The sequence below is a fragment of the Rhizomicrobium sp. genome (assembly GCA_037200985.1).
Classification (GTDB): Bacteria; Pseudomonadota; Alphaproteobacteria; order Micropepsales; family Micropepsaceae; genus Rhizomicrobium.
Genome location: JBBCGJ010000001.1, coordinates 2,146,849 through 2,201,570 on the forward strand (window position 1 = coordinate 2,146,849; position 54,722 = coordinate 2,201,570).

Here is a 54,722-nt window from a genome sequence, read left to right on the forward strand (position 1 = left end):
CGAGACCGGGGACGACGAACAGGATCGCCGGCCAGAAGGTCAGCGTGACGAGCAGCAGATAGGTGCCCGGCCATGCGCCGTGACTCTCCTGCCCGCCGGCCAGCTTCGCCGCGAAGTCCTGACCCAGCGACTGCTCGTAGAACGCGCCATGGCTCGCGAGCAGGATCGCGATGCCCCACGGCAGCACGATCAGCAGCGTGAGGGGGATGCCGAGGAGCGGTCTGGTGCCGGCGAGCCAGCGCCAGTCGCCGCGGCTCCAGGCGATGAGCGCGAGCACGGTCACGGCGCAGACGCCCGGCACGACCGGCCCTTTCACCAGGATTCCGGCGGCGAAGGCGGCCCAGCCGATCAGGACGAGGCGGGTGCCGACCGCGGGACGGCCCGGCTCGCGCGCGGCGAGATAGATGCGGATGAGGACGCCCATCGCGCCCATCAGGCAGGCGAGCTGCACCGCGTCGGTGGTCGCCATCGTCGATTCGGCGGTGAGGAGCAGCGACGTGCCCATCAGCGCCGCACCGAGCCAGGCGATCTCGGCCATCGCGAAGGCCCGCGCGCACCAGAAACATAAGAGCACGGCGAGCGTGCCGCCGAGCAGCGAGGCGAGGCGATAGGTCCAGATATGGCCGCGGTCGCCGAGGCCGGCGATGGCGGTCGTCGCGGACTGGAGCCAATAGATGCCGGCCGGCTTCTTGTAGCGCGGCACATGGCCGAGGCGGATGTCGACGAAGTTGCCGGTCTCGAGCATCTGCCGCGAGGATTGCGCGAAGCGGCTTTCGTCGCGATCGATCGGCGGCAGGGTGAGAATGCCCGGCAGCCACAGGGCGATGCACAGCACAGCCAGTGTCGCCCACCAGTGCCGCGCCGCCCAGGACAGGGCGCGGCCGGTCCGCGTCGCCGGCACTTGCGGCGCGAGCATCGCGGTCGGCGGGGCCACGGCCTCGTCGTTGCCGCTCATCTGGAACGTCCCTTGTATGGCGATGCCGCGGCCGGGCGCCTCCGGCGGGGGGATTGCGGCAAATGGGTCATCCTGGAACAAGCCTGTTTCTTGAGGGGCTAGGCCTGTATAAGGCGCCCGGCCGCGCGCCCGAAAGGGAGGCCGAAAGACGGCCGGCCGGCACTCTATTCTACGACGGGATCGAACGGAACCTCAGCATGGCGGTCGCTCTCTCCGTGGTCGTGCCGGTCAAGGACGAGGCCGAGAATGTCGGGCCGCTGGCGCGCGAGATTGCGGCCGCGGTGACGGGCGAGGATGCCGAGATCATCTTCGTCGACGACGGTTCGACCGACGGCACCGGGGCCGCGCTCAAGGCGCTCAAGGACGAGATCCCGTCGCTGCGGGTGATCCAGCACGGCCGCAACCTCGGCCAGAGCCGCGGCATCCGCACCGGCGTGCGCGCCGCGCGCTCCGACGTCATCGTCACGCTGGACGGCGACGGGCAGAACGATCCAGCCGACATCCCCAAGCTGCTCGCCGTGCTGCGCGGCCCCGACGCGGGCAATATCGGCGTGGTCTCCGGCGTGCGCGCGCGCCGCAAGGACACGTTCAGCCGGCGCTTCGCCTCGCGGCTGGGCAATGCGATCCGCTCGCGCCTGCTCGACGACGGCGCGATCGACACGGGCTGCGGCCTCAAAGTGTTCCGCCGCGAGGCCTTCCTCGCCCTTCCCTATTTCGACCACATCCACCGCTTCATCATCACGCTCATGATCCGCGAGGGCTATGACGTGCGCTTCGCCGAGGTGAACCATCGCCCGCGGACGCATGGCCGCTCGAAATACACCAATTTCGGCCGGCTCCTGGTGAGCGTGAACGACATTCTGGGCGTGCGCTGGCTGCAGCGGCGTTTCCGGGCCAACGCCGAGTCGCGGGAGATCTGATGAGCTACCTCACGCGTCTCTATATGCTCGCACTGCAGCACCCTTATGACACCGTGTGGACGGGCTTCGGCTTCCTGGGCCAGGCGGTGTTCGGCGTGCGCATGCTGATCCAGTGGCTGCGCAGCGAGCAGGAAGGCCACAGCGTGGTCCCGATCGCCTTCTGGTATTGCAGCCTCGCCGGCGGGCTGATCAGCTTTGCTTATGCGGTGCACATCCAGGCCTGGCCGCTGCTCATCGGCCAGGGCATGCCGCTGCCGATCTATGTGCGCAATCTCTACATGATCTATCGCGACCGCGCCCGGAAGGCCGCCGCGCCGACGGCTTAACCATCGCCTCCGTTAACCGCGCCCCTTTTTCGCCCCAATATGGTACAAACCTTACGCGGCCGTGTCGGTCCCGTAGCTTTAGCCGCATTCCCGGCGGTGCCGGAAATGCCCGTGGGGAGGATTCCATGTTACGCCTGTTTCCGCTGCTTGTGATTCCGCTCATCATCTACAATCTGATCGCCCTGGGCGGCGGCGCGGTCCTGCACCACAACACGCAGGACATCCTGAGCATCACCCACGCGGTCTCGATCCCGATGTTCTCCGGCGACGTCTGGAAATTCAGCTTCGGCGATTTCCTGGTCTTTCTCAGCCTGTGCCTGCTGTTCGTCGAAGTGGTAAAGGCGACGCGCACGACGGCGCGCGAGATCATCAATCACGGCCTGTCGCTGCTGGTCTTCATCATCGCGCTGATCGAGTTCATCGTGGTGAAGGGCTTCGCCTCGACGCCGTTCTTCTTCATCGTGGTGATGACGCTGTTCGACGTGACGGCGGGCTACACGATCTCCATCGTCGCCGCCGAGCACGATCTCGGCCTCGGCCGCGCCGGCACCGATTAAAGCCGTCGCCTGGCATTCGCGAACGGGCGGTCCGTGTTCGGGCCGCCCGTTTGCCTGCCGGCCGTTCACTCCGGCGGATGGTCGATGCGCGTGAGCTGGGCGCAGGCGGGCGCCAGTCCGGGGTCGTGGCGGACCGCCTCGAGGAAGCAGTTCGTGGCCCGCTCCGGCCGGTTGAGCTGGAGCTGCGCAAGGCCTTTCTGGAACCAGGCGTCCGCGAGCGCTGCATCGATCGTCAGCGCATCGCCGCAGGCGAGAATGGCCATGCGCGGGCGGCCGACCGCGTTCAGGCATTCGGCGAGCCCGCACAGGATCCGCGCGGATTTCGGCGCCAGGGCGTGGGCGCGCTGCAGATCGTCGAGCGCATCCTTGAGTTGGCCGCGGCGGAGATTCCATCGGCCCCGGCCTTCGAATGCGAGCGGGTGGGCCTCGCCGGCATCCAGCGCCTGCTGGGCGAGCTGCGCGGCACGGTCCAGATCGCCCGTGGCGATCGCCTGATCGATCCTTATGATAAAGAGCGGCGGCTGGGGCGCCGGGGCGCCGTCCTGCGAGGTTTGCAATGTTCTGCCTCGATAGGCGGACGCTCCCAAACGTCCGCGGCGCAGCGCTCCAGCCGCAAAAGTAAAACGCGGTCCCTCTCAAAAGTTTCTCCAACCGAACAGGAAGTTCATGTTTGCGGCGGCAAAGTCGGCCCCGCCGCCCGGGGCGCGTCGCGCTGCCCGAGGGCGGCTGGTCGGCGGGTGAAATTCCCAGGAAACGTCGGGGTTTGCATTTGCCCCGCAGGCGGGATATCTCGCGCCGCCGCCCATAGGCGGGCCTCGTGGACAGGTGGCCGAGTGGTTTAAGGCGCACGCCTGGAAAGTGTGTAACGGTTAATAGCCGTTCGAGGGTTCGAATCCCTCCCTGTCCGCCAAAAAACACGCTAATACATTGAATATGTTGAATTTTCTATTTCGGGCGTATCGGAATGCCCGGCGTCGAACTATCGGCCTGGTCAACGCGCGCATACGCGATTCCAAGTTCGCCGAAGTCGCCGAATGTGAGGCCTAGAATCCGGGCCGGGCTCGACGGGACTCGACAGCACATGGGCGCCGTTGGCAAACACGTCCACCGTCGACGGCACGGCCACGCCGCCCGCCAATGTCGGCAGGGGAAACGTCACGAGATCCGGCTTCATGCTGAAATCCGATCGCATCCCCGCGCCGGCGAAGCGGACCGAACGCATCCAGCTCAGATCGTCGGTAATGAAATCGCCGATGGTGTAGCGGCGGAGCGTGTCGACGTCGGAATATTCCGCGGTCGAATCGAGGCGGATAAGTATCGTGCCGCCGGAATAGCCGTTGCCGGAACCCGCGCGAACGAGAAAACCCGAATTGGCCACGCCCCACAACGAGAATCCGCGCATATCGAGCAGGCCGCCTCACCGTGCTCTAACCTTGAGCGGTTCGCCGAGCCTCGGCGCCGGGAACGATGCGTTCAAGACCGACCGCGTATGGCGGGCGATGACGATTTCCTCGTCCGTCGGGACAACCCATGCGGATACGCGGCTTTCCGAGATGCAGGCCCCGTTCTTCGCGTTGGCTTTTTCGTCGAGATCGATGCCGAGCCATGCCGCCCCGGCGCAGACGCGGCGGCGGATTTCGGCGGCATGTTCGCCAATTCCGGCGGTGAAGATCAGCGCGTCCAGGCCGCCCAGCGCGGCGACAAGAGACCCCATCTCGCGCAGAATGCGATAGACGAAAAGCTCCACGGCCTCCTGCGCACGTGGGTCGCTGCTCGCCAGAAGCACGCGCATGTCGTCGCTGATGCCGGAAACACCGAGCAGTCCCGATTTCTTGTAAAGCAGCTCGTTCACGGCATCTGCCGGCATCCCTTTCTCCTGAAGCAGGTGGAGGATGACGCCAGGATCGATGGCGCCGCAGCGGCTGCCCATCATCAGCCCGTCGAGCACGGTGAAGCCCATCGTCGTGGCGACGCTCCTGCGCCGGCGCATGGCGCAGAGACTGGCACCGTTGCCGAGATGGGCGACGAGGACGCGCCCTTCCGCCGTGTCGGGGCCGAGCACGCGCGGCAGCACCGAAGCGATATATTCGTAGGACAAGCCGTGAAAGCCATAGCGGCGCACGCCCTCGTCGGTGAGCGCATGCGGCAGCGCGAAGGTTGTGGCGATCCTGTCCTGCGTGTGATGGAACGCTGTGTCGAAACATGCGACTTGCGGCAGACCGGGGTTCAGCTTTGCAAGCGCGGCGATCGCCGCAAGCGGATGCGGCTGGTGCAGCGGCGCCAGCGGGATCAGCTTCCGCAGCGTCGCGAGCACATCGTCGTCGATCAGCACCGGCTCGGTGTAGCGCGCCCCGCCATGCACCACCCGATGACCCGCGGCAACCATGCGATGTTCGGCGCAACCGGTCTTGAGCCAATCGAGCAGCGCGGCCAGCGCGCCTTCGTGGGTGGTGTCCGCCGGCAGCGGCTTGTCCGCCAGCACCACGCCTTTGGCGTCACGGGCACGGAAGCGCGGCGCGTCGCCGATCTCTTCGACGAAGCCGTCGCAGATGCGGGCCTCCGCCATTGCGTCATAGACGGCGAATTTGATGCTCGACGAACCCGCATTGAGCACCAGAACCGCATCGCTCATGCCAGCGTTTCCTTATGTCCGAGACGACACCGTAGCGATGGCGAACTCCTTGCGACAGGCCTCAATCGAGCGATTTGCGGAAACGGAAGATGCTGGCGCTGAGCAGAACCGTCGCCAGAATGGCCAGTGCCGCAAGTTCGGGCCAAAGCACCGTGAAACCGACGCCCTTCAGGAAGCAGGCGCGGATCAGGACCAGGTAATAGCGCAGCGGATTGAGGTAGGAAAACCACTGCAGAATGCGGGGCATGCTCGCGATCGGAAAGCTGAACCCCGAAAGCGTGAAGAGCGGGTTGACGACGAAGAAATTCGTCGCGAAGGCCTGCTGCTGCGTGGTGCAGACCGTGGAGATCAGAAGCCCCAGCGCCAGCGTGCTCAGCAGAAACAGCGATGTTCCCGCAAGCATGACGAGCGGATTGCCGTTGAACGGCACCTGGAACCACAGCATCCCCACCGCGGTGAGGCGGTGGCAGCGCTCGGCCTCGTCCAGATAGGCGGTCGATATCACGATCGTCACGCCGCCCTGCCCCAGATCGTAGAGAATCCGCCAGAAATCGCGACGCGACACCGGATCGACGCCCGTGGTCGGTTCGTCGAGCAACAGGACCTTTGGCGTATGGATCAGCAAACAGGTAAGCCCGAGCTTCTGCTTCATGCCACCCGACAATTGGCCTGCCAGCCGCTTGCGGAAACGCGTCATGTCGGACGCTTCGAGCAGCCGCGTCGCGCGCTCCTCGCGCAAATCGCGCGAAATGCCGAACAGGTCGGCATTTCGAGCGCGGCCTCGGCGCTGCTCACATTCGCGGCGGCCAAATCGACATTGCGTTCGGCCACGCGCGCCAGCGCCTGATCGCGGGCCAGCGCGGCCGCCGATTGCTTCGCCGCGGTGCGTGCAAGATCCCGCGCCTGTTCCGACGTCGCCTTTTTGGCCCATAGCGCGAGTTCCCGGCCCGCGTCGATCTGTTTTTCCGAAAGATCGGCGGCGTCGTTCAGGATTGTCTGCTGGGCTGCGCCGACCGATTGCTGGGCCGCGGCAAGCTGGCGTTTCTGCACGTCCAGCGCCGCCTGCGCCATGACGATCTGCTGGCGATAATCCGCGTCATCCACGCGCGCCAATATCGTGCCGGCGCGGACGGTTTCCCCCTCGTCGAAGGGAAGAAGCGTGATCCGCGACTGGATCGTCTTAAAACTCAGCACGCTTTCGTGCGCTTCGATGTCGCCCGAGAGAACAAGGATATCGGACGGCTGCGAACGTCCGAACCATCCGGCGAGCCAGCCGACGCCGGCAAGCACGACGATCAGAATTCCGGCCGCCACGAACCTCAGATGCGAACGCAGGAAAGACAAAGGTCCTTTCAGCGCCGCTTCGAGTCGGTCCGTCGGGGAATGCCTGTCAACCGTGTCGCCCTTTGAGCGTGCCATTTCGCGGAGATCTGGCGGCAATGCCTTGATCGAAATCATGTCCCCGATGACATTTCCGACATCTTGGCCTCGCTCGCCGATCGAGCCGCGCGGCCGGCGTTTACAAATCCCACTGCCAGTCGCGCACTTCGGGCATGTCCTCGCCATGCTCGCCGATGTAGAGCTTGTGACGCTCCATGGCGGCCCAGTAACGCGCCTCCGCCTGCTCCACCCGATCGGCGAACCGCGGAATGCGCGCGATGGCGTCGAGGGCGAGGCGATATCGATCGAGATCGTTCAGGACCACCATGTCGAAGGGTGTGGTGGTGGTACCCTCCTCCCCATAGCCGCGGACATGGATGTTGTCGTGGTTGCGCCGGCGGTAGGTCAGTTTGTGAACGAGCGTGGGATAGCCGTGGAAGGCGAAGATCACCGGCTTGTCCGCCGTGAACAGTTCGTCGAAGTCCCGGTCCTCGAGCCCATGGGGATGCTCGGACTGCGGTTGCAGGACCATCAGGTCCACCACGTTGACGACGCGGATACGGATACCGGGAACCTGTGCGCGCAGCAGCGTGACGGCGGCCAACGTCTCCAGAGTCGGCACGTCGCCGGCGCAGGCCATGACGACGTCCGGACTGCCGCCGTCGTTGCTGGCCCACTGCCAGACGCCGGCGCCGGCGGCGCAATGGCGCACCGCCGAATCCATGTCGAGCCACTGCCATTCGGGCTGCTTGCCGGCGACGACCAGGTTGATGTAGTTGCGGCTTCGCAGGCAGTGATCGGCCACCGACAGCAGGCAGTTCGCGTCGGGCGGCAGATAGATGCGTACGGTATCGGCCTTCTTGTTCGCGACGTGATCGATGAAGCCGGGATCCTGGTGCGAAAAGCCGTTATGGTCTTGTTGCCAGACATGCGACGTAAGCAGATAGTTCAATGACGCGATCGGCTTGCGCCAGGGCACCGATCGGCTGACCTTCAGCCACTTCGCATGCTGGTTGAACATCGAATCGATAATGTGGATGAAGGCCTCGTAGCAGGAGAACAGGCCGTGGCGTCCCGTGAGCAGATAGCCCTCAAGCCATCCCTCGCAGAGATGCTCGCTGAGCACTTCCATGACGCGGCCGTTTGCGCTGAGGTCGACGTCGACGTCCTCGACTCGTGCCATCCATTCCTTGCCGGAGACTTCATAGACCGCCTCCAGCCTGTTGGACGCCGTCTCGTCGGGACCGAAGAGCCGGAAATTCTGCTTGACGAGGTTGAGCTTCATCACGTCGCGCAGGAATGTGCCCAGGATACGGGTGGCCTCGGCCCGGACGCCGCCGGGCCTCGAAAGCGCCACGGCGTAGTCGTGGAAATGAGGCATCGACAGGGGCTGCAGCAATTCGCCCCCATTGGCGTGCGGATTGGATCCCATCCGACAATGCCCCGTCGGCGCGAGCGCGGCGAATTCCTCGCGGAACTTGCCGTGCGCATCGAACAGTTCCTGCGGCTTATAGCTCCTCATCCAGTCTTCGAGCTGCTGGAGATGTCCGGGCTTGTCGAGATCCGCGAGCGGCACCTGGTGCGCGCGCCAGGTGCCCTCCACCGGCAGGCCATCGACGAATTTCGGACCGGTCCAGCCCTTGGGCGTGCGGAACACGATCATCGGCCAGCGCGGACGCTCGACGTTTTCGTTCGCGCCGCGCGATCGCGCGGCGCTTTGAACGTCCCGAATCCGGACGAGTATCCTGTCGAGCGTCCCGGCGAGGCTTTGATGCACGAGGGCTGGATCGTGACCCTCGACGAAATGCGGCTCGTAACCGTAGCCGCTCAACAGGTCGGTCAGCTCCTCGCGGCTGATGCGCGCCAGCACCGTGGGATTGGCGATCTTGAAGCCGTTGAGGTGCAGGATCGGCAGAACCGCGCCGTCGCGCGCCGGATTGAGGAATTTGTTGGAATGCCAGCTGGCGGCGAGCGCGCCGGTTTCCGCTTCGCCATCCCCGATGACGCAGGCGACGATCAGGTTCGGGTTGTCGAACGCCGCGCCATGGGCATGCAGCAGCGAATAGCCGAGTTCGCCGCCCTCATGGATCGAGCCGGGCGTCTCCGGCGAGACATGACTGGGAACGCCGTAGGGCCAGGAGAACTGGCGAAAAAGCCGCTGCAGTCCGTTGCGATCGCGCCCGATCGCGGGATAGCGCTCGGTATAGGACCCCTCCAGATAGGTCTGCGCCAACAGTCCAGGGCCGCCATGCCCCGGACCGATGACGTACATCATGTTCAGATCGTTCTCTTTGATCAGACGGTTGAGGTGGACATAGAGAAAGTTCAGCCCCGGCGTCGTGCCCCAATGCCCCAGCAAGCGCGGCTTGATGTGCTCGGGCGCGAGCGGAATCTCGAGCAGCGGATTGTCCTTGAGATAGATCTGCCCGATCGAAAGATAGTTCGCCGCGCGCCAATAGGCGTCCATTTTCCGCAGAAGTTCGGGCGACAGGGGTGCAGGCATCGATGCTCTCTCCGGCCTATCGGGTCTGGGCATTGCGTTCGATCCAGGCCAGGAATTCCTGCATGAACGTCTGCAGGAACGCGCGCGTCCCCGCATTCGCGATCTTGCCGTCCGCGTCGAACAGGCCCGCCGCGCCGCCGATATAGGCTTCCGGTTGCTGCAAGGCCAGAACATTCAGGAAGACAAGCGATTGGCGCAGATGATGATTGGCGCCGAAGCCGCCGATTGCGCCGGGCGAAACGCTCACGACCGCTCCGGGCTTGCCGTCCCACGCATTGGCACCGTAGGGGCGCGAAGCGACATCGAGAGCATTCTTCAGCACGCCCGGGACGGACCGATTGTATTCCGGCGTCACGAACAGGACGGCGTCGGCGGCCTTTATGCGAGCGCGGAATGCCGTCCATGCCGCCGGCGGCTGTGCGTCGTCGTCCTGATTGTAAAGCGAAAGCTGACCGATCTCGACAATCCCCAGTTTCAGCGATGCCGGCGCAAGTCCGGCAAGTGCATGGGCCATCTTGCGATTGAGTGAATCCTTGCGGAGGCTGCCGACAAGCACGGCGACATCGTAGACTTTGCCCATGACGGATCGCCTCCTGCGGCTGGTCGCTTTTTAGACAACGCCCCTATGGCTACTTTGACGCAAATCAGCCAATCGTGGGATATCCGGCTCATAAGCTGCTTTGGCGCATCTTCGACTTCAGCTTGATCGTCCGGCCGTCGACCACGAACGCGCCGTAGCCGCGATGATGGATCGTCTTCGGATTCTTCTGTGCCGGATCGATCCAGGCCTTCACCACTTCGAGAACGAAGAGATCGTATTTCCGGACCGTATCGACGATCTTGCATTCGAGATTGGCGAAACACTCCCCCACCAGCGGCGGCTTGACGCTCTGCGCGGGCAAGGGCGTAAGGCCGAAGCGCTCGAACTTGTCGATCTCATCGCCGTGCGAATTGCCGATCTTCACGACCTTGGACGCAAGCGCGACCGCGGGAACGGCGATCACGCATTCGCCGGTCTTGCGCGACGCCGCGAAACTATAGTCGCCTTCGGAGACCACGCAGGCGACCAGCGGCGGCTCGAAGTCCAGCATGGTGTGCCATGACATGGTCATGAGATTGGCCCGGCCCCTGTTGGAGGTCGTCAGCAGGACGACCGGCCCTGGCTCCAGCAGTTGATAGACCTTGGCGAGCGCAAGCGCCTTCATCCAACCGGCAAGGCGGCAAGGCGCGCCGCCTTGCGCTCCTTCTCCGTCAGGAACGGATAATCCGCATAGCCTTCCCTGCCGCCGCCGAAGAACGTCGCGCGATTGGGTTCGGCCGGGCTCGCGCCGATGCGCAGACGCTCGACCAAGTCGGGATTGGAGATGAACGCTCTGCCGAACGCGATGAGATCGGCATGGTTCAGCCGGCGCGCTTCGAGCGCGAGATCGATGTCATAGCCATTGTTCGCGACGTAGAGGCCCTTGAACGAACGACGCAGCGCCTGGAAGTCGAAGCCGCCAGGCATCTCGCGCGGCCCCTGCGTGGCGCCCTCGATGACGTGCAGATAGGCGAGTCCGAACGCGTTCAACTGCTCGACGGCATAGCCATAGGTCGATTGCGGATCGCTGTCGGGTCCAATGTCGTTGGCCGGCGATACCGGCGAGATCCGCACGCCGACGCGATCGCCGCCGCAGACGCGCGCCACGGCCTCCGTCACTTCGAGAAGCAGGCGAGCGCATTGCGCGCCGCCATGCGGTATTGCTCGATCACGTCCGGCATCTCGTCGGTATGAAGCGGACGCGGCGCGACGCAGGGCTGATAGCCGCTGTCGGTATAAGCCTGCAGGTTGGGACGGATCGCCGAGGGCGCAACCGGCAGCATGCCATCCGGCTGCAGCGACGGATGCGAGATGCGCCCGACATGCCAGAGCTGGACGAAGATGCGGCCGCCCTTGCCGTGCACCGCCTTGGTCACCATCTGCCAGGCCTCGACCTGCGCCGGCGTATAAATCCCGGGCGTCAAGGCATAGCCGCGGCCCTGCGGCGAGATGTTGGCGCCTTCCGCCACGATCAGCCCGGCCGTGGCGCGTTGCTGATAATATCCGGCGGCGATCGGACGCGGCACGCCGTCGGCCGTGGCGCGGCTGCGCGTGAGCGGCGCCATGACGACGCGGTTCGTAAGCCGATAGCGGCCGAGCTGGACGGGCCGGAACAGATCGCTGTCGGCGGGGTCGGCGGTTCTCTTTTCCATTTGAAGCCTCGATGTTCACTTTGAACGCATTCGTCTTCGCCGCAATGACGGGCACCGGCGATCAGAACAGGCCGGCGGCCTTGGTGCTGTAGCTGACCAGCATGTTCTTGGTCTGCTGGTAGTGATCCAGAATCATCTTGTGCGTCTCGCGCCCGAAGCCGGAATGCTTGTAGCCGCCGAACGCCGCATGCGCCGGATATTGATGGTAGCAGTTCGTCCACACCCGCCCGGCCTCGATCCCGCGGCCGACGCGATAGAGGTTGTTGGCATTGCGCGACCACACACCGGCGCCCAGGCCGTAGAGCTTGGCGCCTTCCTGCTTGCCGATGTCGATATAGCCCAGAATCTTCTCGAGCTGGCCCTGCGAGCATTGCGGGCCCATCTGGGTTCCGAGATCGAGCGGATTGCCGACTTTGATCCTGGCGACCCGGGCCACCGCCTTCTCCATGAATTTCTCGAAGATCGATTCCTGCACCAGGGCGCGCGACGGGCAGGTGCAAACCTCGCCCTTGTTGAAGGCGAACAGCGCGAAGCCCTCGAGCGTCTTGTCGAGAAAATCGTCGTCCTGATCCATCACGTCGGCGAAGAAGATGTTGGGCGACTTGCCGCCCAGCTCCATGGTCTGCGGGAGAGGCGATCATCGGGCCGATGTCCTCGGGCAGTCCGACGCGCCCCAGGGCGGTCATCCCCGCGACACGCGTGTTCACGTCGGGATTGTCCCGCGCCCGGCGAGGCTCAGCACGGTGCTGCGGCCAAGACCGCGGCTTCCGCCCGTGACGACCGCGATCTTGGTGCTTGAAGTTCCGGTATCTGCCGTCGGCATGGCGCGCTCCTGGCTGGCTGTTCCGGCTCATAGCATGGCAAGCGGACGGACGATTGAATGCCGGGGTTCTGCTGTTTATCGCCCATTCCTGCTCTCATCCCCATCGCCCCATGGGCGTTCGGTCTTCCCGCGCGGCGGGCCGCCGGGGCGTCCGCCGGCGGTTAACGGCCGGTTACCGCGGGTCGAAACCTGCGTTAACCCGGGGTGAATGTGTAGGTCCGTACACTCCCGGACGTAGGTCTGGGTGCGTCTTAGCATGCAACGCCAGCGCAAGATCGCGCTTCGGGAATCGCTTCTGTCGAGATACGCGGAGTCTCTCGGCGAGATGACGATGCGCAAGCGTCACGAACAGGCGATGAAAGCCGCGCGCGCGGAATCCGAGCTCGCCAGCCGCACCAAATCCGCCTTCCTCGCCACGATGAGCCATGAGCTGCGTACGCCGCTCAACTCGATCATCGGTTTCTCCGACGTGATCGTGTCGCAGAAGGACCCCAAGACCGCCGAATATGCCCAGCACATCGCCAAATCGGGCCGCCGGCTGCTTGAGGTCGTGTCCGACATCCTCGACATCTCCAAGATCGAGAGCGGCAGCTTCGTGCTCAATTGCCAGCCGACCGACCTGGGCGACATCCTGGACGCCGCGGCCGAGACGATGCGCGAGACGATCGCCGAGAAGCGCCAGACGCTCGACGTGCGCGTGCCGCGCGATCTGCCGATGCTGTCGGTGGATTCCAAGCGCATCAAGCAGGTGCTGGTGAACCTCCTCTCCAACGCCAGCAAATTCACCGCCGAGCGCGGCCGCATCGTCCTGGTGGCGCGCGCCAACCCCGACGGCGGCGCCAGCGTCGCCGTGGCCGATACCGGCGTCGGCATGTCCCCCGACCAGATCGCCGTCGCGCTCAAGCCCTTCGGCCAAGTGCAGGGCCATCTGTCGCGCACCCAGGAAGGCGCCGGCCTCGGCCTTCCCATCGCCCGCGGGCTGGCGCACCAGCACGGCGGCGACATCTTCATCGAAAGCAAGCCAGGCCAGGGCACCACCGTCCTCCTCACCCTGCCGCGGAGCGCCGCGCCATGAACCAGGTCTTCCGTCCGCCTGCACCGCCCGCCCCCGCCAAGGAGCGCCGGGGCGTGCCGGCGACCCCGCCGGTGCAGATCGCCCATGTCGTGTCCGTCGCCGGTTCGCACTGCATCGCCGTGCTGGAGCATCGCACCAAGAGCGCGGTCGCGGCCAAGGATCCGCGCGTGCAGATCGGCGCCCTCGTCAAGATCGTGACGCCGGCCTCCGCCGTGATGGGGCTCGTGTCGGCGATGACCGCGCCGATGCCCAGCGCCGACGGCCCCGAGGAGATGGGCCTCATCGAGATCAACCTCGCCGGCGAGGTGGCGATCGACGAGAATTCCAAGCGCCTGACGTTCAAGCGCGGCGTGACGCAGCTTCCCTCGATCGGCGATCCCGTCCTGTTCGCGGACCGCCATGACCTGACCCGCGTCTACGCCCCGCCGGCGGTCGCCAGCGTCAAGGTCGGCACCCTGTTCCAGGACCCGAGCGTGCCGGCCCGGCTCCTGACCGACGACCTGCTCGCCAAGCATTTCATCGTCGTGGGCTCGACCGGCTCGGGCAAGTCCTGCGCCCTGACCGCGATCCTGCAGCGGCTGCTCTACGAGCATTCCGGCGCCCATGTCGTCATCCTGGACGTGCACAACGAATACGCCACCGCCTTCGAGGGCATGGTGGAGCGGATCACGCTGAACAACTTCAACCTGCCCTTCTGGCTGCTCAATTTCACCGAATTGTCCGCGGCGCTGACCTCGAAGGACCAGCATCACGACGCCGAGATCGAGATCCTGAGCGAGGCGGTGATCTACGCCAAGCGGCGCTATTCGGAGGCCGCGGCGGGCCGCGCGCGCCGGCCGCAGGAAATCTCCACCGTCATCAGCGTCGACACGCCCGCGCCATTCCGCCTGTCCGACGTCACCGCCTATATCGACGACCGGCTGGGCAAGCTGGAACGCACGCATATGACGCTGCCCTATCGCCGGCTGAAGACCCAGATCGAGAGCCTGGTCGCCGACCAGCGCTACAATTTCATGTTCGGCAGCCTGACCATCCAGGACACGATGACCGACGTCCTGAGCCGCCTGTTCCGCATCCCGAACGAGGGCCGGCCGATCACCGTGGTGGACCTTTCCACCGCGCCGCCGGAGATCCTCGACGTCATCATCTCGGTGATCTCCAGGCTCGCCTTCGATCTCGCGGTCTGGAGCAACGGCGCGGTGCCGATGCTGCTGGTCTGCGAGGAGGCGCATCGCTATGCCCCCGCCGGCCAGGACGCGACCTTCGTGCCGACCCGCGCGGCCCTGTCGCGCATCGCCAAGGAGGGCCGGAAATACTCGCTCTCGCTGGCGCTCGTCACGCAGCGGCCGTCCGACCTCGATCCCAACATCCTGTCGCAATGCGGCACGGCGGTCGCCATGCGTCTTTCCAGCGAGCGCGACCAGCAGGTCATCCGCGCCAACACCTATGAAGGCATGATCGATCTGCTCGACTTCCTGCCGCTGCTCGGCGACCGCGAGGCCATCGTGCTCGGCCAGGGCGTCTCGATGCCGATGCGCATCAAGTTCGACGTGCTCGGCCGCGGCAATGTGCCGAAGAACATGAACGCCGGCTTCTCCAAATCCTGGAAGGGCCAGAAGATCGAGCGCGCCTCGCTCGACGCCATCGTCACACGCTGGCGCCAGGGCGGGCGGGAGCGCGAATAGTCAGGCCAGCCGCGGGAAGCATTCCGCGATGTCCCTGATCCACTGCTTGACGCTCTCGATCGTGTCCTCGGTCGTGGCGCCGAGGCGCACGATGACGAGATCGCGGTCCGGCACGACCACGACGAACTGTCCCTGAAAGCCGTTCGCCGAGAAGCTCCCAGGGCCGGCGATGTCGAGCCACCAATGCGCGCCATAGCGCCCGGTTTCGATCGACTGCTGCCAGGTCGGCGTGCGGGCATAGTCGACCCAGCCTTGCGGCAGCAGGCGGGCGCCGTCCCAGACGCCGTCGCGCAGATAGAGCAGGCCGAAGCGCGCGAAGTCGCGGGCCGACGCGAAGCAATAGGACGAGCCGATGAAAGTGCCCGCCGCGTCGAATTTCGGGACCGGCGAGGCCATGCCGAGCGGTCCGAACAGCCGCTCGCGCATATAGGCCTCGAAGTCGGCGCCGAACTTGCCCGTGGCGATCGAAACGGCGCGCGCCACCAGATTGGCTGTGCCGCTGGAATAGGACCAGAAGGTACCCGGCGGGTGCGCGAGCGGCTTCTGCGCGGCGTAATGCGCGACGTCGTCCCGGCCCTCGCCGAACAGCATCGCGACTGTGTCCGACGGCCCCTCCGGCGTATACACTTCGAGAAAGCTAAGGCCGTCCGACATGCGCAGCATCTGGTCGAGCGTGATGGCGCGGCGCGGATCGTCCGGCGCCTGCCATTCCGGCACCGGGGCTGGCGCGGCGATATCGGCCAGGCCGTCCTTCACAACGAGGCCGACAAGCGCCTGGGTGATGCTCTTGGCGACCGACCAGGACGGCAACGTATCGGCGGCGGTCACCTCGGCGCCGTAGCGCTCGACGACCAGGCGGCCGCCCCGGATCACGACCAGCGCATGCGTCTCGCGCAGATCGTCGGGCAGGACGGCTGTGAAGGCATAGTCGACGAGCCGGTCCAGGCGCGCCCGGTCGGCGGACGCAGGGACATCGCCGGTCGGCCAGTCCTGCGTCGGCCAGGGCGTGCCGGCGGGCTGGGGCGGAAGGGGTATGAGATCGCTCATGCCGGGACCCTAGGCACACGCGCGAGGGCCGTAAAGCCACGGGTTGATCGCGCGGCCGTCCCAAAGCACAGTCCGCCCGTCCCGTCCGAGGTCCACCATGAAGCTCTATTATTCTCCGGGTGCGTGTTCGCTCTCACCGCATATCGTGGCGGAAGAGGCGGGGCTGGCGCTCGACTATGAGAGGGTCGATATCAAGGCGCATAAGACCGCCTCGGGCGAGGATTTCTACGCCATCGCGCCCAAGGGTTATGTGCCGGCGCTGCTGCTGGACGACGGCACGCTGCTGAGCGAAGGGCCGGCGGTGGTGCAATATCTCGCCGATCTCAGGCCGGAATCCGGCCTCCTGCCGCCGGTCGGCGATATCGCGCGCTATCGGGTGATCGAATGGTTGACCTTCGTGAATTCGGAGATGCACAAGGCCTATACGCCGCTCTTCAGCCATGAGGCGTCGGCCGAGGTCAAGGCGGAGTCGCGGGCCAAGCTCGTCAAGAACTTCGCCTTCGCCGGCAAGGAACTGGGCGGCAAGAGCTTCCTGACCGGCGAGACCTTCACCGTCGCCGACGCCTATTTCTTCGTGATGACGAGCTGGTCGATCTTCCAGAAGATCGAGGTGCCGGAAAACGTCGCCTTTTTTCGCAGCCGCGTCACCGTCCGGCCCGCCGTGCACCGGGCACTGAAGACCGAAGGGCTGACGGCGTAGCCCCGGGTCGCTGGAACGCCGCGCCGGCCGAACGGTTTACCCGATATGGGAGGCGCGCATGCCGAAACTTCTCGAAAGCTCCTGCCGTTGCGGGGCGGTGACGTTCCGCCTGCAGAGCCACACGCCCCATCCCTATCAGCTCTGCTATTGCTCGATCTGCCGCAAGACGGCGGGCGGCGGCGGCCTTTGCCATCAACCTCATGGGCGATTTCGAGACGCTCGAGATCGACGGCAAGCGCGCGATCCGCGTCTACCACGCGAAAATCCGCGAGGACGACGGACATTGCCGCACCGGCACGGGCCAGCGGCATTTCTGTTCCAAATGCGCCACGGCGCTTTGGATGTACGACGACGCCTGGCCCGACCTGGTGCATCCCTTCGCCTCGGCGATCGACGCCGCACTGCCCAGGCCGCCGTCGAAGGTGCATCTGATGCTGGGCTACAAGCCGAGCTGGGTGGCGCCCGACATCGGGCCGGGCGACAAGCAATTCCGGGAATATCCCAAGCAGTCGATCGAGGACTGGCATCGCAAGCGCGGGCTGTGGATCGACTGACGGCGGCGCGCGCGTTCAGGCCGTCGGCACCGTTCCGCCGTCGATGACATATTCCGTGCCCGTGATGGCGCCCGCCAGCGGCGACGCAAGAAACGCGATGAGATCGGCGACCTCTTTCGGCCTCGCGGGCCGCCCGAGCGGGATTCCGCCGAGGCTCTGCATAATGATCTTCTTGCCGCCTTCATAGTCGGTGCCCGCCTGCTGCGCGAGACGTTCGGCCAGCGCCACGGCCGCCTCGGTCTCCACCCAGCCGGGAGAGACCCGCACCACGCGAATTCCCTTCGGCGTCACCTCTTTCGAAAGGCTCTTGCTGTAGGTCGAAAGCGCGGCCTTCGCGGCGGCATAGGCGGTCGTCGATTCCGGCAGGGGAAGCTGGTGCTGAATCGACGTGACATGGATGACGACACCGGACCCCTGCGCGATCATCGAAGGAAGAAGCGCGCGGTCGAGGCGAACCGCCGGCATCAGGTTCTGGTTGAGTTCCTTCGCCCATTCGGAGTCGTCGAGCGCGGCGAAGCCGCCGGCCGGGGCGCTGGAGCCGCCCAGCACGTTCACGAGGATGTCGACGCCGCCGAGACGGGCGAGCGCGAACGCCGCCGCCGCCGCGCAGCCGTCCGCGGTCGTCAGATCGGCGGCCACGTACTGGACGCCGTCGCGCGCCTGGGACGGGACCGCGCGGGCCGTCGCGACGATCCGCGTGCCTGCGCCGTGCAGCGCCTCCACGACCGCCGCGCCGACGCCCTTGGTGCCGCCGGTGACGAGCGCGCGGCGGCCGGCAAGCTCCAGATCGAAGCTCATGGGATGACCTCGAGACGGGCGATCTTGCCGCGCTCCAGCCGGAAGAAGTAGCGCAGGTCGGCCTTGCCGCCCGGAAAATTGCCTTCGAGATGGCAGGTCACGACGGTCGTCCCGTCGGCCTGCTCCTTGGCGAAGGGATCGCAGGTATAGGTGTATTTGGCCGAGGTCGCGGCCTTCCACTGCTTGATGGCCGCGACGCCGGAATAGGTGTGGCCCTCGTCCTTCACGACGGCGTCGTTCGTGAAGCATTGCCCGACGGCCTCGCTGTCGAAGCGGTCGGCCGCGAAATAAGCGGCGATGGGTTCGGGAAGGTTCAGATCGTCCATGTCCTTTGCTCTCCGTCGTTTCGACGGTAGAAGGATGGCGATTTCCCCGCATAAGATAATATCGTATAATTGAACTTCGTTATTTAGAGAATAATATATAATGCGCGGCTCCGAGTTCGCCGAATTGAGGGCTTTCGCCGCCATCGTGGAACGCTCGAGCTTCGCGCGCGCCGCCGAGCATCTCGGCTTCTCGGCCTCGGCCTTGAGCCAGACGATCCGCCAGCTCGAAACGCGGCTCGGCGTCGCGTTGCTGAACCGGACGACGCGCAGCGTCGCCCCCACGAAGCAGGGCGAGCGCCTCTACGAGCGCATCGCGCCGATCATCCGGGACATGGACGCCGCCGTCGGGGAGGCCATGTCCGCCGCCGGGCGGGTCGCGGGGACGTTGCGCATCAACGCGCCCGGCATGGCGGTGAAGAAGCTCATCGCGCCGCGGTTCGGGCGCTTTCATCGCATGCATCCGGATGTCGTGCTCGACGTCGCGGTCGACGACGGGCTCAGCGACATCGTGGCCGGCCATTTCGACGCCGGAATCCGCGTCGGCGAGCGGCTGGAGAAGGACATGATCGCCGTCCGCCTGACGCCCGACGTGCCGATCCTGATCGTCGCCTCTCCCGAATATCTGGAGCGCCATGGCGAGCCGAAGATCCCGGTCGACCTGCATCGCCACGCGGGCATCAACTGGCGCTTTCCCGGCAGCGACACGATCCACCGCTGGCGCTTCCGGAAGAAGGGCAAGGCGTCGGAAATCGCCGTCGAGGGCCCGCTGATCACGAACTCGCAGGAGCTCGCGCTGGCCGCCGCGCTGCAGGGTCTGGGCATCCTCTATGCCTATGACGACGACCAGGTCGACGACGCGATCGCCGCCGGCCGGCTGAAGCGCGTGCTCGCCGACTGGTCGCCGCATCTGCTCGGGCTCTTTCTCTACTACCCCGACCGGCGCAACCAGTCGCCCGCCTTGCGGGCGTTCATCGACTGCCTGCTGGACAAGGACCTCCGGCCGGGTCCCGCTTTCAAGGCGCGACGGGAAGCTTCGGCGGCGGCGCGTCGCGCTCCACGGTGACGCTCGTCGCGACCAGCGTGCCGGTGGCGTCGGGCGCCGCCGAGACGCTCACCGTCGCGCCGGGCAGGAGCTGCGCGGTGTTGCCGGCCTCGATCCCGATGATCGGCACGCCGCGCGCGAACTGGATCGCGGCGGCGCCGCTGCAGCCGTCCGGCGCCGCGCGGCCGGCGCATTCGCTTCCCGCCGCAACGGCCGCGCCGCGGAAGGCGACCGTCACGACGCCGCCGATGCCGCCGGGCGTCACCGACGTGACCGCGCCGTTGATCAGAAGCCGCATCGGGTTCGCGGGATCGATGGCGTATTCGCCCTCGCCCTGCCCGCGCATCTCGGGCGGATAGACGCGGATGCCCTGCGCGCGCAGCTTGCCGTCGGCGCCCTTGAGCGCCGCGGCGCCGACATAGCTTCCCGTCTGGAGATCGGCCAGCATCAGGGCGCGATTGTGGACGATGCGCGTCTCCACCGTCATGCCGAGCGTCACGGTCTTCTTGCCCGCCAGCGTCAGCGTGAGGAACGGCCCGTCGAACGCCGTCAGCGTGCCGCGATAGCGCTGCGCGGCGCCGCCGACAGAAGGCGCGGCCGCGGGCACCGCCGGAACGACGGGAACGGCCGGAACCGCCGGCGGATCCGCCTGCGCCGAGCCGAGAAAAAGAAGAGCGCCCGAAACGAGCGTGAAAAATCGGGCGCGCATCCGCATCCTTGTCAGTGTCTCGGCTTGATGAATTTCAGGATGAATTGGTCGGTATGATGGCGAATCGCGGGATCGAAGACGGGCTTGTCGCGCGGGTCCTTGGGGTTGCGCAGCACATTGCTCTCGCCCACGAACCCGAAGCCCGCCGCCTGGACCTCCTTCTTGACCGCTGCTTCGTCGATCCGGTGCAGCGTGTTGGTGTCGCGCAGGCCCGAGCCGTTCGCCGCCGCATGGTCGAGAATGATAAAGACGCCGCCCGGCTTGAGCGCATTGAAGACGGCCTTGTTGACCAGGGCGAGATCGGCCGGCGCGTACATCGGATCGTGGAAGTCGTGATAGTTCTGCGCCGTCCACACGACGTCGAGCGATTCCGGCGCGGCGAGGCTGTTGATCGGCCCGTGCAGCACGCTGACATTGGGATAGGCGGCGAACTGCTTCTTGATGTCGACGCCCGGGGAGCGCTTGGCGATGATCGGATCGAGCTCCGCCGGCACGAAGGCGTAGACCCAGCCCGTGTCGCCCACCACTTTCGCGAAGATGCGCGTGAAGTAGCCGCCACCGGGCGCCAGGTCCAATACGCGGCTGCCGGGCCTGATGCCGGCGAAGACGACCATCTCGCCGGGCTTGCGCTCGTCATCGACCTTTTTGTCGGCGTCGGGCCGGCCTGTATCGGCAATGGCGGCGGCGACAATGGCCGGCGTCCTCGCGAGCGCCGGCGCGGCGGCGAGCGTCGCCGCCACAAAAGCGGCGACCATCCATTGGCGCGACATGCGGTCCTCCCCGGTTGCGCGGCGCGACACTAGCCCGGCGGCGCGCGCGATGCACGGACCGCAAACGCGCTTCACGCGGCGGTGATGTTTCTCACGTTCCGGTCAGGACGCCGCGCAGGAGCGCGCGATAGAGCCGTTCGGTCCAACCTTTCGGCGTCCGCAGTCCCATACGCTGTAACGCCTCCGACTCGTCCGGTGCCGGCGACAGGCCGGCCGCGGCGAAGCCCGCCAATTGGAGCGGCGTCGCATCCTTGAGGCGCTCGAGCGCCGGCAACAGGCGCCGCTCGACCGGGGTGAAATCGCAGCCGAGCGGATAATCGGGCAAAAGGCCCCGCGCGCGCAGCGGCACCAGCGCCTGTTCGATGCGCCCCGGATGGTTGTCGCGATGGGCGGCGGGGATTTCATACGCGCGCGCGATCTTGCCCACGTCCTTGGCCTGCCGAAGCAGTTCGTCCTGGAAGCGGGAATCCGCGATGGAAAGCATCTGCGCCACGACGTCGGCGTCGCTGCGTCCGCGCAGGTCGGCGATGCCGTATTCGCTGACCACGATGTCGCGCAGATGGCGCGGGATCGTGGTGTGGCCATAGGACCAGCGGATGTTCGACTGCATCCGCCGCCCCTGTCCCCGCGTCGCGGGAACCGCGATGATCGAGCGGGCGCCTTCGAGCGCGAAGGCCTGGTCGACGAAATTGAACTGGCCGCCGACGCCGCTGACCACACGTCCGTCTTCCAGCGCATCGGAGATCACCGCGCCCAGGAGCGTCGCCATCATCGCGCTGTTGACGAAACGCGCCTTCACGCGCGCGGCGCGCTTGGCCGCCTCGTCGCCGTAGAGCGCGTTGGTAAAGGAGATGCGCGTCATCTGGATGCGCGCCAGATCGTCCGGCGCCATCTCGCGCAGGCGGCGATAGAAGCTGCCGGGTCCGACGAAGAACCCGCCATGCACCAGAACGCCGTCGACGGCGCGGCTGACGATGCCGGCATCGATCAGCGCGAGGAAGCCGTCGACCAGCATCTCGCTGATGCCGTAGAGCCCCTGCGCGAAGGGCGTGCGCTGTTCGATTCCGAGCGCCGGCGCGCCGCCGGTGAGCCGGTCCACCGCCGCGGCGAACGCCTCCGTCTCGCGATGGCGCAGGATCATCGCCTGGACGGCGGCATCGCCCTCCTCGCCGATGCCGATCTGCAGCGAGCCGCCGTCGGCCATCAGCCGCGCGATGTGGATGCCGCTGGCATATTCCGCCGTCGAGATCGGCTGTTTCGGCACGCCGAACAGCGGAAAATCGTTGCCTTCGAGGATGTGGTTGAACGTCTCGGCGGGAAGATCGCCGTCGCCCGGCATGAAGGGGAGTTCGGAATTGACCTGCCCCACCAGGAGGAATTTCGCGCGGCCCGCCTTGCGCGCGTCGAGCATGTCGAGCGTGAGGTCGGGATTGCAGCTCAGGCTGTAGCGTTCGCCCTTCCGCGCGACGAGCTGGGCGACGACGTTGACGCCGCGTGCCAGCAGATAGTCCGCGGCATGGGTATAGTTGGCCGAGATGTAATTGCGCTGCGCCGGGCCGTTGCTGAGCCAGCGTCCGGCCAGGAAGAAGAACTCGTCCACCCGGATATTGGGCGGCAGGTCGCCGCGATGCAGCGCCACGGCGTAGTCGAGCGGCGGATAGCCGCCCAGCAGACGCTCCGAGATCGGCGCCATGAAACGGCGCTCGAGCTCGCTCTTGGGCGCCGGCGCCTCCAGCGTCAGCGCCGTGAAGATGTGCAAGTCGATCGCCGCATCGCGCATCGCGCGCCGGAACAGTGCGTTGGCGACATGGTTTGCCTTGCCGAGGCCGAGCGGCAGGCCGAGCACGATCCTGCGGCCGACCATGGCGATAATCGCCTCGGCGAGGACTTCCGGATCGGTGAACGTCTCGGGCATGCATATCTAGGTGCGGGGCGAGCGAACGGTTATAAAAGGTTATGACGCCAAGGGAACAGGCCGAGGAGTTGCGCGGGGTCGGCGAGGCGCTGGCCGGGATGGGCCTTGTCGCCGACGGCGAACACTTCGCCCTGACGCGGCTTGCCGGCGGCGTCTCTTGCGACATCTGGCGCGTCGACGCGGAAGGCCGGCCGCCCGTGGTTGTAAAACGGGCGCTGGAGAAGCTCAACGTCGCGGCGGATTGGCGGGCGCCGCCGGAGCGCTCCGGAACCGAGGTCGCCTGGATCCGGCTGGTCTCCACCGTCGATCCGCGCTGGGTACCGAAGATCCTCGGCGAAGACCGCGCGCGACACATGTTCGCGATGCAATTCCTGCCGCCGCAGGCTTATCCCGTCTGGAAGAATGAATTGGCGGCGGGCCGCATCGACACCAGCTTCGCGGCCACGGCTGGAGCCGCGCTGGCGCGCATCCACGGCGCGACGGCGGGCCGGGCCGATATCGCGGATGCTTTCGCCCATGGCGCGCAATTCGAGGCGTTGCGGCTGGAGCCCTATCTGCTGTTTACGGGTGAGCGGCATCCGCCTCTGGCGACGGCGATCCGCGACGAGGCGGGGCGCCTCGCAGCGGCGCGCATCGCGCTGATGCAGGGCGACATCTCGCCCAAGAACATCCTGTGCGGTCCGGACGGCCCGGTGTTCCTGGACGCGGAGACCGCGTGCTTCGGCGACCCGGCCTTCGACCTCGCCTTCTGCCTGAACCATTTCCTGCTGAAAGCAGTATGGCACCCCGAGTGGTCCGCGCAATATGCACAGGCCTTCGCGGCGATGAAGACCGCTTATCTTGCGGGCGCGACCTGGGAGAAGGCGCACGACATCGACCGCCGAACGGCGCGGCTGCTGCCGATTCTGTTCCTCGCCCGCGTCGACGGGAAGTCGCCGGTGGAATACCTGACCGCGGACGCCGACAAGTCCTTCGTCCGCGCCTGCGCAATGCAGATGATCGTCGAGCCGCCGCTCGATCTGGACATGCTGGCGCAGGCGTATTTTCCGCTCGCGGCGCAGCGCTAGATTTCCTCCCCCGCGTTTGCGGGGGAGGTGGCACGCCGTAGCGGAGCGGAGGCGTGACGGAGGGAGCCCGCCGCCCCGCGCAGGCCCCCTCGCGCGCACGCTGTCGCTACGCGCCGCTGCGCTCGGCACCTCCCCCGCAAACGCGGGGGAGGAAAGCTATTTCACCGGCTCCAGGTAGCGCGTCTTGTCTTCCGCTTTCGCCGGCTGGATCGCGACATCGGCCGGCGTGCCGAGCGGGCGCGTCCAGGCGGCGAATTCCAGCGCGATGCCGTCGGGATCGTAGAAATAGATCGAGCGCACGAAGGTCGTAGGCGTGCGCTCCAGGCTCGCCTGCATCGGCGAATCGTCGTGGTTGATCACCCGGCTCGCCTTGATGCCCTTGGCGAGGAGCTTCTCGTAATATTCGTCGATCCGCTCCGCCGGCACATTGATCGCGACATGGTTCATCGATCCGTGTGCGGACGGTCCGGGGATGACGCCCCGCGCGGCCGAGGCGATTCCGGGCGCGGCGTCCGGCGCGTGCGGGAACCAGAAGAAGGCGAGGCTGTCGCCATTGCCGAGGTCGAAGAAGAAATGCTGGCCCATGCCGTTCGGCAGCTCGATGGTCTTGACGAGCGGCATACCGAGCACATTCGCATAGAAATCGACGGTGCGCGCCATGTCCTTGCACACCAGCGCCAGATGGTTGACGCCCTGAAGATCGAACTCCCTGTTGCCCATGACGCGCTCCCTCTTCCCAGGCCGAAGCCTATCAGAAACGGACGCGGACGACGAACGCAAGCCGCCGGCTCCAGGAACGTCGCCGCGAATGTTAGAGGTTGAGCCCGCAGCCCCGCTGCGTTAGTTCTGGCCCGCCCGGGGGAGTTGGTAGATGGCCGAAACGCGCCGCACGCGCATGGGACTGGTGCTGGCTGCATCGTCCGCCGGCACCGTGTTCGAGTGGTACGACTTCTTCATCTTCGGCTCGCTGCTGTCGATCGTCAGCCGGCATTTCTTCGCCGGCGCGGGCGAGACCAAGGGCTATATCTTCGCGCTCCTGACCTTCGCGGTCGGTTTCGCGGTGCGCCCGTTCGGCGGCCTGGTGTTCGGCTATTTCGGCGACCGGACGGGACGCAAGCGCACCTTCCTCTTCACCATCGTCATCATGGGCCTTGCGACTTTCGCCATCGGGCTTCTGCCCGACACCGCGGCGATCGGCGGGCTGGCGCCCTATCTGCTGATCGCGCTGCGCGTGCTGCAGGGCTTTGCGGTCGGCGGCGAATATGGCGGCGCGGCGGTCTATGTCGCCGAGCATGCGACACGCGAGCGGCGCGGCGCCGCGACCGGCTGGATTCAGGTCGCGGCGACGGTCGGCCTGTTCCTGGCGCTTTGCGTCATCCTCATCTTGCGCAGCACCATGGGCGAGGATGCCTTCGCCGCCTGGGGCTGGCGCGTGCCGTTCCTACTGTCGGCGATCCTGCTCGCGATCTCGATCTGGATTCGCCTCAAACTCGACGAATCGCCGGCCTTCCGTGCTTTGAAAGAGTCGGGCGCCACCTCGCGCGCGCCGCTCTCGGAAACCTTCTTGCGCTGGCGCAATCTGCGCATCGTGCTCGTCGTGCTGATCGGTTTGCTGATGGGCCAGGGCGCCGTCTGGTACACGGCGCAGTTCTACACCCAGTTCTTCCTGGAGCGCGTGCTGAAGGTCGAGCCGCGCCTGGTGAACCTTCTGATTCTCAGCGTGACGGTGGCGAGCGCGCTGCTGCACATCTTCTTCGCGCGACTGTCCGACCGGGTCGGGCGCAAGCCGGTCATGCTGGGCGGCCTTCTGCTCGCGGCGGTCTCCTTCGTGCCGGGCTTCCAGCTCCTGGCCGGCGCGGTCAATCCGGGCCTGACCGAGGCCATCGCCAAGGCGCCGGCGACGGTGTTCGCAGCGCCCGGCGACTGCTCCTTCCAGTTCGACCTCATCGGCAAGTCGAAATTCTCCAGCTCCTGCGACATCGCCAAAAGCACGCTCGCCAATCTCGGCGTGCCCTATCGCAACGAGGCGACCCCGCCGGGCGAGCTGGCGCGCATCCGTATCGGCACCGTGACGCTCTCCAGCATCGACGGAACGGTGCTGGCGAGAACCGCGCTCGCCACCGCGCAGAAGAATTTCGCCGCCGAGGTGAAAGCGACGCTGACCGCGGCGGGCTATCCGGCGGCCGCGGATCCGCGCCGGGTCGATTTTCCGCTGGCGTTCGGCCTGCTGCTGGTTTTCGTGATCGCGGCGGCCGCGCTCTATGGGCCGCAGGCGGCGACGCTGGTCGAGCTGTTCCCGACGCGCATCCGCTATTCGGCGCTGTCGCTGCCCTATCACCTGGGGGTGGGCTGGTTCGGCGGCTTCCTGCCGCCCATCGCCTTCGCCATCGTGGCGGCGACGGGCAATCTCTATGCCGGGCTGTGGTATCCGGTGAGCATCGCCGCGATCGGCTTCGTCGTGACGCTGCTGTTCCTGCCGGAGACCAAGGGGCGGGATATCACGGGATAGTCGCTTAAGCCCGCACGTCCAGCGGAACCCCGGCTTCGTTCTTGCTGGAATGGATCACCAGCGAGCTCTTCACGCTGGCGACGTTCTTCTCCGCCGTCAGCGTCTCGGTCACGAAGCGCTGGAAGCTGGAAAGGTCGGTCGCCACGCATTTCAGCAGGAAGTCCACCTCGCCCGACAGCATGTAGCACTCGCGTACCGCCGGCCATGAGCGCACCCGTTCCTCGAAATGTTTCAGGTCCGTGTCGTGTTGGCTGGAAAGCCGTACGAAGACATAGGCCGTCACCTCGAAGCCGAGCGCCTTGGCGTCCAGATCGGCATGGTATCCCTGGATGAACCCCGTCTTCTCCAGCGCCCGCATCCGGCGCAGGCAGGGCGGCGCGGTGATCTTCGCGCGGCGGGACAGTTCGACATTGGTGATGCGCCCATTCGCCTGAAGTTCGGACAGAATGCGCATATCGATGGAATCGAGCTTGTGATGCTCCACGGCAGGACCTTCGACTGAATGGAAACGAGCGGTATTTAACCCTTCTCGCCGGTCCAGCGCAATAATATTTCTGTGCTGCGAAAGTTCCCGTCCCGATTCGCCATATCGTTTTTGCAAAAGTGCCAAGCGGACGCCCAAACCCCTGCCACAAAACTGCAATCGGCGCTGCTTGACGTTTCGGGCCGGTCTTCCGATATGAGAAGTCTCAGCCAAGGGGCAATGGGCTTTTGGGGCGTGGTCTAATGGCCGGCGCGCCCTCGGCGTCCGGCTCCCCTCCGAGTCGGAGCGGTCATGTCGCATTCCAAAGTCATCATCCTGGGCAGCGGCCCGGCTGGCGCCACCGCCGCCATCTATGCCGCGCGCGCCATGCTGGAGCCGACCCTGATCGCCGGCATCCAGCCGGGCGGTCAGCTCACCATCACCACCGAGGTCGAGAACTATCCGGGCTTCGCCGACGCGATCCAGGGGCCGTGGCTGATGGAGCAGATGCAGGCGCAGGCCGCCCATCTCGGCACCAAGATGGTCCAGGACACGATCGCCAGCGTCGATCTCACGCGCCGGCCGTTCACGCTGAAAGGCGACAGCGGCAAGGTCTACACCGCCGACACGCTGATCATCGCCACCGGCGCCAGCGCCAACTGGCTGGGATTGCCGTCGGAGAGCAAATATCAGGGCTTCGGCGTTTCGGCTTGCGCCACCTGCGACGGCTTCTTCTTCCGCGGCAAGAACGTGGCGGTGGTCGGCGGCGGCAATACCGCGACCGAGGAAGCGCTGTTCCTGACCAATTTCGCGGAGAAGGTGACGCTGATCCACCGCCGCGACAGCTTCCGCGCCGACAAGACCAACCAGATGCGGGTGATGGCGAACAAGAAGATCGACTGCCTGTTCGACACCGAGGTCGTCGAGGTGAAAGGCGGCGATAATCCGAAGGGCGTCAACGCGGTCACGTTGCGCAATACGGTCACCGGATCGACCCACGATCTCGCCGTCGACGGGCTGTTCGTCGCGATCGGCCATTCGCCGGCCACCGAACTGTTCAAGGGCAAGCTCGAAATGGACGAGGCGGGCTACATCAAGACGGCGCCCGATTCGACGCATACCAGCGTCGCCGGCGTGTTCGCGGCAGGCGACGTGAAGGACAAGATTTTCCGCCAGGCCGTGACGGCGGCCGGCATGGGCTGCATGGCGGCGCTGGAAGCCGAGCGCTTCCTCGCCGGCGGACACTGAAATTATGCGTCACGAACTTTGCATTGAAGACTGTCGCTAGGGCCGGCATGAGAGCGGCCCGAGGAAGGTAACGAAGATGGACTGGGACAAGCTTCGCATCTTTCACGCGGTCGCCTCGGCGGGCAGCTTCACCCATGCCGGGCAGATGCTGACGCTCAGCCAGTCCGCGGTCAGCCGCCAGATCAGCGCGCTGGAAGAAGAGATCACCACGCCGCTGTTCCAGCGCCACGCCCGCGGCCTCACCCTGACCGACGAGGGCGAGATGCTCTACGCCGCGGTGAGCGACGTGCTGACCCGCCTCGCCCAGGCCGAGGAGGCGCTCAAGAATGTGCGCGAGGCGCCGCGCGGCGCGCTCAAGATCACCTCCAGCCACGGCATCGGCACCTATTGGCTGGTGCCGCGTATGGACGACTTCCTGAAGGAATATCCGGAGGTCGAGGTCCACCTCGTGATGGAGGACCGCGAGCTCGACCTGGCGCAGCGCGAGGCGGACATCGCCATCCGCATGCGCGCCCCGGTGCAGGCCGACCTGATCCAGCGCAAGCTCTTCACCGTGCACTACCACATGTACGCGACGAAGGAATATCTCGAGAAATACGGCACGCCGCACGCGCTCGAGGAGATCGCCGACCACACGATCATCGCCTATGGCGAGACCGCGGCGCCCGAGATCCGCGAGATCAACTGGCTCTTGGAGCAGACGCGGCGGCGCATGAACGGCAAGGGCCGTACGGTGCGGATCAACAACGTCACCGGCATCCTGTGCGCGACGGAATCCGGCCTCGGCATTTCCGCCGTGCCGGACTATGTCGCCGCCGCCCGGCCGCACCTGATCCGCGTCCTGCCGGACGTGCCGGGCCCGAGCTTCGACGTGCATCTGGTCTATGCGGACGCGCTCCGGCAGTCCAAGCGCGTCGGCGCGTTCCGGGACTTCCTGGTCAAGGCGTCGAAGGATTGGAAGTTCTGAGCCCTAATCCCTTCATACAACCGTCATTCCTGGCCCGGGCCGGCAAGTTGGATGACGCCCCCTTGAACCGTCCAAAACCGCACCTATTTCGAAGTGTGTCGCCGGCCATCCCCCCCAATGCGGCCGGCGGCGCGGTTCTGTGCCCCCAAAGCACTTGACCGGCGCGGGGCCCTCGGGCCCTGCGCATCCCAAGCACACTGACGCCGGGGCTGCGGAAGCTTCCCCGGCGTTTTTTTTTGTAAATGTTGACCTGGCACCATATTTAAGGCGCAGCCGCCTGTTCTTGATGTCGTCAGCTTTGCGAGGGAGATCCCATCCATGTCTTCGACCGTCACGAAATACGCCGGCCGCGTCCTGGCGCTCGGCCTCGTCCTATTCGGCCTCACGGCCTGCGGCATCAATGACGTGCCGACGCAGGACGAACAGGTAAAGGCCGCCTGGAGCGAGGTGCAGAACCAGTACCAGCGCCGCGCCGACCTGATCCCCAACCTGGTCAACACGGTCAAGGGCTACGCCAAGCAGGAAGAATCCGTACTGCGCGAAGTCACCGAGGCGCGCGCCCATGCGACCCAGATGACGATCCCGTCCGACATCCTCACGAATCCCGAGAAATTCCACGAATTCGAGCAGAACCAGGCCGCGATTTCCGGCGCGCTCGGCCGCCTCTTGGCGGTGAGCGAGAACTATCCCGACCTGAAATCGAACCAGAACTTCCTGGCGCTGCAGGCGCAGCTCGAAGGGACGGAAAACCGCATCACCGTGGCGCGCAAGGACTACATCGACGCCGTGCAGCGCTACAACACGACGCTGCGCACCATCCCGTCGCGCTGGGTGGCGGCGATCTTCTATCCGGACGCCAAGCCGCGCGAGACCTTCACGACGACTGAGAAGAACCAGGCCGCGCCGACGGTGCAGTTCTGAGCATGCGCCCCGTCGCACGGGTCATCGCGGTCGCGCTCGCCGCCCTCGCCTTTCTGGCGGTGGCGGCGCAGGCGGCGCTCGATTTCCCGCCGCTCACCGGACGCGTGGTCGACGAAGCTGGCGTCCTGTCGCCCGGCATCAAGGACAAGCTGACCGCCCTCCTCGCCGAGCACGAGCAGCAGACCGGCAACCAGGTCGTGGTCGTGACGCTCAAATCGCTGCGCGGCACCACGATCGAGGATTACGGCTACCAGCTTGGCCGCGCCTGGGGCATCGGCCAGAAGGACAAGAACAACGGCGCCCTGATCATCGTCTCGCCGAGCACCCATGACGTGCGGATCGAGGTCGGCTACGGCCTGGAAGGCGCGCTGACCGACGCGCAGAGCGTGCTGATCATCCACAACGTCATGATGCCGGCCTTTCGTAAGGGCGATTACGACGGCGGCGTGCTGAACGGCACGCTGGTCACGCTGCAGGCGCTGGGCGGCAAGCCGTCGACGTCGCCGCCGCAGGACTTCCAGTCCCTGCAGCGCGACGCGGGCGACGGCGGCAATAGCGGTTTCCATATCCCCATCATCGTGATCATCATCGTGCTGTGGCTGATCTTCGGCCGTTTCTTCTGGCCGCTGTTCTTCCTGGGGGGCCTGGGCAGCGGCGGGCGCGGCGGTTGGGGCGGTGGCGGCGGCTGGGGCGGTGGCAGCGGCGGAGGAGGCTTCTCCGGCGGCGGCGGCTCGTTCGGCGGCGGCGGCGCCTCGGGGCATTGGTGATGGCGAAACTCGACGCAATCGAACATGCGCGTCTCTCCCAGGCGGCCGAGGCGGTGCGCGCGACGACCTCGGCGCGCTTCGAGCTCCTGATCGTGCCGGTCAGCGACCGCTATGCGCTCTATCCCGTGGCTTATGGCGCGTTCGCCGCGCTGATCGCCGGCGGCCTCCTGGCGGTGCGGCCCGGCCTGTCGCTGGACGATGCCTTCGCGATCGAGGCCGTCGTCTTCGTTCTGGCCTCGCTGGCGCTGGAATGGCCGCCGCTCAAGCTCCTGCTCGTGCCGCGGCGGCTGAAGCACGAACGGGCGCGGCAGTTCGCGCACCGCGCCTTCGCCGCGCGCATCCTGGCGGCGCATGAGCGCCGGCTGGGCATGGTGGTGTTCGCCTCGCTGGGCGAGCGCTATGTCGAGCTCGTCACCGACGACGCGCTGGACCGCAGGATCGGCCAGGACAAGTGGAATGCCATCGTCGCGGAGTTCACGGCGACGGCGAAGACCGGCCGGATCGCGGACGGCCTCGAGAACGCGATCACGGCCTGCGGCTGGCACCTCGCCCAGCATTTTCCGAGGTAAGTTTGATCGCGCGCAATGCCGCCGCCCACCGCGGCTGAGAACCTGTCTCTTTCCATCGGAGACAGACCATGTCCGCGCTTACCGACCAGATCCGCCGCGTCATCGCATCCGGCAGCGACATGACCATCGCCACGATCCGGCCAGACGGCTGGCCGCAGGCGACCACGGTGTCCTATGCCGGCGACGGGCTGACGATCTATTTCGGCACCGGTGCCGCGAGCCAGAAGGCGCGCAACCTCGCGAAGAACCCGAAGGTCTTGGCCATGTTCCGCGTGACGCTGAGCGTCGCGTCGGTCCTCGACTACAGCAAGGGCTTCGGCCACACGGATGTTGTTGAGCTCGGCGTGTCGGCGGTAGCCTGAACACGGCGCGCAAAAAATCTGTCATGCCCGCGAAGGCGGGCATTCAGCGACTGGGAGTGCCGCCAAACTTGGATTCCCGCTTCCGCGGGAACGACAATCTGGAATTGGTTCGATCGACTGCAGCCGGCTCTACGCCTTCAAAGCCCGCGACACGAAAATGTAGCCGAGGCCGGTGCTCAGGAAGTTCACGCCGAGCAGGATGCCGAGCGCGACCGTCGATATCTCCGGCCAGCCGAAGGCGATGACGATCGCGAGCAGGGCGCTCGCCAGGCCCGACAGCAGCATGCTCCACCAGCCGGGCAGCGGCCTGAGCTCGAAGGCGAAGAAAATCTCGTAGGCGCCCTGGAACATGAACAGGAAGCCCAGGAGCAGCGTCAGCCCGACGGCGCCGGCGAGCGGGCTGAAGACGATGAACACGCCGGCGGCGAGCGACAGAAGCCCCGTCAGCAGCGCGCCGAAGAACGGGCCGGTGCCGTGGATCGAGAACGATCCGATGAAGGTCAGCGTGCCGCCGAACAAGAGCGTCCAGCCGACCAGCAGCGCCGCGACCAGGGTGGAGGCCATCGGGAAGACGACGGCCGCGATCCCCAGCAGGGCCATCGCGAGGCCCAGCCAGAGCAACCGGCCCGAGGCGCCGCGCATGCGGCCGTGGAAGGGCGTTTCGGCGTGCGTGTCGGTCATGGGCAAAATCCTTTACCAAAAATTGTCGGTGGTGGTTGTTCTGGATCAATTCCAGGCCGTTATTTTCGCGCAGGCGGAATCCAGTCTTGGCCACTCGCCCAGTCGCCGGATGCCCGCCTTCGCGGGCATGACAAAGCAGGACAGACTCTATCGTCTTAAAATGACGGCGGATAGACGGCGGAGCGGCCCTGCCCTGGCCGCCCCGCCTGGCTCCTTTCGCTGCCGCTCAAGGAGCGCCGGTACGCTGTTGCTACCGGCCCCTCTTACGCCGCCTTGGCCATCGCCACGACCTGGTCGGCGAGCTTGCCGGTCAGTTCAGCCAGATGGTCGAACGCCGTCTCGAACGTGCCGACGCCCTGCGTCAATGAGCGCAGGTCGATGATGAGGTCGGACAGCTCCGCGAGCGGCATCTGCGCCTCCACCGTGTCCCAGCCCTTCCAGCCGGCCCGCGCGTCGAAGCCCATGAGCTGGCCGCGCCGGCTGCTGACCACCGCATTGACCTTGGCCGTCGCCTCGCTCGGCACATGGATCTTCACACGCATGATGGATTCGAGCAGCACGGGCGCGCAGTTCGGCATACCCTCCGTCATCGCGATGCGCGCCGCGGTCTGGAACGCGGCGTCGGAGGAATCGACCGCATGGTACGACCCGTCGGTCAGCGCCACCGCGACGTCGACCACGGGAAAGCCGAGCGGGCCGCACTTCAGATAGTCGGCGACGCCTTTCTCGACCGACGGTATCCACTGGCGCGGCACCACACCGCCCTTGATCTTGTCCTCGAACACGAAGCCCGTGCCGCGCGGCAGCGGGCGGATGTCGAGATGCACGTCGCCGAACTGGCCGTGCCCGCCGCTCTGGCGCTTGTGGCGGCCGTGCTGCGCCACGCCCTTGCGGATTGTCTCCTTATAGGGGACGCGGGGGGCACGGACCTTGAGCTTGAGCCCGTATTTGCTCTGCAATTTCTCGACCGCGACTTTCAGATGGATCTCGCCCTGGCCGACCAGCGCCATCTCCTGCAATTGCGCGTTCTGGTCGAATATCAGCGAGGGGTCCTCCTCGCGCAGCTTGCCGATGGCGGAGGTGAGCTTCACCTCGTCCTTGCGGTCGGTCGCCTCGATGCCGAGACGATAGACCGGCGTGAGTTGCTCGATCGCGACCTTGGGCAGCTTCGTCTTGCCGGTGGCGAGCGTCTCGCCCGTGGCGACGCCTTCGAGCCGGCCGAGCGCGACCGTATCGCCGGCCAGCGCCTCCGCGAGCTTGGTCTGCGCCTCGCCCTTGAGCGCGAAGATGCCGCCGACCCGCGCCTCGCCGCCGTCGGCGCGGCGCAACAAGACGCCGTCCTTCAACGTCCCGGCGAGCACCCGCGCCAGGCTCAGCTTGCCGCCATGGCTCGAATGATAGGTCTTGAGGATCTGCACCACGGCATCGCCATTCGTTTCGAGGCCGAGCCGCTTGGCGGCCGCCGACACCGGCGGCACTTCATGGCGCAGCGCCTTCAGGAGGCGGCGGATGCCGTTGTCGCCCTCGGCCGAGCCGATCAGCACGGGCACGACGAGGCCATCCGCCAGTTCCTTCGCCAGATCGCCGAACACTTCCTCCTTGGGCGGTTCGATGTCGGACAGCAGTTCTTCCATCAAGTGCTCGTCATAGTCGGCGAGCTTTTCCAGCATCGCGAACCGCGCCTGCTTCTCGCTATCCTTGTCGGCGATATCGACGATCTCGCTGGCGTCGTTGGGGCGGTAGATGTAGGCGCGTTCGAGCGCCAGATCGACGAAGCCCGTGACGACGTCGTTCTCCCAGATCGGAATCTGGCGCAGCAGCAGCGGCATGTCGCTGGCGTCCTGCAGCATCGTCAGCAGCGCGCGCAGCGAGCCGCTCGCCTTGTCGATCTTGTTGACGAACAGGAGGTGCGGGATTTTCATGTCGGCGAGCCGCTTCAGATAAGGCTGGAGCATCTGGAGCTTGGCCGGCTCCGGCTCGCACACCACGATCGCGGCGTCGACGCCCGGCAGCACGTTCAGCGCGTCCGACAGAAATTCGATCGAGCCGGGGCAATCGAGGAAGGTGAAACTCTGGTCGAGATAGCGCGTCGTCGCGCAATTGACCTCGACGCTCATCTGGCGGGCGCGCGCCTCGGGACTGAAATCTCCCACCGTGTTCTTCTGCGCCACCTGGCCTTTTCTCTGCACCGCGCCCGTGATGGCAAGGATGCTCTCCAGCAGCGTGGTCTTGCCGCTGCCATAAGGTCCCACCACGGCCACGGCGCGCGGTTCTCTGCCGCCGTTGTTTTGTCCTGACATTTGAGCGCCTCCTTCGGGCCTGCTCTGCGAACAGGTCCTTTCGGTGGAAACACAATTGACGTCACGCGACCTTGTCTTTGGTCGCGCAACCGACGTTGCGCTTCTGGGCGCGGCGGGCGTGCATCCCGGGTCTTCGGGTCGCGTCACGCGCCCTACTTCGATGCACCGATGCTCGCGCCGCCTTCGCGCGAAGGCAAGGTGCCAGCGTTCACAATTCCCGGTAATATGAATCGAGGTTACTGCATGTGCGAACGCACCGCGCAACAGTCTTTCGCGGCGGAGCGCAGGAGTCAGGAATGAACCGATTGAATCTCGGCCTTGTCGCGGCTGCCCTCGTCTTTCTCGCCCTCGTCCCCGCGGCACAGGCGCGCTGGACGCCGAGCGGGTCGTACGAGGCGACCTGCCGTCATGTCGATTTCGACGGCGACATGCTGACCGCGAATTGCCAGCGCCGCGACGGCTCCTGGCGCAACACCTGGCTCGACAATGCCGACGATTGCGACGGGCACATCGTCAACGACAACGGACAGCTCGCATGCCGGCGGAGCGGCTGGCGCGACCGCGGCCGCGACTACGATGTCGGCCCGCGTGGTTCCTACCGCGACACCTGCCGTCACATCCGCATGGACGGCTACACGCTGCGTGCGACCTGCCAGCGGCGCGACGGGAGCTGGCGCTGGACGTCGCTCGACGCTGCCTATGACTGCGACGGCCGCATCGCCAATTTCGACGGCCGGCTGGTCTGCACGCGCGGGCGGTATTGATGTCGGCTTAAGGGCGCATCGGTTCGAACCGGTGCCCCTTTGCCGCCGCGAGCGCGCCCGCAAGCGCATCGCCATAACGGGCCGGCGAGGTGCGCGACAGCGCGTCGTTGAGAAGAACGCGCGCGGGATAGTGGCCCTCGGGCCCGGGCACGGCGAGGAACACCGCGGTGCCGTCGCGCAGCAAACCCGTGAGGAAGGCCAGGAAGGCCGGACGGCGGATCGCGGGCTCGCCGCCGAGCACGAGGAACTCGATGCCCTCGCGTGTCTCGCCGGCAACCGTCGCCTCGCGCGGCGAGATGAGGATGCCGCTTCGGTCGGGCCGCCAGTCCTCGCCGAGGTCGGGCAGGCCGAACCAGCCGCAGAAATAGCTCCGGCAGATCGGATAGCGGGTCTCGTAGATGCCGCAGCCCGACGGCGTGCAATGGGCGCAGGCCACGCCGGGCGGCTTGCGCAGCTCGGCGGTCTCGATCGCCAGCGCCGTGCAGCACACCGTGCAGTCGCCGCAGCTTCGCGGTCCGGCCACGGCGCCCTCAATGCCCCGCGAGCACGAACGGCACGATCGCCATGCCGGCCAGCGTGCCATTATAGGCGGCGTGGAACGCGAAGGGCGGCCAGAGCGAGCGGGTGCGCAGCGCCAGCGTCGCGTTGACGAGGCCGACCGCCGCAATCAGCCCGGTCAGCATCCAGCCCTCGATGCCGGGCTGCGACAGGAACCGGAAATGCAGCAGCGCGAAGATCGCGGCGCTCGCGAACACGGCGGGCACGACATAGATCTTGCGGCACAGCCAGCTCAGCACGATGCCGCGGAAATAGAACTCCTCCACGAAGGGCGCGATGACGGCGACGGTGAGCAGGATGACGGGGTACTGGAGCGCCGGGCCGGACCCGAACATGCGATCGCCCGGACCGGCGTGCGGCTTGAAGATGCCGCGCTGGTAGAGCTGCACCAGCGCGACGGTCGTCAGCACCGCGAACGCCACGCCGCCCAGCGCCGCGAGCAGGACGACGATGCCGCGGGCGGCGCGGAAGCGCGCCACCATCGCGCGGTCGGCGACGCGGCGGGCGATGCGCCACAGGAAAAAGACGAGCACCAGATCGGAGGTCGCGGTGATGAGCTGCACCATCATCGGCTGGCGCATCAGTCCGGGCAGGTCGCGCGAGACCTGGGCGCCCGATACGCCCGCGCCGGCCAGGATCGGCGTGGCGACGGCGATGGCGATGACCAGCAGCCCGAGCCAGATGAGCCCTGCCTCGAACGGCACGGCGACGTCGGTCCATCGCACGAACTCGTAGCGCCGCCACGTGCCGTCGCGCTCCGCCGTGTCAGCCATGTGAAATCTCCCACCCGCCGGGCGCCAGCTTAGCGTCCGGGCGCGCCCGCGCTATCGCAGGAATGCCACGGCGGGCGGGGAAACCGACGCGCTAGCGCAGATTGCCGCAGAAGCGCTGGATGCGACGGCAGGCTTCTTCCAGGGCCTTGTTCGACGTCGCGTAGGAGATGCGGAAAAAGGGCGACAGGCCGAACGCCGCGCCGTGCACCACGGCGACGCCCTCGTTCTCCAGCAGCGCATCGGCGAAATCGCCGTCGGTCGCGATGGTCTTGCCCTCCGGCGTCTTCTTGCCGAGCAGATTTTTAACCGAGGGATAGACGTAGAACGCGCCTTCGGGCTTCGGGCATTCGATCCCGGCCGCCTGGTTCAGCATCGAGACGACGAGGTCGCGGCGCTCCTCGAACACTTTCTGGAATTTCGGGATGAAATCCTGCGGCCCGTTCAACGCCTCCACGCTCGCCCATTGCGAGATCGAGGACGCGTTGGACGCCGATTGCGACTGCAGCTTTGCCATCGCCTTGATCAGAGGCTCCGGCCCCGCGCAATAGCCGATGCGCCAGCCGGTCATCGAATAGGCCTTGCTGACGCCGTTCATCGTCAGGGTGCGGTCGTAGAGCCCGGGCTCGACCTCGGCGATCGTCGCGAACTTGAACCCGCCATAGACGAGATGCTCGTACATGTCGTCGGTCAGGATCCAGACCTGCGGATGGCGCAGCAGCACGTCGGTGAGCGCCTTGAGCTGCTCGCGCGTGTAGCAGGCGCCGGTCGGGTTGGACGGCTGGTTGAAGACCAGCCATTTGGTCTTCGGCGTGATCGCGGCTTCCAGCGCCTCCGGCGTCAGGCGGAAGCCGTCTTCCAGCCTGGTCTCGACGATCACGGGCTTGGCGCCGGCGAGCAGCACGATGTCGGGATAGGACACCCAATAGGGCGCGACGCAGATCGCCTCGTCACCCGGATTCAGCGTCGCCAGCAGCGCGTTGAACACGATCGCCTTGCCGCCCGGCGAGACGAAGGTCTGCGCGATCGTGTAGTCGAGATTGTTCTCGCGCTTGAATTTCTTCGCGACGGCGGCGCGCAGTTCGGGGATGCCCTCGACCGCGGTGTATTTGGTCTCGCCGCGGCGGATCGCGGCGATGGCCGCTTCCTTGATGTTGTCCGGCGTGTCGTGGTCGGGCTCGCCCATCGCGAGGCCGATGATGTCCTTGCCGGCGGCCTTGAGGTCGCGCGCCTTCTGCGACGCCGCGATGGTCGGCGAGGGCTGGATGCGTTGCAGGGCTTCGGCGAGGAAGCCTTTGGGCAGGGGCTTGGCGGCTTGCGACATGGCGGGCACGATTCTCACGAACGAGGCGTTGACCTATCAATCCTTGGCCGCCGCGTACAAGGAAAAAGGTCCGTCGGCCGGCGCTTGACGGGCCGGTATGAGCGTTTCGCCGGGCGGAAATCGGAATATTCTTTCCCGACCGATTCGTTGTGAGGCGCCATGCGTCCGCTGCTCGCGCTCCTATTCGCCGCGCTGGTACTTGCGTCCTGCGCCCGGAACCCGCCTCCGGCGGGGCGCTGGGAGGGGGCGTTCGACGACGGCATCACCTTCGTCGCGGCACGGCTGGAGATCGGGGCCGATGGCGGCGTGCGGGTCAGCGCCCCCGACGTCGTCGATCCCAGCATCGCCAGCGAGGACGACCGGGCGGCGATGCGCCAGAACATGAGCGCCCGGCTGGCCGGCGGCTGGGGCGAGGTGGCGCCCCGGCCGATGGACTTCGACGGCACGACCTTCCGAAAGCCCGGCGGCATCGCGCCGCAGATCGAATGGAACGCGAAGACCAGGACGATGACGCTCTACGTCTATATCGGCACGCAGCGGGCGCTGAAGATCCCGCTGCACCCGGTCGTGGATTTCACGGACAATCCGTGGGGACAATAGAACGATCTTTTGCAGAAATATCCCTGTCATGCCCCGCGAAAGCGTCACCGGCGACGGGGTGGACGGCCAAGGCTGGATTCCGATTACTGTGGTATCCGCACGCGCCAAGCCATGATCAGGGTATCGACGTCGGCCCCGCCGGCATCGGCATAGGCTTTACCGGCCATCCGGCCGTGCTGGGTGACGAAATCGTTATCGCTGCCGACGAGTAAAATATACTCGCCCGGTCGGTCCGCAGGCGCCAATGCCAGGCTTTCCCATTTTTCGTAGAGATCATGAGCGTCCGCCGGCGCGCCGTTATGCAGTCCGAAGCGGTTGAGCTGCGCATTGTCATTCAGATCGACGAAATCCGCCATTGCCGCCGGCGTGATGTCGTCGCGCAGAATGCCGTTCGGCGCGATGCTGTCGGCAGCGCCGTCATAGCGACCCGCGATATCCGTGGCGCCCTGCACATCCACCAGCTCGACTTTGCGGTAAAGCGAGGCCGGGCGCTTCGACGCAAGCCCTCCGCCGCTGTCGCGGCACAGAAGCAAAAAACGATGATCGTCGATCGCCAGAAGTTCGCTCTGGGCAGCAACTTTGGCCTTTCCGTCCTCCTCATAGAGAGGCAGTTGAAGCGCATACTCGTGTATCAGACGGGGCGCGGCCGTGATGTCATAAGCGAGCAGGCGGACATTGCGGCGCGTGGCGGCGACATTGCCGGCGTCGAGGTCCTGACGCAGCGCGCTCTGATTGACGACAAACAGGGTACGGCCATCAGGGCTGACGCTCATCCCCTCGAAACCCTGATTGTTCTGCCGGCCCGTTTCGGGATTGCCGGTATCGACCGTGCTGCCGGCCGGAGGGCTGTTGGCGGAGAAATTCTCCTTGCCGTTACGCCGTGGAATGAAGGCCTCGGGCGGCCGCAGGGCTCCGATCAAGCGTCCTTGTGCATTGTAGCGGTATACATAGGGTCCATACTCGTCGCTGACCCAGAAGCCGCCTTTCCCGTCCGGTGCGATGGCTTCGTCATCCAAACTGACGTGACCGTCGGCCGAAACCGGCAGATCGGGAATCGCGCCCGCCGCGGGGCGCACATCGACGGGGTCGAAACCCGTCGTGGGCATTCCCTTGTCGTCCATCAGAAGCAGGCTCTTCTTGAGAGCAAGCGTCAGCTGGCCTTCGTGCCCCGGCGCACCGTCGTCGGGCAGCAGGCCGATATCGAATTCCTGCACCCGCGCCCTGTAGTCGACGCTGCCGGCGGTGTTCCAGCCCCGATCCGGCAAGAGATCGAGATGCGCGACGAATTTTTTCCCCACACGATGCCAGCTATGCGGCACCAGCATCATGCCCGAGCCAAAGCCGCCCAGCGTCTCGCCCTGCCTGTCCAGGGCATCCGAGGCTATGCGCCCGACCCCGACGAGTTGCGGCCGGATGGCCGGCTCTTCCCCGCCGGCGAAGGCGGGGAAGACCGGTAAGAGACACAACAGGATCAGCGCGGCGCGCATCCGTTCACAACGCGGCGCCGAGCGTGGCGAAGATCTGCCGCGGCGCCGACGAGTGGAATACCAGGATGCTGCCGGCCGGGTCGTTCGGCGCGAACACGCTGTTGTCGAAGTTCGACGCATAGCGCACGTCGGTCAGATTGGTGATGTTCAGCGCCAGCGTCGCGCCCTTCAGCACGCCGATGGAGCCGAAATCGTAGCCGAGGCCGAGATCGAACGTGGTGTAGGCGCCGAAGCCCTGATCGTTGGTGTAGGTGTAGTAGCGGCGGCCGGTGAACTTGCCCGCCAGCGAAGCCCAGAAACCGTCCTGCCGCAGGGTCAGCACGCTGGCATACATCTGCTTCGGCGTATCCACCTGCTGCTTGCCGGCCGTGGCGTAGAGCACGCAGGTCGCCGTGCAGAAATTGAGGTCCGAATTATAGGTGGTTTCGTTGAGCGAGGCCGAGTTGTACCAGTTCAGCCATGGCAGCGGCTGCCACAGCACGCCGAGTTCAGCGCCCTTGCTCGTGACGCTGCCGGCGTTGTGGAAGGAGTTGCCGCAGCCCGGGTTCTGCTGCTGGTTCGTCGGACAGGGATTGTACTGCAACAGGCGGTTCTTGAAATCCACGTCATACAGGGCCAGCGAAATCTGCAGCCCATCGCCCACATAGCGGTAGCCGCCGTCGAAGCTCTTCGACGTCTCGGGCTTGAGCGTCTTGCCCTGCACGTCCCAGACGGCCTGCGAAACCGACTGCGGACCGAGTTTGAAGCCGCCCTGGAACATCGCCATGTTCTCGGAGTAGCTCGCATACACTTCGTGTCCGGGCGCGAACCGCCAGCGCACGCCCGCTTCCGGCATGAAATTGTCCTTGGCCGTGAGCGAGCCGCTCGCGAACTGGCTGGAGGCCGGCGGCGGCGTCTTGGCGATGCCGGGTATGGCCAGCGCATCCGACTTTGCATCGGTGCTCTTGAAGCCGAAATCGATCGCCAGCGCGTCATCGAGCAGCGTTATGGTGTCCTGGAGGTAAAACTGCTGCGTGTGCCATTTGGTCTGCTGCACCCACTGGGCGGTGCTCGGCTGACCCTGCAGGAAATGCGCGAGGCTGAAGGGCCCCGTGACGTTGGTCCAGATGTAGCGCGCGGCGCTGCTGGTGTTGTTCTCCAGCCAGAAGCCCGCCTGGACGTGGTTGAAGCCGACATCCCAGCCGAGGCTTCCGAGGACGCCGTCGCGGTTGATGGTGTAGCGCGTGTCGCGGATCTGGACCGGCAGGTCGTCGGCGGTGGACGCCGTGCCCTGGTTGGACAGGCCGGTGATGAAGTTGTTGCCGGCGCCCTTGTCGGTGTGGCGATACACCTGCAGGCGCCCGGTGAGGGAATCGGTGATGGCGTAGTCGCCGGAGAGGTAGAACAGGTCGTCGTTGCGCAGAATCTGGCCGTTGGTGAAGGTGACGTCGGCGAGCTTTTCGGGCGCCGTCGAGGTGACGCACTGAGCGACCAGCGAAGGCACGCCGCATGCCGCGCGGCTGACGTAGTCCTGCCAGTCCGGCGCGTAGCCGCCCCAATCGTAGCCGAGGCGCGACAGCATGTCCTTCGAGAGGTAGGGGTCATCGGCCTGATTGGTGCGCGAGAGATCCGCGAAGGCGGTGATCGTGCCGCCGTCGAACTTGTACTGCACCTTGCCGTTGAACTGCTTCCCGGTGGACTGGTTATAGGCAGCCTGGTTCACGAACAGGTCCTGCTGGCTGTACTGCGCGGAGAAATAGGCCGAAAAACCGTCGTATTCGCCGGTATCGAGGCGCACGAAGGTGCGCTCGCCGTCTTCGCTGCCGAAGCTCTGACTTGCCGTGACCCCCAGCTCCTCGCGCGGGGCGCTGGACACATAGGTCACCGCGCCGCCGAGGTTGCTGGTCGAGGCGACGCTGAGGCCGGCAATGCCGGTCGCCAGATCGGCGCGGCCGAGATTCTCGGAGATCAACGCGCGGCTGATCGTGAGGCCGTTGTAGTTGTTGTACGCGCCGTCGCCAAGCGGCATGCCGTCGAGCGTGTAGCCGAGATGGGTGGTGCTGAAGCCGCGCACCTGGAGGGACAGCGACTGTTCATTGACGCCCAGCGCGTCGATCGACTGCGCCATCACGCCCGGCAGGAAGTTCAGCGCCTTCTGCACGCTGGTGCCGGGCGGCAGCACGTCGAGGTTTTCCGGCAGCAGGGTCGAGACCGAGCGGGTCTCGCCCGCGCCTATAACGACGACCGTCTCGACCTCGCTGCTGTTCGTCGTTGCGGACGGCGCATCCGCCGCCTGCGCAGCAAACGTAAAACAAGCGGTGACCGCAAACGCGGCCGCGGATTTCTGCAACATTCTGCCCCTCTTTTTTCACACAAAGCGCCGCAATGACTTGCGTCAGCGGCGCCGTTAGGAGGGGAGCCATGCCACACGTTGACTACAGCTTTGTAACAGCCGTAAGCCGCCGAACGAAATCAACGCCAGCAACACTTGGCGGCGCAACGCGTGCAAATTGTGCATGAGAAAAAGGACGCGATGCGGTTCGCGCGATTGCGGAGATAGTGCGCAGCCATCTGTCGTATCGCTGTTCCACCGAACCGGTCGCCGCGGCCCGGGCGCCGACAATTCGGCCGCCGGCGCTTTTACCTCTCGTAACGACAACGGCCAGGTTCGGCCGCGCCGTCATTTCAGGAACGAGAAATAGGCCGCCAGCACCAGGCAGGCGAAAGCCGCGGCGTGATTCCAGCGGATCGCCTCGCCCAGATAGGTGAGCGAGAAGATCGCGAACACGATCAGGGTGACGATCTCCTGGATGGTCTTGAGCTGGACCGGCGAATAGACGCGTTGGCCGAAATGATTGGCCGGCACGGCGAAACAATATTCGAAAAAGGCGATGCCCCAGCCGGCGATCACCAGGATCCAAACCGGCGTCGTCGGGAATCGGAGCTGCCCATACCAGGCGAAGGTCATGAAAACGTTGGAAACGCACAAAAGCAGGATCGGATAGATCATCGACCAGGTCATGGCTGCCCTCAGGGAAAAACACCAAACACATGCGCGTTTGCGCCGTTCCCGCCGTGGACGGACGGCACTCATAAATGGCATGATGACAGGGTTCACTGCGAGGAGGCAGCCATGAACAGCCGCATCGCGCTCGCCGCGACCTTCGCCGTCCTGTTCGCGGCGCCTTCGGCCCAGGCCGCCGTTTCGGTCATCGGCGCCGGTCCGGCGCAGCTCTGCTACCAGGCCGCCGACAGCGGCACGGCGCCGGAAGACTCTCTCATCTACTGCAACATCGCGCTCGCCGGCGGGCTGAGCGACGCGGACCGCGCCGCGACCTATGTCAATCGCGGCGTGCTCAAGATGGCGATGGCCAAATTCGAGGCCGCGGCCGCCGACTTCACGGCCGGCCTGGCGATCAACGACAAGATGGGCGAAGGCTATATCGATCTCGGCGCGACACAGATCGCGGGCAAGCGCTTCGCCGAAGCGATCGCCAATATCGACAAGGGCTTGGCGCTCGGCACCAAGGAGCCGCAGAACGCCTATTTCGACCGCGCCATCGCCGACGAGGCGCTGGGAAACCTGCAGGCCGCCTATGACGACTACCGTCAGGCCCTCGCGATCGCGCCGGATTTCACGCTGGCGAGCGACCAATTGAAGCGTTTCAAGGTCGTCGAGAAGCCGAGCGGCGCCTGAACGCGACGGATTACGGATTTTTGTTTCGCGAGCGCCCGCCGCGCCCCGGACGGGCGACACTGCGTTACAATTGGCGGCTTTCCCCCGGTCCGCCGCGCCCGCACAATGGCTTCGTCACCGCGTGTGATTTTGCCCGTGTCCCAAAGGCGCTCCAGTCCGGACACGGTCGAAGGGCGGCTGGACCGGCTGAGACGCCCCCAAGTCGAAGCATTCGGTCCGGCCGCCCGCGTTTTCCCGGTCAGAGATGATGATTGTCGCAGGCCGCGGTACGGGTGTACTGGTCCTTGCGTCCCAGGCTCTGGGCGCTATGTAAGGTGCGTACCCGGGGGGCCTACTTAGAGAGACTCCATGAAATTCTTGATGCGTTCGTCGTCGCTGGCCGTTTTGGCCTTGGTCGTCACCGGCTGTTCCACGCCGCCGCCCGTCCCGCTGAAGCCGGGCGACCTGCCCGCCGGCTTCACCGCGCCGACTACGCCGGAAATGGCCAGCGCCCCGGTCTGGCCGGCCGCCGACTGGTGGAACGGCTTCAACGCGCCGGAACTGCCGCCGCTCGAGAAGACCGCCCAGGCGGAGAATCTCGACCTCCTGGCGGCCGCCGCGGTCGTGCTCCAGGCGCATGCCAATACCGGCATCGCGGGCTCGGCCCTGTTTCCGTCGCTGGGCGCGACGGGTCAGGCGCAGCGGAGCGGGACGAAGATCAACGGCTCGTCGGGCGGCGGCGAAGTCACGAACAATACGTTCGGCATCGGCGCGCAGGCGAGCTATGAGGTCGACCTGTGGGGCCTCAACCGCGACGAGCTGCATGCCGCCGAACAGTCCGAGCTCGCGGCACGCTATGCCCAGCAGACCGTGGCGCTGACCATCACCTCCGACGTCGCCAACACCTATATGGACGTGCTGGCGCTGCGCGAGCGCGTCGCCATCGCCAAGGCGAACATCGACGCCGCCAAGCGCATCCTCACCATCACCGAGGCCAAGGTGACGAACGGCGTGTCGTCCAACCTCGATCTGGCGCAGCAGCGCGCCCAGGTGGCCGGCGAAGAGGCCGCCGTTCCGGGGCTCGAGGAACAGGAGCGCGAGGCGCGCTACGCGCTTGCCATCCTGCTCGGCCGCGCGCCGGAAGGCTTCGACGTGACGGCGGTGAACCTCAACGGCATCATGGCGCCGGCGGTCAGGCCCGGCCTTCCCGCCGCCCTGCTAGAACGCCGTCCGGACGTCGCCCAGGCCGAGGCGCAGCTTCTGGCTGCGCACGCCAACCTGGATGCGGCGCGTGCCGCCTTCCTGCCGCAGATCGGCCTTACCGGAAGCGTCACGCAGCTTTTCGACCCCTCGACCCTCGCTTGGAGCATCGGCGCCTCGCTGCTGCAGACCATCTTCGACGGCGGAAGGCTGAGTTCGGAAAGCGACCTCGCCCGGGCGCAGCAGACCCAGTTGCTGGTCGAATACCGCAAGGCGGTGTTCAGCGCGCTCAGCGACGTCGAAAGCTCGATCGGCCAAGTCTCGTCGCTGACCGACGAGGAGCGCTTCCTCACCGTCGAAGTGACCAATGCGCAGGAAGCCTATCGCATCTCCGAGCTGCAATATCGCGAGGGCGTGACCGATCTTCTGACCGTGCTGCAGACGCAGCAGACGCTGTTCACCGCGCAGGACCAGCTCGTGCAGGTCAAGCTGGCGCGGCTCCAGGCCTATGTCTCGCTCTACCGCTCGCTCGGCGGCGGCTGGACGGTCGCGACCGATCCGAACGCCGCGCCGGACACGGGCTGGAGCCCGCTGTAGAAGATCGCCTCTCCCGCACCGCGGGAGAGGCAAATCCTCACTTCACTGGTGCCCGATGATGCGGCGCGTCTGGTAGCCCTTGGCCAGCGCCTTCACCTCGTCCGGCGTCAGCTTCACCTCCACCGCGGCGATCGCGTCGTCGAGATGCTTCATCTTGGAGGCGCCGACGATCGGCGCCGAGACGACCGGCTGGTGCAGCAGCCAGGCGAGTGCGATCTGCGCCGAGCTCACGCCCTTATCTTTTGCGAGCGCATCGACGCGGTCGCGGATGTCGTAATCGCTTTCCAGGAAAGCGCTCGGCGTCAGGATGTTCGCGTCCGATTTGGCCCGCGTCGTCTGCGCCTCGCCGTCGCGGCTGCGATTGCCGGCGAGGAAGCCGCGCGCCAAGGGGCTCCACGGGATCACGCCGATGCCGGCGTCGCGGCAGAGCGGCAGCATCTCGCGCTCTTCCTCGCGATAGACGAGGTTGTAGAAGTTTTGCATCGAGACGAATTTCGCGGCGCCGGTCTTTTCCTGGGTGTGCAGGTATTTCGAGAACTGCCAGGCGAACATCGAGGACGCGCCGATATAGCGGGCCTTGCCCGAGCGCACGACGTCGTTCAGCGCCTCGACGGTCTCCTCGATCGGCGTGGTCGGATCGAAGCGGTGGATCTGATAGAGGTCGACATAGTCCGTGCCGAGCCGGCGCAGCGAATTGTCGATGCCCGACAGGATGTGCTTGCGCGACAGGCCGCGGTCGTTCACGTCGTCGCTCATCGCGCCGCAGACCTTGGTCGCGAGCACGATATCGTCGCGCTTGGTGAAATCCTTGAGCGCCTTCCCGACGACCTCCTCGCTGCGACCGATGGAGTAGACGTCGGCGGTGTCGAAGAAATTGATGCCGGCTTCCAGCGCGCGCTTGATGAATGGCCGTGCCTCTTCTTCGCCCAGAACCCAGTCGCGCCAATTGGGCGAGCCATACGTCATCGTGCCGAGGCAGATGCGCGAGACCTTGAGGCCGGTGTGGCCGAGACGTGTCGTTTCCATGCGATGTCCTCATGCTTGCCGCTGCGGCCAAGCCTAGGACGATCGGGCGCGCTCAGAAACCGAAAATCTTTCCCACGATTTTCGGCAATAACCCTTCGAACACCAGGGGCGCGTCGGTCACCGCGAGATTGATGCAGGCCGAGCCCGGATCGGCCACCGGCTTGTGACGGATGTCCGGCGTGGCCGATTGCACGTCGCCGACGCGATAGTTCCCGTTCGCGTCGCTGTAGCCGCCTGTCAGTACCAGCGTCCATTCCTCGCCGCGATGGGTGTGCGTGGCGACACCGGCGCCCGGCACGGTGCGGATCAGCCGCGCGCGCGCCTTGCCTTTGGTGGGAAGGGAGAAATAGGCGATCCCGGGCGCGATGCGCCGCCAGCCGATACGCGCGAAGTCGCCGCCCACATAGGGCCGCAGCGGCGCGGGAACGTCGCCCGTCGATCGCGCGCCACGGACGATTTCGGCGGCCGGTGCGTCGAGCCGCGCGAGCAGGGACCGGTACGCGCCCTGCTCGAGCGCGACCGGCGCGACGTCGGCCAGCAGCGAGCCGCCCGCGGCTTCCGCGTCCGCGACGACCGCGCGGCAATCGGAACACAGCGCCAGATGCGTCGCGACCAGAAGCGACACGGCCTCGCTCGCCGCGCCCGCGGCGTAAGCGAGCAGAAGCTCCTCGCCGGGATGATGGACGATGCTCATGGCCCGTCTCCCAGCTGGAGGCGCAGCCGCGCCATGGCGAGGCGGATGCGCGACTTCACCGTGCCGAGCGGCAAACCCAGTTCGACCGCGATGAGACTGTGGGGCTTCTTCGCCAGAAAGGACAATTCGATGATCCGCGACTGCTCGCGCGGCAGGCCGGCGAGCGCGGCGCGCAGCCGGTCCTCCGCCTTGGCCCAATCCATCGTCTCGTCGGCCGAGCGTTCCGCATCGGGCAGGAGCGACGGGTCGCTGGGATCGGGCTCGGGACGGCGCTCCTTGCGGATCGCATCGATGCGCAGGTTCCGCGCGATGGTGAAGATCCAGGTCGAGGCCGAGGCCTTCGCCGGATCGAACATCGCCGCCTTGCGCCACACCGCGAGCATGGCCTCCTGCGCGAGATCCTCCGCCACCGCATTGCCGGCGCCGAGCCGCATCAGATAGCCTTTCACGCGCGGCGCGAAATGATCGAACAGAAGCTGGAACGCAGCCTTGTCGCGCACCTGCGCCACCCGGACCACCAGGGCGTTGAGCCGCGCCGGATCAGCCGTCTGCGTCATTACCGGCCGCCGCGCGGGACGCGCCGCCGTCCAGCCCGTCCGGGCGACGGGAACTGTCCAGGTGCCGGAAAGAGTCGAGGCATGGCCCATCATAGACGTATTTACGGGGACGGACCGTCGGCGGATCAGCGGAAACATCCTGGTAAGGGAATGGGCGCCAGTATGGCCGGATGGACGGCCGGAAATACGTCTCCCTCGACGGCCTGCGCGGCGTCGCGGCACTGGCGGTGGTGCTCTACCACCTGCCGGGGCCGCTGCACGCGCTGGCGCCGCGCGGCTATCTCGCGGTGGACCTGTTCTTCCTCTTGAGCGGCTTCGTCCTCGCCGGCGCCTATGAGGCGCGGCTGCGCGCCGGCCTCGTGCCCGGCGCCTTCCTGCTGATCCGGCTGAAGCGGCTTTGGCCGGTCTATGCCGTCGGCGTCGTACTCGGCGTGTTCGTGTTCTCGCTCGTGCGCGCGCTGTGTCCCGAAGCGGGTTTCGCCTTTCCGCATGAGACGATGGCGCAGGCGATCCTGACGAGCCTTCTCTTCCTGCCGCAATTCGCCGCCTATGGCGGACCGGCCTTTCCGTTCAACGCCGCGTCCTGGTCGCTGTCGGTCGAACTGTTCGGCAATCTCGCCTATGCAGCGCTGGCGCGGACGCTGCGCGCGCCGCTGCTCGCGGCGCTGATCTGTGTCGGCCTCGCCGGGGTCGCGCTCGTCGCGCTGAAGACGGGCACCCTCGATGTCGGCGTGTCGCCGTCGAACCTGGCGGGCGGCTATATCCGCTTCCTGTTCTCGTTTCCGGCCGGTATCGCGTTGTGGCGGCTCGAAGCGGCGGGCAGGCTCCCGACAATGCGCAGTCCGCTTTGGCTCGCCTTCGCGGCGGCCGCGTTCGCTTTCTGCGGCGGCGGCGGCGGCGCGGCGCGCGACATCGTCACGGTCGTGTTTCTGTTTCCCGCGATCCTCGTCGCAGCGCGCGGCAATCCGCGTTCGGCACGGCTCGCACGCGCCTTCGCCTGGGCCGGCGCGGTGAGCTATCCGCTCTATGTCCTGCATCCGCCCCTGGTCGTGGCGCTGTCGGCGCTGGCGAGCCCGTCCGCCCTGCCGCTCGCCTCGCTCGCCGTGCTCTGCGGCACGATCGCCGCCGCCGCGCTTGCCAATCGCTATTTCGATCGGCCGGTCCAGGCCTTGCTGCGCCGGCCGCCGCAAGCTGACGCTGCGACAATCCCGGCCCGTGGCGGCGCGGATTGATTCGATCCCGTCCCGCTTGTAGAGCCTTGGGATCGCCATTGCGGAAAGCCATCGATGAGCATCAAGGGCAAAGCCTATGTCATGGGCGCGTTCGAGCATCCGACGCGCGAAGCCCCCGACAAATCGACGCCGCAGCTTCACGCCGAGTGCATGCGCGGGGCGCTGGCCGATGCGGGGCTGACCAAGGACGACATCGACGGCTATTTCTGCGCCGGCGACGCGCCGGGCTTCGGCGCGCTGTCGATGGCGGACTATCTGGGGCTGCGCAAGCTCAGCCATGTCGATTCCACCGAGACCGGCGGCTCGTCCTACATCCTGCATGTCGGCCATGCGGCGGAGGCGATCGCGGCCGGCAAATGCTCGGTGGCGCTGATCACGCTGGCCGGAAAGCCGCGCACCTCGCCGCCCGGCGGCGGACCGCGCGGCAGCGGCGGCTTCGCGGCGGCGCCGGAAGCCGGCTTCGAGAACCCCTATGGCGGCTCGACGCACAACACCTATGGCATGTGCGCGGTGCGGCACATGCACGAATTCGGCACGACCAGCGAGCAGCTTGCCTGGATCAAGGTCGCCGCATCGCATCACGCGCAGTGGAATCCGCACGCCTTCCTGAAGGACGTCGTGACGGTCGAAGACGTCGTGAACTCGCCGATGATCGCCACGCCCTTGCATCGGCTGGATTGCTGCGTCGTCACCGATGGCGGCGGCGCGCTGATCGTGACCAGCCCCGAGGTCGCCAGGCGCCTGAACCGGCCGCGGGTAAAAGTGATCGGCGCGGGCGAGGCGCCCAAGGGCACCTATGGCGGCAAGGTCGATCTCACCTTCTCGGGCGCGGCGTGGAGCGGCCCGAAGGCCTTCGCCGAGGCCGGCGTGACGCCGACCGACATCAAATACGCCTCGATCTATGACAGCTTCACCATCACCGTGCTGATGCAGATCGAGGATCTCGGCTTCTGCGCAAAGGGCAAGGGCGGCGCCTTCGTCGCCGACGGCAATCTCATTTCCGGCGTCGGCAAGCTGCCCTTCAATACGGACGGCGGGGGCCTCTGCAACAACCATCCGACCAATCGCGGCGGCATCACCAAGGTGATCGAGGCGGTGCGCCAGCTACGCGGCGAAGCCCACCCCAAGGTACAGGTGAAGAACTGCGATCTCGCCATCGCGCACGGCACCGGCGGCTCGCTCGGCACGCGCCACGGCTCGGCGACGCTGATCCTGGAACGGGAGTAGGACCATGTCAGACGCCAAACCCGCCGCGCGCAAGATCGCCGCGCCCGCCGTGAACACCGAGACGGAGAAGTTTTGGAAGGCCGCCGCAGAAGGCAAGCTGCTCTATGGCTGGTGCCTCGCCTGCAGTGAGGCGCATTATTATCCGCGCAGCTTCTGCCCGTTCTGCTTTTCCGACCGCGTCGAGTGGCGCGAGGCCAGCGGCGCGGCGACCGTCTATTCCTATTCCATCATGTACCGCTCGCCGACCGGGCCCTATACGATCGCCTTCGTCGAGTTAGCGGAGGGTCCGCGCATCCTGACCAACATCGTCGATTGCGACTTCGAGAAGATCGCCGTCGACGCGGCCGTGAAGCTGGTGTGGAAGCCGAGCGACGGCGGCACCCCGGTTCCGCTCTTCACGCTGGGGTAAACGCCACCACGTCCTGCCGGTGTCATCCTCCGCGAATGCGGAGGACCCAGTTGACGCCTGCACCACGCCTACGGGCATGGTACCGTCGTCACCTGGGTGGCCCGCATTCGCGGGCCATGACAATCTGTTTTGGGGCAGCAGATGAAAATCCTTGCAGCACTATTGATCCTTGGCGCCGTCGTCACCGTCGCCTATTGGGCGAACTATTTCATCGCGGGCGATGTGCGCGTGCTACAGGACGATTGGTACAGCGCCTTCGAGGATTCCTTCCCCGTCGCCGATGGTTGGATGGCGCTCTGCATGCTGCTCGCCGGCATCGGCCTATGGCGCGGCACGAAGAACGGCGCGCTGTTCGGCCTGATGGCGGGCAGCGCCCTGATCTATCTCGCGGCGATGGACATCACCTTCAACATCGAGCACGGGCTCTACGCCCTGCTGCCGAAATCCGGCCCCATGATCACCGAGGCCTGGATCAACGCCTCCTCGCTGGGGCTCGGAGTGGCCACGCTGATCATGAGCTGGCGCGCCGCGACGCGATCCGGCTGACCTATCAGAACAATTCCGGCTGATCGTTCGGCTTCGGCGGCGGCGGGTGCTTGCCGGCTTTCTCCATGTCCATCGGCAGATCGGACGGCTTCAGCATCGCCTTCAATTCGTCCGCGGTCGCCGGCTCCTCGCCCAGCCATTTCGCCCAGTCCGCGTCGTCGATCACTGCCGGCATGCGGTCGGTGATGGTGGCGATCAGAGGATTGGGCGGCGTCGTCACCATGGCGAAGGTCTCCAGCGGCACGGGCCCCGGCCCGTTCCAGCACTCCCAGATGACGGCGATGGCAAGCGTGCGCCGCCCGCGCGGCGTGACGACATACTGTTCGGTCTTCTTGGGCGTGATCTCCTTGCCTTCGTTGAAGGAGTCCACGATCACCAGCCCGCGGCGGCGACGGAACGCGTCGCGGAAGGTCGGCTTGATGTCGACGGTCTCGGCGCGGGCATGGATGAACTTGGTGCCCGCCATCGCCTGGTCCGGCGCGTCGGCGGGGACGAAGCCCCAGCGCATGCGCACGGTCCCGCGCCCGCCCTTCGCGCCCAGACGGAGCACATCCGCGAACCGCATCGGCGTGACGGTCTGCGACGACGGCGCGGAGAGCGCGCGTTCGTCCTCCGCGTCATTCAAGCCCTGCGTGAACTTTCCGCACATTTGCACGCGACCGAAGAATCGCCCTTCCCTTAGCATATGGTGAGCCGCAAGGAATGGGACAGGCTGGCGAAGGACTTCGAGCGCGAGGTCTGCGACATCACGCGCGAGACCAGAACCGGCACGATCGCGCGGATCGTCAAGGCGCTGCCGCTCTCGGCGGAGACGTCCGTGCTGGTCGATCTCGGCTGCGGCCTCGGCACCTTCATCGCGCGCTATGGCGGCCTGTTCCGCGAAGTCCATGGCGTGGAACACGCACCCCGGATCATCGCGCGGGCCAAAGCCAGTCTCGGCCGCCGCGACGGCCTCACCTGGACGACATCGGGGCTTCCGCCGGCGGCGCGGAAGATCGGCCGGCGCGCCGATCTCACCGTCTGCATGAACGTCGTCACCATGCCGGGCGCAAAGACGCGCGAGAAAATGTGGAGCGCCATCGCGTCCGTCACAAAGAGGCACGGCCACGCACTGATCGTCGTGCCCTCCATCGAATCCGACCGCATGGTGGAACGCGTCGCCTACGGCACCTCGCGCGCCGAAGCGCTCGCGGCGGCGCCGGACGGGCTCGTCGACCGCGGCGGCAGCCGTCAGAAGCACTTCGCGCGCGCGGAGCTGCGCGACCTGCTCGCGCGCCACGGATTCCGCACCGCGAAGCTGCTGCGCGTTACCTACCCGTGGCAGAAAGAGGGCCTGCGCAAGCCGCGTAATGCCGGCGCGCGCCTGCCTTGGGACTGGCTGGTGCTGGCGGAGCGCCTGTAGCGCCCGACACGAAAGAGCGCGACATGGCTACAATCGCGCACAAATACGTACAAGACGGTCCACCGGAACTTTTCGAGACTGCCCCTGCAAGTCTCGCTTTCCAGCGGTCAGATCGGAACGTCCCATGTCGAACGGTGGATTTTCTGCCACGCGTCGCAATCTTCTGATGGCCGCCGCCGCCACGAGCGGACTTATCGCCGCCGGAATTCCGGTGGCCGCCCCGGCATCGCCCGCCACAACCTCAGGAGAACATTCCATGGATTGGGTCAAGACAAAGGACGGCGTGGACATCTATTACAAGGATTGGGGTCCGCGCGACGCTCAGCCCATCGTGTTCAGCCATGGCTGGCCGCTCTCGGCCGATGATTGGGACGCGCAGCTTCTCTTCTTCCTCAACCATGGCTATCGCGTGATCGCGCATGACCGGCGCGGCCACGGCCGCTCGTCGCAGGTCAGCGGTGGCCACGATATGGATCACTATGCCGACGACCTCGCGGCCGTGACGGAGCATCTCAACCTCAAGAAGGCGATCCATATCGGCCATTCGACCGGCGGCGGCGAAGTCGCCCGCTATATTGGCCGTCACGGCGAAAGCCGCGTCGCCAAGGCGATCCTGATCAGTTCGGTGCCGCCTTTGATGGTGAAGACGCCGGGCAATCCCGGCGGCCTGCCCAAGTCGGTGTTCGACGACCTGCAGGCGCAGCTCGCCGCCAACCGCACGGAATTCTACCTCCAATTGGCGTCGGGGCCGTTCTACGGCTTCAACCGGCCGGGCGCGAAGGTCCTGCAATCGGTCATCTGGAACTGGTGGCGCCAGGGCATGATGGGTGGCGCCAAGGCGCATTACGACGGCATCGTGGCGTTCTCGCAGACCGATTTCACCGACGATCTGAAGAAGTTCACCGTGCCGACGCTGGTGACGCAGGGCGACGACGACCAGATCGTGCCCTATGAGGACGCCTCGGTCCTGACCGCCAAGATCGTCAAGAATGCGACGCTGAAGATCTACAAGGGCTTTCCGCACGGCATGTGCACGACGGAAGCCGCGACGATCAATCCGGATCTGCTGGCCTTCATCAAATCCTAGAGGCGCCTCACCGGCCGATCCGGCCGGTGACCGGCATCGAGCTCGTCAACCCGCCATCCACCGCAAGGTGCTGGCCGTTGACGTAGCTCGCCTCGTCGCTCGCCAGGAACAGGGCGGTGTAGGCGATCTCTTCCGGGTGGCCGTAGCGCTTCAGGGGATTGAGCTGGCCGATGCGATCCTCGGTGCCGCGCTGCTTGGCGTAATCGAAGATCGGCTTGGTCATGCCGGTCTCGATGATGCCGGGGCAGATCGCGTTGACGCGCACATTGGTGCCGGTGAGATAGTTCGCCGCCGTGGTCACGAGATTGATCACGCCCGCCTTCGAGGCGGAGTAAGGCCCGCCGCCGGCACCGGAGCGGATGCCCGCAACCGAGGCGGTGCAGACGATCGAACCCTTCTTGTTGGGCACCATCACCCGCGCCGCATGCTTGATGGCGAGGAACACGCCGATCAGGTTGACGTCCAGCACCTGGCGCCAGTGATCGGCCGTCAGCTCGAAGAAGGGCGGCTGGCCGCCGCCCGAGACGCCGGCATTGGCGTAGATCGCGTCGAGCTTGCCGAACTCGCGGACCGCGGTGTCGACATAGTTCGCGGCGTCCTCCTCCTTCGACACGTCGGCGACGAGGCCGAGCGCGGTGCCCCCCGCCTCCTTGATCGCTTTCACGGTGTCGTTCACCGTCTCGACCCGGTCGACCGCGACGACGGAGGCACCCTCCGCCGCGAAAAGTTTCGCGCTCGCCCGTCCGATGCCGCTCGCCGCGCCCGAGACGATGGCGACCTTGCC

57 protein-coding genes, 1 tRNA gene and 1 pseudogene (2 of these 59 only partly in view) are annotated in these 54,722 nt (G+C 66.2%); 27 read left to right on the top strand and 32 right to left on the bottom strand.

Annotated features, from left to right (window positions below):
• Positions 1–955: the 5' portion of a glycosyltransferase family 39 protein gene (locus WDN01_10420; protein MEJ0026432.1), read on the bottom strand. Its footprint begins 806 nt before the window's first position; 955 of the gene's 1,761 nt are visible here — the first part of the coding sequence; it begins with the start codon at positions 953–955; its stop codon lies beyond the left edge, outside the window.
• A 197-nt stretch (positions 956–1,152) separates the two neighbouring features.
• On the opposite strand from WDN01_10420, the gene WDN01_10425 reads away from it, so the two are divergent.
• The 3 genes from WDN01_10425 to WDN01_10435 all read left to right on the top strand — a co-directional run bounded on the left by WDN01_10425 (position 1,153) and on the right by WDN01_10435 (position 2,758).
• The gene (locus WDN01_10425; protein MEJ0026433.1) at positions 1,153–1,875 is read left to right on the top strand and encodes a glycosyltransferase family 2 protein; all 723 of its coding nucleotides are present in this window, start codon (positions 1,153–1,155) and stop codon (positions 1,873–1,875) included.
• Complete coding sequence (locus tag WDN01_10430; GenBank protein MEJ0026434.1) at positions 1,875–2,201, top strand: lipid-A-disaccharide synthase N-terminal domain-containing protein; 327 nt, start codon at positions 1,875–1,877, stop codon at positions 2,199–2,201. The genes WDN01_10425 and WDN01_10430 overlap by 1 nt, the downstream gene beginning before the upstream one ends.
• 125 nt (positions 2,202–2,326) lie before the next feature.
• Entirely contained in the window at positions 2,327–2,758 is a 432-nt protein-coding gene (locus WDN01_10435; GenBank protein ID MEJ0026435.1) for a hypothetical protein, read from the top strand.
• Between the two features lie 65 nt (positions 2,759–2,823).
• Here WDN01_10435 and WDN01_10440 read toward each other — a convergent pair whose 3' ends face one another.
• On the bottom strand, positions 2,824–3,315 hold the full coding sequence (locus WDN01_10440) for a tetratricopeptide repeat protein (GenBank protein MEJ0026436.1): 492 nt from the start codon (positions 3,313–3,315) through the stop codon (positions 2,824–2,826).
• Positions 3,316–3,577: 262 nt separating this feature from the next.
• On the opposite strand from WDN01_10440, the gene WDN01_10445 reads away from it, so the two are divergent.
• Positions 3,578–3,668, top strand: a tRNA-Ser gene (locus WDN01_10445).
• Positions 3,669–3,749: 81 nt separating this feature from the next.
• Here WDN01_10445 and WDN01_10450 read toward each other — a convergent pair.
• The 9 genes and pseudogenes from WDN01_10450 to WDN01_10490 all read right to left on the bottom strand — a co-directional run bounded on the left by WDN01_10450 (position 3,750) and on the right by WDN01_10490 (position 12,124).
• Positions 3,750–4,160: a hypothetical protein gene (locus WDN01_10450; GenBank protein ID MEJ0026437.1), complete on the bottom strand. Its 411-nt coding sequence runs from the start codon at positions 4,158–4,160 to the stop codon at positions 3,750–3,752.
• Positions 4,161–4,175: 15 nt separating this feature from the next.
• The gene (locus WDN01_10455) at positions 4,176–5,390 is read right to left on the bottom strand and encodes an acetate/propionate family kinase (GenBank protein MEJ0026438.1); all 1,215 of its coding nucleotides are present in this window, start codon (positions 5,388–5,390) and stop codon (positions 4,176–4,178) included.
• A gap of 61 nt (positions 5,391–5,451) precedes the next feature.
• Positions 5,452–6,087: an ABC transporter permease gene (locus WDN01_10460; GenBank protein ID MEJ0026439.1), complete on the bottom strand. Its 636-nt coding sequence runs from the start codon at positions 6,085–6,087 to the stop codon at positions 5,452–5,454.
• The gene (locus WDN01_10465) at positions 6,084–6,848 is read right to left on the bottom strand and encodes a hypothetical protein (GenBank protein MEJ0026440.1); all 765 of its coding nucleotides are present in this window, start codon (positions 6,846–6,848) and stop codon (positions 6,084–6,086) included. Before WDN01_10465 ends, WDN01_10460 begins: the two co-directional genes overlap by 4 nt.
• Positions 6,849–6,909: 61 nt before the next feature.
• Positions 6,910–9,273: a phosphoketolase family protein gene (locus tag WDN01_10470; GenBank protein ID MEJ0026441.1), complete on the bottom strand. Its 2,364-nt coding sequence runs from the start codon at positions 9,271–9,273 to the stop codon at positions 6,910–6,912.
• A gap of 16 nt (positions 9,274–9,289) precedes the next feature.
• Complete coding sequence (locus WDN01_10475; GenBank protein ID MEJ0026442.1) at positions 9,290–9,829, bottom strand: NAD(P)H-dependent oxidoreductase; 540 nt, start codon at positions 9,827–9,829, stop codon at positions 9,290–9,292.
• A 112-nt stretch (positions 9,830–9,941) separates the two neighbouring features.
• On the bottom strand, positions 9,942–10,478 hold the full coding sequence (locus WDN01_10480; protein ID MEJ0026443.1) for a flavin reductase family protein: 537 nt from the start codon (positions 10,476–10,478) through the stop codon (positions 9,942–9,944).
• Positions 10,475–11,505 (bottom strand): annotated as a pseudogene (locus tag WDN01_10485) (alkene reductase). Before WDN01_10485 ends, WDN01_10480 begins: the two are co-directional and overlap by 4 nt.
• Positions 11,506–11,566: 61 nt before the next feature.
• Positions 11,567–12,124 carry an aldehyde dehydrogenase family protein gene (locus WDN01_10490; GenBank protein MEJ0026444.1) on the bottom strand — a complete coding sequence of 186 codons (558 nt, stop codon included), beginning with the start codon at positions 12,122–12,124 and terminating at the stop codon, positions 11,567–11,569.
• Positions 12,125–12,584: 460 nt separating this feature from the next.
• On the opposite strand from WDN01_10490, the gene WDN01_10495 reads away from it, so the two are divergent.
• Positions 12,585–13,403 carry an ATP-binding protein gene (locus WDN01_10495; protein ID MEJ0026445.1) on the top strand — a complete coding sequence of 273 codons (819 nt, stop codon included), beginning with the start codon at positions 12,585–12,587 and terminating at the stop codon, positions 13,401–13,403.
• Positions 13,400–15,088, top strand: coding sequence for a DUF87 domain-containing protein (locus WDN01_10500; protein ID MEJ0026446.1), 1,689 nt, complete (start codon positions 13,400–13,402; stop codon positions 15,086–15,088). The genes WDN01_10495 and WDN01_10500 overlap by 4 nt, the downstream gene beginning before the upstream one ends.
• Here WDN01_10500 and WDN01_10505 read toward each other — a convergent pair whose 3' ends face one another.
• Positions 15,089–16,135 (bottom strand): serine hydrolase, encoded by a 1,047-nt coding sequence (locus tag WDN01_10505; protein ID MEJ0026447.1) that lies wholly within the window; start codon positions 16,133–16,135, stop codon positions 15,089–15,091.
• A 97-nt stretch (positions 16,136–16,232) separates the two neighbouring features.
• Here WDN01_10505 and gstA point away from each other — a divergent pair, with 97 nt between their 5' ends.
• Together gstA and WDN01_10515 are read left to right on the top strand one after the other, a co-directional pair.
• Positions 16,233–16,835 (top strand): glutathione transferase GstA, encoded by a 603-nt coding sequence (gene gstA, locus WDN01_10510; protein MEJ0026448.1) that lies wholly within the window; start codon positions 16,233–16,235, stop codon positions 16,833–16,835.
• Between the two features lie 200 nt (positions 16,836–17,035).
• Entirely contained in the window at positions 17,036–17,389 is a 354-nt protein-coding gene (locus tag WDN01_10515) for a hypothetical protein (protein MEJ0026449.1), read from the top strand.
• A gap of 15 nt (positions 17,390–17,404) precedes the next feature.
• On the opposite strand, the gene WDN01_10520 is transcribed toward WDN01_10515, so the two are convergent.
• Positions 17,405–18,187 (bottom strand): SDR family oxidoreductase, encoded by a 783-nt coding sequence (locus WDN01_10520; protein ID MEJ0026450.1) that lies wholly within the window; start codon positions 18,185–18,187, stop codon positions 17,405–17,407.
• A complete protein-coding gene (locus tag WDN01_10525) occupies positions 18,184–18,513 on the bottom strand; it encodes a nuclear transport factor 2 family protein (protein ID MEJ0026451.1) in 330 nt (109 codons plus the stop codon). The genes WDN01_10520 and WDN01_10525 overlap by 4 nt, the downstream gene beginning before the upstream one ends.
• A gap of 100 nt (positions 18,514–18,613) precedes the next feature.
• On the opposite strand from WDN01_10525, the gene WDN01_10530 reads away from it, so the two are divergent.
• Entirely contained in the window at positions 18,614–19,576 is a 963-nt protein-coding gene (locus WDN01_10530) for a LysR family transcriptional regulator (protein MEJ0026452.1), read from the top strand.
• Here the strand turns inward: WDN01_10530 and WDN01_10535 are convergent.
• The 3 genes from WDN01_10535 to WDN01_10545 form a co-directional block, all read right to left on the bottom strand.
• Positions 19,527–20,264, bottom strand: a complete 738-nt coding sequence (locus tag WDN01_10535; protein ID MEJ0026453.1) for a DUF5666 domain-containing protein — start codon at positions 20,262–20,264, stop codon at positions 19,527–19,529. The two genes, WDN01_10530 and WDN01_10535, sit on opposite strands and share 50 nt — an antisense overlap.
• 11 nt (positions 20,265–20,275) lie before the next feature.
• Positions 20,276–21,034, bottom strand: coding sequence for a hypothetical protein (locus WDN01_10540; protein ID MEJ0026454.1), 759 nt, complete (start codon positions 21,032–21,034; stop codon positions 20,276–20,278).
• A gap of 91 nt (positions 21,035–21,125) precedes the next feature.
• On the bottom strand, positions 21,126–22,949 hold the full coding sequence (locus WDN01_10545; protein MEJ0026455.1) for an acetyl-CoA hydrolase/transferase C-terminal domain-containing protein: 1,824 nt from the start codon (positions 22,947–22,949) through the stop codon (positions 21,126–21,128).
• A 41-nt stretch (positions 22,950–22,990) separates the two neighbouring features.
• Here WDN01_10545 and WDN01_10550 point away from each other — a divergent pair, with 41 nt between their 5' ends.
• Positions 22,991–24,016: an aminoglycoside phosphotransferase family protein gene (locus WDN01_10550; GenBank protein MEJ0026456.1), complete on the top strand. Its 1,026-nt coding sequence runs from the start codon at positions 22,991–22,993 to the stop codon at positions 24,014–24,016.
• A gap of 156 nt (positions 24,017–24,172) precedes the next feature.
• On the opposite strand, the gene WDN01_10555 is transcribed toward WDN01_10550, so the two are convergent.
• The gene (locus WDN01_10555; GenBank protein MEJ0026457.1) at positions 24,173–24,736 is read right to left on the bottom strand and encodes a VOC family protein; all 564 of its coding nucleotides are present in this window, start codon (positions 24,734–24,736) and stop codon (positions 24,173–24,175) included.
• Between the two features lie 151 nt (positions 24,737–24,887).
• On the opposite strand from WDN01_10555, the gene WDN01_10560 reads away from it, so the two are divergent.
• Positions 24,888–26,525: an MFS transporter gene (locus tag WDN01_10560; GenBank protein ID MEJ0026458.1), complete on the top strand. Its 1,638-nt coding sequence runs from the start codon at positions 24,888–24,890 to the stop codon at positions 26,523–26,525.
• Between the two features lie 4 nt (positions 26,526–26,529).
• Here the strand turns inward: WDN01_10560 and WDN01_10565 are convergent, their stop codons facing one another.
• The gene (locus tag WDN01_10565; protein MEJ0026459.1) at positions 26,530–27,009 is read right to left on the bottom strand and encodes an Lrp/AsnC family transcriptional regulator; all 480 of its coding nucleotides are present in this window, start codon (positions 27,007–27,009) and stop codon (positions 26,530–26,532) included.
• A gap of 291 nt (positions 27,010–27,300) precedes the next feature.
• On the opposite strand from WDN01_10565, the gene trxB reads away from it, so the two are divergent.
• From trxB to WDN01_10595, 6 genes are all read left to right on the top strand, one after another.
• On the top strand, positions 27,301–28,236 hold the full coding sequence (trxB, locus tag WDN01_10570) for a thioredoxin-disulfide reductase (protein ID MEJ0026460.1): 936 nt from the start codon (positions 27,301–27,303) through the stop codon (positions 28,234–28,236).
• Between the two features lie 76 nt (positions 28,237–28,312).
• The gene (locus tag WDN01_10575) at positions 28,313–29,203 is read left to right on the top strand and encodes a LysR family transcriptional regulator (protein MEJ0026461.1); all 891 of its coding nucleotides are present in this window, start codon (positions 28,313–28,315) and stop codon (positions 29,201–29,203) included.
• Between the two features lie 318 nt (positions 29,204–29,521).
• Positions 29,522–30,124, top strand: a complete 603-nt coding sequence (locus tag WDN01_10580; protein ID MEJ0026462.1) for a LemA family protein — start codon at positions 29,522–29,524, stop codon at positions 30,122–30,124.
• A 2-nt stretch (positions 30,125–30,126) separates the two neighbouring features.
• Complete coding sequence (locus WDN01_10585; GenBank protein ID MEJ0026463.1) at positions 30,127–30,891, top strand: TPM domain-containing protein; 765 nt, start codon at positions 30,127–30,129, stop codon at positions 30,889–30,891.
• Positions 30,891–31,460 (top strand): TPM domain-containing protein, encoded by a 570-nt coding sequence (locus tag WDN01_10590; GenBank protein MEJ0026464.1) that lies wholly within the window; start codon positions 30,891–30,893, stop codon positions 31,458–31,460. The genes WDN01_10585 and WDN01_10590 overlap by 1 nt, the downstream gene beginning before the upstream one ends.
• A gap of 68 nt (positions 31,461–31,528) precedes the next feature.
• On the top strand, positions 31,529–31,822 hold the full coding sequence (locus tag WDN01_10595; GenBank protein MEJ0026465.1) for a pyridoxamine 5'-phosphate oxidase family protein: 294 nt from the start codon (positions 31,529–31,531) through the stop codon (positions 31,820–31,822).
• 129 nt (positions 31,823–31,951) lie between these two features.
• Here the strand turns inward: WDN01_10595 and WDN01_10600 are convergent, their stop codons facing one another.
• Both WDN01_10600 and WDN01_10605 read right to left on the bottom strand, forming a co-directional pair.
• Positions 31,952–32,503 (bottom strand): DUF308 domain-containing protein, encoded by a 552-nt coding sequence (locus WDN01_10600; protein MEJ0026466.1) that lies wholly within the window; start codon positions 32,501–32,503, stop codon positions 31,952–31,954.
• A gap of 263 nt (positions 32,504–32,766) precedes the next feature.
• Positions 32,767–34,803 (bottom strand): elongation factor G, encoded by a 2,037-nt coding sequence (locus WDN01_10605; protein ID MEJ0026467.1) that lies wholly within the window; start codon positions 34,801–34,803, stop codon positions 32,767–32,769.
• A gap of 296 nt (positions 34,804–35,099) precedes the next feature.
• Here WDN01_10605 and WDN01_10610 point away from each other — a divergent pair, with 296 nt between their 5' ends.
• Positions 35,100–35,567: a CVNH domain-containing protein gene (locus tag WDN01_10610; GenBank protein MEJ0026468.1), complete on the top strand. Its 468-nt coding sequence runs from the start codon at positions 35,100–35,102 to the stop codon at positions 35,565–35,567.
• Between the two features lie 7 nt (positions 35,568–35,574).
• Here the strand turns inward: WDN01_10610 and WDN01_10615 are convergent, their stop codons facing one another.
• The 3 genes from WDN01_10615 to WDN01_10625 form a co-directional block, all read right to left on the bottom strand.
• The gene (locus WDN01_10615) at positions 35,575–36,090 is read right to left on the bottom strand and encodes a hypothetical protein (protein ID MEJ0026469.1); all 516 of its coding nucleotides are present in this window, start codon (positions 36,088–36,090) and stop codon (positions 35,575–35,577) included.
• A gap of 7 nt (positions 36,091–36,097) precedes the next feature.
• Complete coding sequence (locus WDN01_10620; GenBank protein ID MEJ0026470.1) at positions 36,098–36,898, bottom strand: CPBP family intramembrane glutamic endopeptidase; 801 nt, start codon at positions 36,896–36,898, stop codon at positions 36,098–36,100.
• A gap of 91 nt (positions 36,899–36,989) precedes the next feature.
• Positions 36,990–38,219: a pyridoxal phosphate-dependent aminotransferase gene (locus WDN01_10625; GenBank protein ID MEJ0026471.1), complete on the bottom strand. Its 1,230-nt coding sequence runs from the start codon at positions 38,217–38,219 to the stop codon at positions 36,990–36,992.
• Between the two features lie 159 nt (positions 38,220–38,378).
• Between WDN01_10625 and WDN01_10630 the strand changes: the two genes are divergently transcribed.
• Entirely contained in the window at positions 38,379–38,819 is a 441-nt protein-coding gene (locus tag WDN01_10630) for a hypothetical protein (protein MEJ0026472.1), read from the top strand.
• A gap of 83 nt (positions 38,820–38,902) precedes the next feature.
• On the opposite strand, the gene WDN01_10635 is transcribed toward WDN01_10630, so the two are convergent.
• The 3 genes from WDN01_10635 to WDN01_10645 all read right to left on the bottom strand — a co-directional run bounded on the left by WDN01_10635 (position 38,903) and on the right by WDN01_10645 (position 43,307).
• Complete coding sequence (locus WDN01_10635; GenBank protein ID MEJ0026473.1) at positions 38,903–40,306, bottom strand: esterase-like activity of phytase family protein; 1,404 nt, start codon at positions 40,304–40,306, stop codon at positions 38,903–38,905.
• Positions 40,307–40,310: 4 nt separating this feature from the next.
• Positions 40,311–42,638: a TonB-dependent receptor gene (locus tag WDN01_10640; GenBank protein MEJ0026474.1), complete on the bottom strand. Its 2,328-nt coding sequence runs from the start codon at positions 42,636–42,638 to the stop codon at positions 40,311–40,313.
• 327 nt (positions 42,639–42,965) lie between these two features.
• Positions 42,966–43,307, bottom strand: coding sequence for a DMT family protein (locus WDN01_10645; protein MEJ0026475.1), 342 nt, complete (start codon positions 43,305–43,307; stop codon positions 42,966–42,968).
• A gap of 111 nt (positions 43,308–43,418) precedes the next feature.
• Here WDN01_10645 and WDN01_10650 point away from each other — a divergent pair, with 111 nt between their 5' ends.
• Both WDN01_10650 and WDN01_10655 read left to right on the top strand, forming a co-directional pair.
• Complete coding sequence (locus tag WDN01_10650) at positions 43,419–43,982, top strand: hypothetical protein (protein MEJ0026476.1); 564 nt, start codon at positions 43,419–43,421, stop codon at positions 43,980–43,982.
• Between the two features lie 348 nt (positions 43,983–44,330).
• Entirely contained in the window at positions 44,331–45,758 is a 1,428-nt protein-coding gene (locus WDN01_10655) for a TolC family protein (GenBank protein ID MEJ0026477.1), read from the top strand.
• A 42-nt stretch (positions 45,759–45,800) separates the two neighbouring features.
• On the opposite strand, the gene WDN01_10660 is transcribed toward WDN01_10655, so the two are convergent.
• From WDN01_10660 to WDN01_10670, 3 genes are read right to left on the bottom strand one after another with little or no spacing between them, the layout of a single operon-like run.
• Positions 45,801–46,784 carry an aldo/keto reductase gene (locus tag WDN01_10660; protein MEJ0026478.1) on the bottom strand — a complete coding sequence of 328 codons (984 nt, stop codon included), beginning with the start codon at positions 46,782–46,784 and terminating at the stop codon, positions 45,801–45,803.
• A gap of 52 nt (positions 46,785–46,836) precedes the next feature.
• Positions 46,837–47,478, bottom strand: a complete 642-nt coding sequence (locus WDN01_10665) for a ChrR family anti-sigma-E factor (GenBank protein ID MEJ0026479.1) — start codon at positions 47,476–47,478, stop codon at positions 46,837–46,839.
• Complete coding sequence (locus tag WDN01_10670) at positions 47,475–48,035, bottom strand: sigma-70 family RNA polymerase sigma factor (GenBank protein ID MEJ0026480.1); 561 nt, start codon at positions 48,033–48,035, stop codon at positions 47,475–47,477. The genes WDN01_10665 and WDN01_10670 overlap by 4 nt, the downstream gene beginning before the upstream one ends.
• A 170-nt stretch (positions 48,036–48,205) precedes the next feature.
• On the opposite strand from WDN01_10670, the gene WDN01_10675 reads away from it, so the two are divergent.
• The 4 genes from WDN01_10675 to WDN01_10690 all read left to right on the top strand — a co-directional run bounded on the left by WDN01_10675 (position 48,206) and on the right by WDN01_10690 (position 51,449).
• Entirely contained in the window at positions 48,206–49,267 is a 1,062-nt protein-coding gene (locus tag WDN01_10675) for an acyltransferase (GenBank protein MEJ0026481.1), read from the top strand.
• A 54-nt stretch (positions 49,268–49,321) separates the two neighbouring features.
• Entirely contained in the window at positions 49,322–50,494 is a 1,173-nt protein-coding gene (locus WDN01_10680) for a thiolase domain-containing protein (protein MEJ0026482.1), read from the top strand.
• Positions 50,495–50,498: 4 nt separating this feature from the next.
• Positions 50,499–50,903 (top strand): Zn-ribbon domain-containing OB-fold protein, encoded by a 405-nt coding sequence (locus WDN01_10685; GenBank protein ID MEJ0026483.1) that lies wholly within the window; start codon positions 50,499–50,501, stop codon positions 50,901–50,903.
• Positions 50,904–51,044: 141 nt separating this feature from the next.
• Complete coding sequence (locus WDN01_10690; protein ID MEJ0026484.1) at positions 51,045–51,449, top strand: hypothetical protein; 405 nt, start codon at positions 51,045–51,047, stop codon at positions 51,447–51,449.
• A gap of 4 nt (positions 51,450–51,453) precedes the next feature.
• Here WDN01_10690 and WDN01_10695 read toward each other — a convergent pair whose 3' ends face one another.
• Positions 51,454–52,134, bottom strand: a complete 681-nt coding sequence (locus tag WDN01_10695; GenBank protein MEJ0026485.1) for an SOS response-associated peptidase — start codon at positions 52,132–52,134, stop codon at positions 51,454–51,456.
• Between the two features lie 3 nt (positions 52,135–52,137).
• Between WDN01_10695 and WDN01_10700 the strand changes: the two genes are divergently transcribed.
• The gene (locus WDN01_10700; GenBank protein ID MEJ0026486.1) at positions 52,138–52,851 is read left to right on the top strand and encodes a class I SAM-dependent methyltransferase; all 714 of its coding nucleotides are present in this window, start codon (positions 52,138–52,140) and stop codon (positions 52,849–52,851) included.
• A gap of 256 nt (positions 52,852–53,107) precedes the next feature.
• Positions 53,108–53,938: an alpha/beta hydrolase gene (locus WDN01_10705; protein MEJ0026487.1), complete on the top strand. Its 831-nt coding sequence runs from the start codon at positions 53,108–53,110 to the stop codon at positions 53,936–53,938.
• A gap of 7 nt (positions 53,939–53,945) precedes the next feature.
• Here the strand turns inward: WDN01_10705 and WDN01_10710 are convergent, their stop codons facing one another.
• On the bottom strand, positions 53,946–54,722 hold the 3' portion of the coding sequence (locus tag WDN01_10710; protein ID MEJ0026488.1) for an SDR family NAD(P)-dependent oxidoreductase. It continues 15 nt past the right edge of the window; the window shows 777 of its 792 coding nt (coding positions 16–792); its start codon lies off the right edge, out of view; its stop codon occupies positions 53,946–53,948.

Excerpts from the sequence above, each read along its gene's own strand:
- WDN01_10560 (MEJ0026458.1), top strand. The coding sequence starts at position 24,888 with ATGGCCGAAACGCGCCGCACGCGCATGGGACTGGTGCTGGCTGCATCG.
- WDN01_10585 (MEJ0026463.1), top strand. The coding sequence starts at position 30,127 with ATGCGCCCCGTCGCACGGGTCATCGCGGTCGCGCTCGCCGCCCTCGCC.
- WDN01_10495 (MEJ0026445.1), top strand. The coding sequence starts at position 12,585 with ATGCAACGCCAGCGCAAGATCGCGCTTCGGGAATCGCTTCTGTCGAGA.
- WDN01_10525 (MEJ0026451.1), bottom strand. The coding sequence starts at position 18,513 with ATGGACGATCTGAACCTTCCCGAACCCATCGCCGCTTATTTCGCGGCC.
- WDN01_10455 (MEJ0026438.1), bottom strand. The coding sequence starts at position 5,390 with ATGAGCGATGCGGTTCTGGTGCTCAATGCGGGTTCGTCGAGCATCAAA.
- WDN01_10425 (MEJ0026433.1), top strand. The coding sequence starts at position 1,153 with ATGGCGGTCGCTCTCTCCGTGGTCGTGCCGGTCAAGGACGAGGCCGAG.
- WDN01_10650 (MEJ0026476.1), top strand. The coding sequence starts at position 43,419 with ATGAACAGCCGCATCGCGCTCGCCGCGACCTTCGCCGTCCTGTTCGCG.
- WDN01_10460 (MEJ0026439.1), bottom strand. The coding sequence starts at position 6,087 with ATGACGCGTTTCCGCAAGCGGCTGGCAGGCCAATTGTCGGGTGGCATG.
- WDN01_10515 (MEJ0026449.1), top strand. The coding sequence starts at position 17,036 with ATGGGCGATTTCGAGACGCTCGAGATCGACGGCAAGCGCGCGATCCGC.
- WDN01_10605 (MEJ0026467.1), bottom strand. The coding sequence starts at position 34,803 with ATGTCAGGACAAAACAACGGCGGCAGAGAACCGCGCGCCGTGGCCGTG.
- WDN01_10430 (MEJ0026434.1), top strand. The coding sequence starts at position 1,875 with ATGAGCTACCTCACGCGTCTCTATATGCTCGCACTGCAGCACCCTTAT.
- WDN01_10575 (MEJ0026461.1), top strand. The coding sequence starts at position 28,313 with ATGGACTGGGACAAGCTTCGCATCTTTCACGCGGTCGCCTCGGCGGGC.
- WDN01_10450 (MEJ0026437.1), bottom strand. The coding sequence starts at position 4,160 with ATGCGCGGATTCTCGTTGTGGGGCGTGGCCAATTCGGGTTTTCTCGTT.
- WDN01_10675 (MEJ0026481.1), top strand. The coding sequence starts at position 48,206 with ATGGACGGCCGGAAATACGTCTCCCTCGACGGCCTGCGCGGCGTCGCG.
- WDN01_10480 (MEJ0026443.1), bottom strand. The coding sequence starts at position 10,478 with ATGAAGGCGCTTGCGCTCGCCAAGGTCTATCAACTGCTGGAGCCAGGG.
- WDN01_10555 (MEJ0026457.1), bottom strand. The coding sequence starts at position 24,736 with ATGGGCAACAGGGAGTTCGATCTTCAGGGCGTCAACCATCTGGCGCTG.
- WDN01_10470 (MEJ0026441.1), bottom strand. The coding sequence starts at position 9,273 with ATGCCTGCACCCCTGTCGCCCGAACTTCTGCGGAAAATGGACGCCTAT.
- WDN01_10505 (MEJ0026447.1), bottom strand. The coding sequence starts at position 16,135 with ATGAGCGATCTCATACCCCTTCCGCCCCAGCCCGCCGGCACGCCCTGG.
- WDN01_10580 (MEJ0026462.1), top strand. The coding sequence starts at position 29,522 with ATGTCTTCGACCGTCACGAAATACGCCGGCCGCGTCCTGGCGCTCGGC.
- WDN01_10590 (MEJ0026464.1), top strand. The coding sequence starts at position 30,891 with ATGGCGAAACTCGACGCAATCGAACATGCGCGTCTCTCCCAGGCGGCC.
- WDN01_10670 (MEJ0026480.1), bottom strand. The coding sequence starts at position 48,035 with ATGACGCAGACGGCTGATCCGGCGCGGCTCAACGCCCTGGTGGTCCGG.
- WDN01_10620 (MEJ0026470.1), bottom strand. The coding sequence starts at position 36,898 with ATGGCTGACACGGCGGAGCGCGACGGCACGTGGCGGCGCTACGAGTTC.
- WDN01_10680 (MEJ0026482.1), top strand. The coding sequence starts at position 49,322 with ATGAGCATCAAGGGCAAAGCCTATGTCATGGGCGCGTTCGAGCATCCG.
- WDN01_10535 (MEJ0026453.1), bottom strand. The coding sequence starts at position 20,264 with ATGCGCGCCCGATTTTTCACGCTCGTTTCGGGCGCTCTTCTTTTTCTC.
- WDN01_10695 (MEJ0026485.1), bottom strand. The coding sequence starts at position 52,134 with ATGCTAAGGGAAGGGCGATTCTTCGGTCGCGTGCAAATGTGCGGAAAG.
- WDN01_10660 (MEJ0026478.1), bottom strand. The coding sequence starts at position 46,784 with ATGGAAACGACACGTCTCGGCCACACCGGCCTCAAGGTCTCGCGCATC.
- gstA (MEJ0026448.1), top strand. The coding sequence starts at position 16,233 with ATGAAGCTCTATTATTCTCCGGGTGCGTGTTCGCTCTCACCGCATATC.
- WDN01_10465 (MEJ0026440.1), bottom strand. The coding sequence starts at position 6,848 with ATGATTTCGATCAAGGCATTGCCGCCAGATCTCCGCGAAATGGCACGC.
- WDN01_10625 (MEJ0026471.1), bottom strand. The coding sequence starts at position 38,219 with ATGTCGCAAGCCGCCAAGCCCCTGCCCAAAGGCTTCCTCGCCGAAGCC.
- WDN01_10550 (MEJ0026456.1), top strand. The coding sequence starts at position 22,991 with ATGACGCCAAGGGAACAGGCCGAGGAGTTGCGCGGGGTCGGCGAGGCG.
- WDN01_10690 (MEJ0026484.1), top strand. The coding sequence starts at position 51,045 with ATGAAAATCCTTGCAGCACTATTGATCCTTGGCGCCGTCGTCACCGTC.
- WDN01_10530 (MEJ0026452.1), top strand. The coding sequence starts at position 18,614 with ATGCGCGGCTCCGAGTTCGCCGAATTGAGGGCTTTCGCCGCCATCGTG.
- WDN01_10435 (MEJ0026435.1), top strand. The coding sequence starts at position 2,327 with ATGTTACGCCTGTTTCCGCTGCTTGTGATTCCGCTCATCATCTACAAT.
- WDN01_10595 (MEJ0026465.1), top strand. The coding sequence starts at position 31,529 with ATGTCCGCGCTTACCGACCAGATCCGCCGCGTCATCGCATCCGGCAGC.
- WDN01_10655 (MEJ0026477.1), top strand. The coding sequence starts at position 44,331 with ATGAAATTCTTGATGCGTTCGTCGTCGCTGGCCGTTTTGGCCTTGGTC.
- WDN01_10490 (MEJ0026444.1), bottom strand. The coding sequence starts at position 12,124 with ATGGAGCTGGGCGGCAAGTCGCCCAACATCTTCTTCGCCGACGTGATG.
- WDN01_10500 (MEJ0026446.1), top strand. The coding sequence starts at position 13,400 with ATGAACCAGGTCTTCCGTCCGCCTGCACCGCCCGCCCCCGCCAAGGAG.
- WDN01_10705 (MEJ0026487.1), top strand. The coding sequence starts at position 53,108 with ATGGATTGGGTCAAGACAAAGGACGGCGTGGACATCTATTACAAGGAT.
- WDN01_10640 (MEJ0026474.1), bottom strand. The coding sequence starts at position 42,638 with ATGTTGCAGAAATCCGCGGCCGCGTTTGCGGTCACCGCTTGTTTTACG.
- WDN01_10635 (MEJ0026473.1), bottom strand. The coding sequence starts at position 40,306 with ATGCGCGCCGCGCTGATCCTGTTGTGTCTCTTACCGGTCTTCCCCGCC.
- WDN01_10630 (MEJ0026472.1), top strand. The coding sequence starts at position 38,379 with ATGCGTCCGCTGCTCGCGCTCCTATTCGCCGCGCTGGTACTTGCGTCC.
- WDN01_10665 (MEJ0026479.1), bottom strand. The coding sequence starts at position 47,478 with ATGAGCATCGTCCATCATCCCGGCGAGGAGCTTCTGCTCGCTTACGCC.
- WDN01_10545 (MEJ0026455.1), bottom strand. The coding sequence starts at position 22,949 with ATGCCCGAGACGTTCACCGATCCGGAAGTCCTCGCCGAGGCGATTATC.
- WDN01_10540 (MEJ0026454.1), bottom strand. The coding sequence starts at position 21,034 with ATGTCGCGCCAATGGATGGTCGCCGCTTTTGTGGCGGCGACGCTCGCC.
- WDN01_10520 (MEJ0026450.1), bottom strand. The coding sequence starts at position 18,187 with ATGAGCTTCGATCTGGAGCTTGCCGGCCGCCGCGCGCTCGTCACCGGC.
- trxB (MEJ0026460.1), top strand. The coding sequence starts at position 27,301 with ATGTCGCATTCCAAAGTCATCATCCTGGGCAGCGGCCCGGCTGGCGCC.
- WDN01_10610 (MEJ0026468.1), top strand. The coding sequence starts at position 35,100 with ATGAACCGATTGAATCTCGGCCTTGTCGCGGCTGCCCTCGTCTTTCTC.
- WDN01_10645 (MEJ0026475.1), bottom strand. The coding sequence starts at position 43,307 with ATGACCTGGTCGATGATCTATCCGATCCTGCTTTTGTGCGTTTCCAAC.
- WDN01_10685 (MEJ0026483.1), top strand. The coding sequence starts at position 50,499 with ATGTCAGACGCCAAACCCGCCGCGCGCAAGATCGCCGCGCCCGCCGTG.
- WDN01_10600 (MEJ0026466.1), bottom strand. The coding sequence starts at position 32,503 with ATGACCGACACGCACGCCGAAACGCCCTTCCACGGCCGCATGCGCGGC.